The sequence below is a fragment of the Anabaena sp. FACHB-595 genome (assembly GCF_048568275.1).
Classification (GTDB): Bacteria; Cyanobacteriota; Cyanobacteriia; order Cyanobacteriales; family Nostocaceae; genus Trichormus.
The window spans coordinates 2,505,001-2,562,671 of the sequence record NZ_CP183473.1 but is presented as its reverse complement, the minus strand read 5'-3'; the positions used below and the strand labels follow the sequence as shown (position 1 = coordinate 2,562,671).

General features: G+C 42.1%; 44 protein-coding genes and 1 pseudogene (2 of these 45 only partly in view). 26 read left to right on the top strand and 19 right to left on the bottom strand.

What is annotated here, in order from left to right:
- The 3 genes and pseudogenes from ACN222_RS10655 to ACN222_RS10645 form a co-directional block, all read right to left on the bottom strand.
- Positions 1 to 546, bottom strand: partial view of a PAS domain S-box protein gene (locus ACN222_RS10655; RefSeq protein ID WP_416365178.1) — the 5' portion only. The gene continues 1,959 nt to the left of window position 1, outside the view; only the first 546 of its 2,505 coding nucleotides appear in the window; it begins with the start codon at positions 544 to 546; its stop codon lies beyond the left edge, outside the window.
- A 656-nt stretch (positions 547 to 1,202) separates the two neighbouring features.
- On the bottom strand, positions 1,203 to 1,484 hold the full coding sequence (locus ACN222_RS10650) for a hypothetical protein (protein WP_231865529.1): 282 nt from the start codon (positions 1,482 to 1,484) through the stop codon (positions 1,203 to 1,205).
- 134 nt (positions 1,485 to 1,618) lie between these two features.
- Positions 1,619 to 2,329 (bottom strand): annotated as a pseudogene (locus tag ACN222_RS10645) (DUF2887 domain-containing protein); the annotation flags it as partial.
- Between the two features lie 1,629 nt (positions 2,330 to 3,958).
- Between ACN222_RS10645 and ACN222_RS10640 the strand changes: the two are divergent.
- Complete coding sequence (locus tag ACN222_RS10640; protein ID WP_010996292.1) at positions 3,959 to 5,071, top strand: sodium-dependent bicarbonate transport family permease; 1,113 nt, start codon at positions 3,959 to 3,961, stop codon at positions 5,069 to 5,071.
- 98 nt (positions 5,072 to 5,169) lie between these two features.
- Positions 5,170 to 5,502, top strand: a complete 333-nt coding sequence (locus ACN222_RS10635) for a P-II family nitrogen regulator (RefSeq protein ID WP_010996291.1) — start codon at positions 5,170 to 5,172, stop codon at positions 5,500 to 5,502.
- Between the two features lie 248 nt (positions 5,503 to 5,750).
- Here the strand turns inward: ACN222_RS10635 and ACN222_RS10630 are convergent, their stop codons facing one another.
- The 3 genes from ACN222_RS10630 to ACN222_RS10620 form a co-directional block, all read right to left on the bottom strand.
- Positions 5,751 to 6,929, bottom strand: coding sequence for an ARPP-2 domain-containing protein (locus tag ACN222_RS10630; RefSeq protein ID WP_010996290.1), 1,179 nt, complete (start codon positions 6,927 to 6,929; stop codon positions 5,751 to 5,753).
- 98 nt (positions 6,930 to 7,027) lie between these two features.
- Positions 7,028 to 8,488, bottom strand: coding sequence for a hypothetical protein (locus ACN222_RS10625; protein ID WP_010996289.1), 1,461 nt, complete (start codon positions 8,486 to 8,488; stop codon positions 7,028 to 7,030).
- A 442-nt stretch (positions 8,489 to 8,930) separates the two neighbouring features.
- On the bottom strand, positions 8,931 to 9,299 hold the full coding sequence (locus ACN222_RS10620) for an alr0857 family protein (RefSeq protein ID WP_010996288.1): 369 nt from the start codon (positions 9,297 to 9,299) through the stop codon (positions 8,931 to 8,933).
- Between the two features lie 202 nt (positions 9,300 to 9,501).
- On the opposite strand from ACN222_RS10620, the gene ACN222_RS10615 reads away from it, so the two are divergent.
- The 4 genes from ACN222_RS10615 to ACN222_RS10600 all read left to right on the top strand — a co-directional run bounded on the left by ACN222_RS10615 (position 9,502) and on the right by ACN222_RS10600 (position 15,437).
- Complete coding sequence (locus tag ACN222_RS10615) at positions 9,502 to 12,378, top strand: NACHT domain-containing protein (protein WP_010996287.1); 2,877 nt, start codon at positions 9,502 to 9,504, stop codon at positions 12,376 to 12,378.
- A gap of 199 nt (positions 12,379 to 12,577) precedes the next feature.
- A complete protein-coding gene (locus ACN222_RS10610) occupies positions 12,578 to 12,916 on the top strand; it encodes a hypothetical protein (RefSeq protein ID WP_010996286.1) in 339 nt (112 codons plus the stop codon).
- A 171-nt stretch (positions 12,917 to 13,087) separates the two neighbouring features.
- On the top strand, positions 13,088 to 14,446 hold the full coding sequence (locus ACN222_RS10605; RefSeq protein ID WP_010996285.1) for a radical SAM/SPASM domain-containing protein: 1,359 nt from the start codon (positions 13,088 to 13,090) through the stop codon (positions 14,444 to 14,446).
- Positions 14,439 to 15,437 (top strand): hypothetical protein, encoded by a 999-nt coding sequence (locus ACN222_RS10600; RefSeq protein WP_044521243.1) that lies wholly within the window; start codon positions 14,439 to 14,441, stop codon positions 15,435 to 15,437. Before ACN222_RS10605 ends, ACN222_RS10600 begins: the two co-directional genes overlap by 8 nt.
- A gap of 257 nt (positions 15,438 to 15,694) precedes the next feature.
- Here ACN222_RS10600 and ACN222_RS10595 read toward each other — a convergent pair whose 3' ends face one another.
- On the bottom strand, positions 15,695 to 16,411 hold the full coding sequence (locus tag ACN222_RS10595; protein WP_231865528.1) for a hypothetical protein: 717 nt from the start codon (positions 16,409 to 16,411) through the stop codon (positions 15,695 to 15,697).
- A gap of 601 nt (positions 16,412 to 17,012) precedes the next feature.
- Between ACN222_RS10595 and ACN222_RS10590 the strand changes: the two genes are divergently transcribed.
- Positions 17,013 to 22,064 carry a caspase family protein gene (locus tag ACN222_RS10590; RefSeq protein ID WP_010996282.1) on the top strand — a complete coding sequence of 1,684 codons (5,052 nt, stop codon included), beginning with the start codon at positions 17,013 to 17,015 and terminating at the stop codon, positions 22,062 to 22,064.
- 473 nt (positions 22,065 to 22,537) lie between these two features.
- Here the strand turns inward: ACN222_RS10590 and ACN222_RS10585 are convergent, their stop codons facing one another.
- Together ACN222_RS10585 and ACN222_RS10580 are read right to left on the bottom strand one after the other, a co-directional pair.
- A complete protein-coding gene (locus ACN222_RS10585; protein WP_010996281.1) occupies positions 22,538 to 23,920 on the bottom strand; it encodes a PAS domain-containing sensor histidine kinase in 1,383 nt (460 codons plus the stop codon).
- Positions 23,920 to 24,528 carry a cysteine hydrolase family protein gene (locus ACN222_RS10580; protein ID WP_010996280.1) on the bottom strand — a complete coding sequence of 203 codons (609 nt, stop codon included), beginning with the start codon at positions 24,526 to 24,528 and terminating at the stop codon, positions 23,920 to 23,922. The genes ACN222_RS10585 and ACN222_RS10580 overlap by 1 nt, the downstream gene beginning before the upstream one ends.
- Before the next feature lie 270 nt (positions 24,529 to 24,798).
- Here ACN222_RS10580 and ACN222_RS10575 point away from each other — a divergent pair, with 270 nt between their 5' ends.
- The gene (locus tag ACN222_RS10575) at positions 24,799 to 25,791 is read left to right on the top strand and encodes a methyltransferase domain-containing protein (protein ID WP_010996279.1); all 993 of its coding nucleotides are present in this window, start codon (positions 24,799 to 24,801) and stop codon (positions 25,789 to 25,791) included.
- Here ACN222_RS10575 and ACN222_RS10570 read toward each other — a convergent pair whose 3' ends face one another.
- The 4 genes from ACN222_RS10570 to ACN222_RS10555 form a co-directional block, all read right to left on the bottom strand.
- Entirely contained in the window at positions 25,792 to 26,016 is a 225-nt protein-coding gene (locus ACN222_RS10570) for a FeoA family protein (protein WP_010996278.1), read from the bottom strand.
- 1 nt (position 26,017) lies between these two features.
- A complete protein-coding gene (locus ACN222_RS10565; RefSeq protein WP_010996277.1) occupies positions 26,018 to 27,481 on the bottom strand; it encodes a ferrous iron transporter B in 1,464 nt (487 codons plus the stop codon).
- A 127-nt stretch (positions 27,482 to 27,608) separates the two neighbouring features.
- Positions 27,609 to 28,229, bottom strand: coding sequence for a FeoB small GTPase domain-containing protein (locus ACN222_RS10560; protein ID WP_010996276.1), 621 nt, complete (start codon positions 28,227 to 28,229; stop codon positions 27,609 to 27,611).
- 324 nt (positions 28,230 to 28,553) lie between these two features.
- Positions 28,554 to 30,365, bottom strand: a complete 1,812-nt coding sequence (locus tag ACN222_RS10555; protein ID WP_010996275.1) for a hypothetical protein — start codon at positions 30,363 to 30,365, stop codon at positions 28,554 to 28,556.
- A gap of 336 nt (positions 30,366 to 30,701) precedes the next feature.
- On the opposite strand from ACN222_RS10555, the gene ACN222_RS10550 reads away from it, so the two are divergent.
- On the top strand, positions 30,702 to 31,952 hold the full coding sequence (locus ACN222_RS10550) for a glycoside hydrolase family 10 protein (RefSeq protein WP_010996274.1): 1,251 nt from the start codon (positions 30,702 to 30,704) through the stop codon (positions 31,950 to 31,952).
- A gap of 121 nt (positions 31,953 to 32,073) precedes the next feature.
- The gene (locus ACN222_RS10545) at positions 32,074 to 32,946 is read left to right on the top strand and encodes an Rpn family recombination-promoting nuclease/putative transposase (protein WP_010996273.1); all 873 of its coding nucleotides are present in this window, start codon (positions 32,074 to 32,076) and stop codon (positions 32,944 to 32,946) included.
- Positions 32,947 to 33,006: 60 nt separating this feature from the next.
- On the opposite strand, the gene ACN222_RS10540 is transcribed toward ACN222_RS10545, so the two are convergent.
- Positions 33,007 to 34,488, bottom strand: a complete 1,482-nt coding sequence (locus ACN222_RS10540; protein ID WP_010996272.1) for a site-2 protease family protein — start codon at positions 34,486 to 34,488, stop codon at positions 33,007 to 33,009.
- 237 nt (positions 34,489 to 34,725) lie between these two features.
- Here ACN222_RS10540 and ACN222_RS10535 point away from each other — a divergent pair, with 237 nt between their 5' ends.
- A complete protein-coding gene (locus tag ACN222_RS10535) occupies positions 34,726 to 36,279 on the top strand; it encodes a cation:proton antiporter (protein WP_010996271.1) in 1,554 nt (517 codons plus the stop codon).
- 145 nt (positions 36,280 to 36,424) lie between these two features.
- Here ACN222_RS10535 and ACN222_RS10530 read toward each other — a convergent pair whose 3' ends face one another.
- Together ACN222_RS10530 and ACN222_RS10525 are read right to left on the bottom strand one after the other, a co-directional pair.
- The gene (locus ACN222_RS10530) at positions 36,425 to 36,976 is read right to left on the bottom strand and encodes a DUF3124 domain-containing protein (protein WP_010996270.1); all 552 of its coding nucleotides are present in this window, start codon (positions 36,974 to 36,976) and stop codon (positions 36,425 to 36,427) included.
- A 4-nt stretch (positions 36,977 to 36,980) separates the two neighbouring features.
- Positions 36,981 to 37,658 carry a potassium channel family protein gene (locus tag ACN222_RS10525; RefSeq protein WP_010996269.1) on the bottom strand — a complete coding sequence of 226 codons (678 nt, stop codon included), beginning with the start codon at positions 37,656 to 37,658 and terminating at the stop codon, positions 36,981 to 36,983.
- Positions 37,659 to 37,847: 189 nt separating this feature from the next.
- Between ACN222_RS10525 and ACN222_RS10520 the strand changes: the two genes are divergently transcribed.
- The 4 genes from ACN222_RS10520 to ACN222_RS10505 are packed head-to-tail and all read left to right on the top strand — an operon-like array spanning position 37,848 to position 40,110.
- Positions 37,848 to 38,453 carry a vWA domain-containing protein gene (locus ACN222_RS10520; protein WP_010996268.1) on the top strand — a complete coding sequence of 202 codons (606 nt, stop codon included), beginning with the start codon at positions 37,848 to 37,850 and terminating at the stop codon, positions 38,451 to 38,453.
- A gap of 21 nt (positions 38,454 to 38,474) precedes the next feature.
- A complete protein-coding gene (locus tag ACN222_RS10515) occupies positions 38,475 to 39,080 on the top strand; it encodes a vWA domain-containing protein (protein ID WP_044522916.1) in 606 nt (201 codons plus the stop codon).
- 41 nt (positions 39,081 to 39,121) lie between these two features.
- Positions 39,122 to 39,727 (top strand): vWA domain-containing protein, encoded by a 606-nt coding sequence (locus ACN222_RS10510; protein WP_010996266.1) that lies wholly within the window; start codon positions 39,122 to 39,124, stop codon positions 39,725 to 39,727.
- A gap of 2 nt (positions 39,728 to 39,729) precedes the next feature.
- Positions 39,730 to 40,110: a salt stress protein, Slr1339 family gene (locus ACN222_RS10505; RefSeq protein WP_010996265.1), complete on the top strand. Its 381-nt coding sequence runs from the start codon at positions 39,730 to 39,732 to the stop codon at positions 40,108 to 40,110.
- A 24-nt stretch (positions 40,111 to 40,134) separates the two neighbouring features.
- Here the strand turns inward: ACN222_RS10505 and ACN222_RS10500 are convergent, their stop codons facing one another.
- Complete coding sequence (locus tag ACN222_RS10500; protein ID WP_010996264.1) at positions 40,135 to 40,467, bottom strand: winged helix-turn-helix transcriptional regulator; 333 nt, start codon at positions 40,465 to 40,467, stop codon at positions 40,135 to 40,137.
- Between the two features lie 230 nt (positions 40,468 to 40,697).
- On the opposite strand from ACN222_RS10500, the gene ACN222_RS10495 reads away from it, so the two are divergent.
- The gene (locus tag ACN222_RS10495; protein ID WP_010996263.1) at positions 40,698 to 41,321 is read left to right on the top strand and encodes an FMN-dependent NADH-azoreductase; all 624 of its coding nucleotides are present in this window, start codon (positions 40,698 to 40,700) and stop codon (positions 41,319 to 41,321) included.
- A gap of 200 nt (positions 41,322 to 41,521) precedes the next feature.
- Here ACN222_RS10495 and ACN222_RS10490 read toward each other — a convergent pair whose 3' ends face one another.
- Positions 41,522 to 43,111: a B12-binding domain-containing radical SAM protein gene (locus ACN222_RS10490; RefSeq protein ID WP_010996262.1), complete on the bottom strand. Its 1,590-nt coding sequence runs from the start codon at positions 43,109 to 43,111 to the stop codon at positions 41,522 to 41,524.
- A 232-nt stretch (positions 43,112 to 43,343) separates the two neighbouring features.
- On the opposite strand from ACN222_RS10490, the gene ACN222_RS10485 reads away from it, so the two are divergent.
- The 10 genes from ACN222_RS10485 to ACN222_RS10440 all read left to right on the top strand — a co-directional run bounded on the left by ACN222_RS10485 (position 43,344) and on the right by ACN222_RS10440 (position 57,094).
- Positions 43,344 to 43,937 (top strand): Uma2 family endonuclease, encoded by a 594-nt coding sequence (locus ACN222_RS10485; protein ID WP_010996261.1) that lies wholly within the window; start codon positions 43,344 to 43,346, stop codon positions 43,935 to 43,937.
- Positions 43,938 to 44,110: 173 nt separating this feature from the next.
- Entirely contained in the window at positions 44,111 to 45,289 is a 1,179-nt protein-coding gene (locus ACN222_RS10480; RefSeq protein ID WP_044521242.1) for a M20 family metallopeptidase, read from the top strand.
- Between the two features lie 114 nt (positions 45,290 to 45,403).
- Complete coding sequence (locus tag ACN222_RS10475; protein ID WP_010996259.1) at positions 45,404 to 45,658, top strand: type II toxin-antitoxin system Phd/YefM family antitoxin; 255 nt, start codon at positions 45,404 to 45,406, stop codon at positions 45,656 to 45,658.
- On the top strand, positions 45,651 to 45,926 hold the full coding sequence (locus ACN222_RS10470; protein WP_010996258.1) for a type II toxin-antitoxin system RelE family toxin: 276 nt from the start codon (positions 45,651 to 45,653) through the stop codon (positions 45,924 to 45,926). The genes ACN222_RS10475 and ACN222_RS10470 overlap by 8 nt, the downstream gene beginning before the upstream one ends.
- Positions 45,927 to 46,010: 84 nt before the next feature.
- On the top strand, positions 46,011 to 46,781 hold the full coding sequence (locus tag ACN222_RS10465; RefSeq protein WP_010996257.1) for a hypothetical protein: 771 nt from the start codon (positions 46,011 to 46,013) through the stop codon (positions 46,779 to 46,781).
- A gap of 259 nt (positions 46,782 to 47,040) precedes the next feature.
- Complete coding sequence (locus ACN222_RS10460; protein ID WP_010996256.1) at positions 47,041 to 47,418, top strand: sulfite exporter TauE/SafE family protein; 378 nt, start codon at positions 47,041 to 47,043, stop codon at positions 47,416 to 47,418.
- Between the two features lie 204 nt (positions 47,419 to 47,622).
- On the top strand, positions 47,623 to 49,122 hold the full coding sequence (locus ACN222_RS10455; protein WP_190449789.1) for a Rieske 2Fe-2S domain-containing protein: 1,500 nt from the start codon (positions 47,623 to 47,625) through the stop codon (positions 49,120 to 49,122).
- 152 nt (positions 49,123 to 49,274) lie between these two features.
- Positions 49,275 to 49,967: an alternative oxidase gene (locus ACN222_RS10450; RefSeq protein WP_010996254.1), complete on the top strand. Its 693-nt coding sequence runs from the start codon at positions 49,275 to 49,277 to the stop codon at positions 49,965 to 49,967.
- 498 nt (positions 49,968 to 50,465) lie between these two features.
- Positions 50,466 to 55,376 (top strand): PAS domain-containing protein, encoded by a 4,911-nt coding sequence (locus tag ACN222_RS10445; protein WP_231865527.1) that lies wholly within the window; start codon positions 50,466 to 50,468, stop codon positions 55,374 to 55,376.
- Between the two features lie 2 nt (positions 55,377 to 55,378).
- Positions 55,379 to 57,094: a hybrid sensor histidine kinase/response regulator gene (locus tag ACN222_RS10440; RefSeq protein ID WP_010996252.1), complete on the top strand. Its 1,716-nt coding sequence runs from the start codon at positions 55,379 to 55,381 to the stop codon at positions 57,092 to 57,094.
- Between the two features lie 461 nt (positions 57,095 to 57,555).
- Here the strand turns inward: ACN222_RS10440 and ACN222_RS10435 are convergent, their stop codons facing one another.
- Positions 57,556 to 57,671, bottom strand: the 3' end of a protein-coding gene (locus ACN222_RS10435) for a DUF6671 family protein (RefSeq protein ID WP_010996251.1). 748 nt of this gene lie beyond the right edge of the window; only the last 116 of its 864 coding nucleotides appear in the window; its start codon lies off the right edge, out of view — the gene reads right to left on this strand; the stop codon is at positions 57,556 to 57,558.

Below are 57,671 nucleotides of genomic sequence, written 5' to 3'. Positions count from 1 at the left end.
CAGGTAAAGTATGCCAATCAGCTGATTTTGCTTGAGAATGGGCATACACAGGAGCGATCGCGTTTGTTGATGTTGAATATAAGGATCAGTTGAAAAAGACAATTTGCTGACTGCATCATCAAACACCAGAGTTTCTTGAGTGCGTTCTACCGAGTGAATGACGGAAACAGGAATTGTTGCACAGCCAGCAACAGCGATCTTTTCCAGGTTACACTGTCTACTCCCACTGCACTGAGCCACAACAGTGAGCCGATCATCTTCCAGGAGAACCAGAGCGCCAGTTTCGGCTCCTGCATTTTCTATCACCACCTGCATCAACGTTGCAGTTAATTGATCGAGATGGATCATTTCTGAGATGGCTTGAGCCGCTTTCATCGCCGCAGCCAAATCTATCGCCGCAGTCGGATGACGGATCGTTTCATCGGTCACGATTGAATGTGATTGCCGAACTAGGTTGGTGTTGAGGAGTTGTGGATAGCGTTTTTCTAAATCTTTAACTTTAGCGGTTGCGCCCCAGCGATCGTAGCAATAGTGCGCCTCTTTCATGTAGGTTTGGGCAATTTTTGACCGACCTCGCGCCAAATAATGTTTAGCCGCTAATTCATAGGCTAATGCTTCTTCCTGGATAAACTCATTTTCAGCAGCACCTGCGATCGCTCGCTCGTAAAACTCTTCAGCCTCAAAAAATTGCCCTAAGACTCGTGCTTTTTCTGCCTCGACTAGATGAAATTTATGTAGATCATTCATGGGAGCATTTTCTGCCCATTTCTGCATCTTTTCTTGGTTAATGTTAACACAATTGAGCCAAGCTACTTTTTGGGAGTTTGAAGCATCGAGCGGTAGGCTCAAAAGCGCCAGAGAGGAGATTGGCTGCATGGATTCTGCCCAGAATGTCCCAAATAGCAATCGCAAGACCAAGAAAAGTGGATAAAGGCATGGGGCAGAGTATATCTAGACGCTAATGATAGTGATAATAATTCTTATTATGAGAATTGCTGGTGATCGATTACCATAATCGTAAACATTACGAATGTTAACGCGATGTGCAACTTATTTTTGAAACCCCTCTCCAAACCTCTCCCCGAAGCGGAGAGAGGCTTTGAATCTTGCTCCCCTTCCCTCGCAGGGAAGGGGTTGGGGGTTAGGTTTGAGAGAAAGTTGCACACGGCGTAATGTTACTACTGATTTAGCGTTAACTCACTTTAAAAGATTGCCACCAATTGGTCAAACATCACAGGCTGTACTTCCTCAAAGACTACCAGCACCCCCCAACGCTCGTCAGGAGTGAGAGTACTGAGAAACTCTTTGACCGAATCCAAACCACGACCTACCCGTGACATCGCAAGCGTTGCATAATATTTTACCTGCCCCCACCAAAAATCACAGGGATTTTCCTGTCCGTCCAGACCCCCACAATTATTATCTCCAATTAAATTAGTGCGATCGCATATCTTGTAGGTTGGGTGAAACGCAGCGAAACCCAACAAGCAAACGAATAAAGTACCAACTACTGTAAATAGGTTAGGAATAAATGTGCGTTAGCGTACAGCTTAGTGTTAGCGATCACCTAGTAACTACCTCGAAGTGCGTTAGCGCAGCTTACCGCAGGTATCGCTTTTTAAGAATTACCATCCAATCCCGACAACCAAGCATCTAAATCAGCCATGCTGGTAAAATCAAGCAAAGCTTCTCCCAGATTTTCCAATTGTTCTAAGGGAAGGGATTCGATACGCGATCGTACTTTGTGCGGCAATTTCCCTACTCTACGGGATAATAGACGCAAAACGAGGGATTTTTCTCCTTCTTCCCGTCCTTGTTCTCGTCCTTGTTCTCGTCCTCGTTGTTCTCCTTCTTTTATTCCTTCTTCCTTAATTTCCCGATAAACCCGCGTTTCTTGTAGTGTAATTCCCAACATCTGTTCTACCTCCCGTTGACTCTTATCTTCAAACTTGTACACCATTATTGTTGTGATTAACTCTATTATGGCGCGATTTTCTGGTTGCAGAGTTTCCTGCTGACTCCTGGTTAATAAATACCTAGCTTCTTCAGTTGCTTGTTCTTCATCAATTGTAGTCAACATCATCAATGCAACCCATACAGGTAATTGGCGAATATCTCCCAACTCATCTAAATATATTCGATGCACCTGTGGGCTATTAATTTGACTCAGGTAAGGACTAATATCAGTTTGTTCTAAACTGCGGGATGGGTAAATGATCACAATTTGCAAATTACTAAATCTATCCCGGTTACGATAGAAATATAACCAAGATTCTGCAAATACCCGCTCATATAGTCTTTCGTCATTTTGAAACTGCACCTCACAGAATTAATAAAAAACGCCCTAAATTTATTGATAAATGATTCGACCAATATGACGTTTAGGTGTTGGGTTACGGTGCGGAAGATTGATAACATTACCACAAATTAATTCATGCACCTCCACCCAACCTACCTTTAACTACTGTTTTAGAGAAGTTAGCCCAAGCCAACTTGATAGATTTTTGTCTTTGTGATCCCTCATACTTTGATAGTTACTGACTACTTCCCTTATTAATTGCAAGATAGTGTCATTAATTATAACTACTTCAGCAGTAATCATGGCACTATGGCGATCGCTCTGACACGAACAAACCCCGTTCTTGCAAACGCTCTAGCTCTTTTGGATCTCTCAAATATCATCACAATACCGAGATTCTCAGTGCTTGAACAGCTTCTTGCCAAAATGAGAATTGCTGGGGTTTTGAGAACGTATAGAGAAAACTCTGTGATCACAATTTACATTGACCAGGGATATACAGGTTTTTTGAAAATAAAAGAAAAACTTATGATTTGAATTTGAAATTACTTAGTAGATCCATGTAAAGCGATCGCTAATTTTCAGATAAACTTAGGCACATACCTGCCGTTCTGATCTTTTTTAAATTCAAAATGCAAAATGCAAAACTAAGAAGAAGATTTATCTTGAATTAATTCTGGGTATCAGGCTCTAAGTGATTGCAATTTTGAATTGTTTTAACCCCTAATATCTGAATCAAGGAGGAATTACAACGTGAATTTCTTGCCCGATTTTTTGATGCGCTTATATAAAGTTAAAAATATCGTTCAAAGCGAAAGCATAGATGTCTGTCTTCTATTCGACATCAATATCAGGTTTGAGCGACCCAGTTTCTCTCCTTGAGATATTCTCCATTCACAGGTGAATTTCTGACAGGTGTTTCCATCGTAGCGTGCAAGTACCCGCCACCGCCACAAACATTCGATCAGCATGGAGCATACACAATGAACAAGTTTGACTCAACTAAACTGCGGACAAGATTTGACAACACCAGCGAAGGCTGGCTAGTGCAGGTATATAGCAGCGATCGCCGCCTGCTCTGCGTACTCGAGTCGTCTCACGCCTGGACTTTTTTGTTGGGCTGTGGGTTCAGTCTCCTACTGGCGGTGGGGTGGTTTAACCTCGCCAGTTACAGTCCATCCACGACTTATGAACCGTCAACAGCTCCCCCTGAAATGAGGATTGATTAGCTCAGTCATTGCTAGAAGATTGGTGTCCACGCAACTCTTCCGATTTGGCTGATCCCATACCGTCCTCGGTGCAATATCCGTGTATAGAGAAAATTCTGTAATCGCAATTTACACTGACTAGAGATATACGGATTTTCTGAAAATAAAAGGAAAACTTATGATTTGAATTTGAAATTACTTAGCATATCCATGTAAAACAATCGCAAATTTGTGCGAATTTAAAGATCTGACTTAAGTACATAGAATTTTGGCTCTTAATAAATATTGATCTATAGAAGTTACTGTGGGACAGCGACACCTTCCAGGCCCATTCGGAGAGCGGCCATCTTTGAAACACCTGTCGGCAGGATTGAAGCGTTGCACCCTTACTTCTTAAAGCTCACTTATCACAATAATCGCTCTTTTTTAGAGGAGGCAGAAGGAGGTATTCATGGATTTTTTTTCCTTGTTCTTAATGGACTTCGTTAAGCAGTTGCAGTCCCCAACACTTGGGTTTTTGATTGGTGGTATGGTCATTGCCGCTCTCGGTAGCGAATTGATAATTCCAGAGGCGATTTGTCAGATCATCGTCTTCATGTTGCTCACCAAAATCGGTCTGACCGGTGGTATTGCGATCCGCAATTCCAACCTGACAGAGATGGTGTTACCCGCAGCGTCTGCTGTAGCAGTAGGGGTTCTTGTTGTATTCATCGCGCGCTATACCTTGGCCAAGCTGCCGAAGGTCAACACCGTAGATGCGATTGCGACCGGGGGGTTGTTTGGTGCTGTGAGTGGCTCTACCATGGCTGCCGCCCTGACGCTACTGGAAGAACAAAAAATCCAATACGAGGCATGGGCAGCCGCACTCTATCCCTTCATGGATATCCCCGCGCTCGTAACGGCGATTGTGGTGGCCAACATTTATCTCAACAAGAAGAAGCGTAGTGCAGCAGGCGAGTATCTCAGCAAGCAGAGTGTTGCAGCAGGCGAGTATCCCGATCAGCAGGATTATCCCAGCAGTCGGCAAGAGTATCTCCGCAAGCAGCAGTCTGCTGATAATCGGGTCAAAATATGGCCGATCGTCAAGGAAAGCCTCCAGGGCCCTGCCCTATCGGCAATGTTGCTCGGCATTGCTCTTGGCCTGTTCACCCAGCCGGAAAGTGTCTATAAAAGCTTCTACGACCCCCTCTTCCGAGGCTTGCTTTCGATCTTGATGCTGGTTATGGGTATGGAGGCTTGGTCAAGGATTGGCGAACTACGGAAGGTAGCCCAGTGGTACGTTGTGTATAGCGTAGTGGCACCGTTGGTGCATGGGTTCATCGCCTTCGGTCTCGGCATGATTGCCCACTACGCCACGGGATTCAGCCTGGGCGGTGTTGTGATCCTGGCCGTCATCGCCGCCTCCAGTTCAGACATCTCAGGTCCACCCACGTTGCGAGCCGGAATTCCGTCGGCCAATCCCTCCGCCTACATCGGTGCCTCCACAGCTATCGGTACACCCATTGCCATTGGCTTGGCAATACCGCTCTTCCTCGGTCTCGCCCAGGCGATAGGCGGCCGCTAATCTAGAGGGGTTACGGTCGCGTTCTGTCGACCCTCCCTTGACCCAGCAGACCAAGCAACTCAATATATAAGATCAATTACGGTAAGGAGGTAACTAACATGGCCAAGCCAGCCAAAAAGCTCGTCATCGTCACGGAAAAGATTCTGCTGAAAAAGATCGCCAATATCATCGAAGAATCCGGGGCAACCGGTTATACGGTTTTGGAAACTGGCGGTAAAGGCAGTCGCAACGTGCGCTCGACGGGACAACCCAACGTTTCTGACACCCAGGCGAATATAAAATTCGAGGTGCTCACCCCGGATCGAGATATGGCCGAGAATATTGCGGATCAGGTCGCAGTGAAGTTTTTCCTCGATTTTGCGGGCATGATCTATATCTGTGACGCAGAGGTACTGTACGGACACAGTTTCTGCGGACCAGACGGCTGTTGAATCGAGACGACACAGACCTAACAAGCCGGGGCATGACCTCGGTTTTTAGTAGTCGTATTTCTTGCCTGCGGGACTGGGGTTTCAGTGGCAGTCCCCAGTCCTTATTCCTCAATCCTGTTCCCTGCTCCCCCTCTGAACGCTAGTCTCTAGTCCTTACTGGGTTTCAAGTTGCAGCGTGATAGAGTCCACTTTCTTTATTAAATTCCCATCCCATTTATCCTAGTGTCTATTCCTATTCCTCCCCACCTTCACCTTTTCGCTTTTTTCCGTGCTGCGTCGCGTACTTGTTGATTGAGTAGATAACCAAAACCTGAAGCTTCGAGGCGAGAAACTAGTTCATCGCGGGTGTGTCCCAAGGCTTTGGCTGTAGCATCAATATTCCAGTTATATTCGGCTAGTTGGCTGAGTAAGTACACGCGACGGGTTTGGGCGGCTGATAGACGGTAAGTTTTGAGATATTCTAACTCTCCGTTATCTCGAATAATCGCCTCACCGATATGGTTTTCTTCTTTAGGTTGCAGATTAGTAATGAACCGTTGCAGTTGGAATTGTCCAGCCGTGTACACTCTCTGGGATTGGAGTTGGCGCTGTAGCAATCCTTCCGCCATGAATCCTTGGAATGTAGCCCAATCTGATCGCATTTGGGCGATCGCTCCACTTAAATCTGTCAAACTATTAATCTGGGCATCATCTACAGATGTAGCCATTGGAAAAGTTGCACCATACATCAAGCTGTACTCGTAAATTAGTTCACCATAAAAGTCTTCTAAAAGACTGGTGTGCAGAGCGCGGTAGTCTTCAGGTGTGGGAACGACAAAAGCAGAGGCTAAAGCTTCAGCGACAAATACCAATACACCAACTTGTCTTTCGTGAATCTCAAACACCCGTAAAGCATCTTCTAACCCAGCAATGTAACGCCCACTAAAAGATGATTCGTAGCGTGAACCCAGTCCGTGAGACAAAGCATACTTAGAATATTCACTCCAAGCAATATCTGGGCCTGAAAAAAACAGCGAAAGGAAACCTTCCATTGCTAAGTGCAAAGGTAAAAATCTCAGTTGATTCCTTGATTCTCGTTTCGCCATGCGGTGCATTAACCGCACACTTGCACAACAGGAATTAAAACTTTTACCCTCAGGCTTGAGCATCTGTCCGCCAAAGCTGGCTACTGGACTACCGTCATCACTCCAAGACATGACTAAGCCATGAGGGACATAAGAGAAGTATTTCATCCCCGGTTTGCTTATTTGACCCTCCAGGGAAACCACCGCAATATCTTCATCGTAAGAACGACGCAGCAAACGCAAATCACCCCGCACTTCTCGCCGCAACAATGGCACAATACGTACTGCACCACGTATTTGAGAAGGCGCAATTTCCAATCCTTTGAGTGATATATCTGTTAATAAACTTTTAGTTTTTGACATAGCAATTTTTATTCAGCGATTACGCTTTTAAAATACATAGTCATTTGTATGATTTGTTAACAGTTGACGGTTGACTGTTAACGGTTAACAGTCAACCGTCAACAGCCAACACGAAAAGATGTGCCAGTTAAAGAAGATGCTGTTAAAAATTGCTCTACTCGTTGTGCTAGATATGTTTCTAGTTCTGATAAAGGTGCAGAACCTTCAGCAAAACGAGCAAAGTTGAGCATCGTTGGTAAATCTTCTGCGTCTCTTAGTCCTACGGTAGGGACGGCTGGGCTGAGGGTGCGTAGGGAAAAGTCATCGGAGTTGAATACAGGGTTGCAATGAATGATAGAAGTTTGCCCTCTGGGATCTAATTTAGTCCGGTAGATGCGTAGGACTTCAGCAGCTCCATTGGGTGGGTCATTTTCGCAACCGTCGGAAATAATTATGATTAACTCGGCTCCTGTTCCCAAAGCGGCTAACAGTGGTGTGGCTAAGTCTGTTTGTCCACGGGCGTTTACTTGCAGTGAATCTTCTACGGGTACTGTCCAAAAAGCTTGATATTCTTGCGCGGCGGCTTGTAATAAGTAGTGTGCAGCCATAGCTATACCCAAGGGACGGCGGCGCTTTTCACTAGAGCCGGAACTGGAATAACTGCAATCCAAGACGGCTGCAACCTTTCCTAGTTTTAAGGGCGCTTTTTTTAACGCTAGATGTGCCGATCGCTCTAAGGCTTGATGTAAAATATCTCTTTGTTGTTGTCGTATATCCCAAGGTAAAGACAAGATATATAACGCCAACTTGGTTAAGGGAAGACGACCAAAATCTATATTGATATCAGTTTCGTTACGTTCCGCCGCACCTTGCAAACGCAGCTTTTCGCCTAAAGTCATTTGCTGTTGAATCCGGGATAAGAAGACATCGCGGGGGACTTTGTGTTTAACTGCAAATCCTTCGGCGATGGTAAAAGGCAAATTGTAAATGGCTTCGGCGCTGTAATGTGCTTGGCGAAACTGTTCAAATAACTCAGTGGAGTAAGACTTTTGCTTCCAGTTGTGGAAAAGGAAAGTACCCAATTCACCTTGTAGTTTCAGGTGGGCGTGGGTAGCGATCGCTCTCACTTTTGCGCGATACTTAACAGCATCAAAACTCATATCACGCCGCATACTTAAATAATCGCGGGCGATCGCTCTACTTCGTCTATTATTAATTTTACGTTGTCTTAACTGTTGTAAAACGCCCCAAGCTCGTTGTGGAGGTAAGGCGTTGAGTGCATGAGCAATCAGTGCGCCTTCTTCTTGGCGATGTTCGGGGATTGTGTCTTTTCCTGTCGCCAGTAATTTTAAGATAATTTGGGCTTGGTTGAAATGGTTGATACCTGCGGCTAAAGTCCGGGCATAAAGTAAACGGTAATTACCCAGAATATAATCGTGTAAAAAGTCAATTGATACTCGTTGACCATAGGCATCATCATAAAATTCTTTTTGTCCAGTGCAAGCAAGACAAGCATTAATAAACATTACTAAATCTTCTCGCGCTACCTGTTCAACGCGGTTTGTATTGAGGTTAGTCACGTCGCTTCGCTCCAATTCAAAATTCAAAATACCCTACGGGAAGCTAAAGCTACAAAATTAAAGAAAATTAGTGGAAGCTTGTAGTAGTTAGTAGGGTGCGTCAGTGTGAAAAAACCTAGCTGTACCAAGAAATTATTCATACTGACGCACCCTAAAATTTGGATATTTTTTTATCTGGAAGTCTTTTATATCAAGTTCGGGGAAAGAACGGTACGACTAGGTTAGACAACTTAAAAGGTTGGAACGGAAGTCATACCAAAGTCCCGCGAACATTAAGACTTAAGCTAAAAAATTTTGAATTTTGTAGCGCTTGCGCTTCCCGTAGGGTATTTTGAATTGTTATGGGTGCTGTTCGGGGAAAGGCGACACGACTAGCTAGGACAGTTTCACAGACTGGGTTCGGAAGTCATACCAGAGTCCCGCGAACAGCAAGACTGAATTACTAAGCGTGGCAGAGTTGCTGCCTTTGAGATAATTGTTGGAGTAATAATTCTACAGATGAAATCAAATCTGTGACGAAGACCCCTGTTTCGCTGTTTTCAGTTGACGTTATGTATATACCTTGGAGAGTAACTTCAAAGTATGAGGGATCACAAGGACAAAAATCTATCAAGTTGGCTTGGGCTAACTTCTCTAAAACAGCTAAGGGGGATGATTCGATAGGTAATAGAAAAGCCGCCGTGCTGGGTTCCATGTAGATATTTGTGCCAGTGCTAAGAGCCAAATTTACTCTTTGATTTACCCAATTTTCTAAAGGTACGTCGAGATAATCTAAACTAACGCTATTTTCGGTATAAGTGAGTTTTAACATATGAATTAATAATACCTACATGGATATATATTCAAGTGCTTAGTCGTGTGCTTCGGATAAAATCAGAATATTCTGGGAAACTTCCCTGAAGCTAATTGTGAAGGTGCAACCGGAAATGCTTGTGCAATCGAGTTTAGATGCTTAGGGGAAGTTGCTAAACTTGGGGGAATCCCCGAACTTTGTTGAGTATGCAGCTACGATAATGGCAAGAGCGAGTTATGGCCCAGAGGCAAAAAAGCGATCGCGGCATTTATTACAGGTACTATTAGCTTATGCTAATGATGAGCTAGGCTGCGATGAAGCGGCTTTAGATGCTCTGCGTCCCCAAATACAAACTCGCTGGCAAAGTGAAACTCGCCTAGTTGTCAGAACTAAAGTCAGATTTTTGCAGGCTTTAACGGGGTTAACATCAGATGAGTTAACATCTGAACAAATCAAAGAAGCCTTAAAACGGTTTGCAGATTTCTTAGAAATATTAGAAGACAATCGCCCATCTCGCAGTGGTTCCGAAACTTGGCACTTCACCCTCAATCTTTGGTACAAACACCAAGATATAGCAGCCAACTTACAAAAATTTGATTCCCACTGGGAAAGTCGCCGTCCAGAAAAATCCAAGGAAGTCACAGCAGCAAAAGCGGATAAACAAGCAAATCCCCCCACTCCCCAGCTAAATTGGCAAGAACTATGCCGCGCCAACCTCAACAACCGCCTGACAACCAATCCCCTTACCAGTGCAGATGGTGTCACTTTTGAATTGAATCAGGTTTACGTACCTTTGGGCTTAGTGCAGCGAAAACAGCGTTTACGTCGTCGTGATGATGTCACTCCCCAAGAGGGTTCGCGTTTATATGAACCAGAGGACTTGGATATTACTCAAACCTTTGACCATAATGAATTTATTCAACAGGTACTAGGAAAAAAGCAAAGTCAGCGAATTGCCATTGTTGGTGAACCAGGCGCAGGGAAAACTACTTTCTTGCAAAGAATTGCTGCTTGGGTGTTAGATAATACCGCAGATTTACCAGTTTGGATTTCCCTAGCAGATTTACAAGGTAAAACGCTGGAACAGTATTTAATTCAAGACTGGCTACCTTCAGCTATGCGTAAACTTAGGGTTTCACCAGAACTTGAAGACGCATTTTGTGAACAGTTCAACCAAGGAAGAGTTTGGTTACTGCTGGATGCGGTGGATGAAATGGCCATTGAATCTACCAGCGCCTTGGCGAAAATTGCTAGTTTCCTGAAAAGCTGGGTAGGAGATGCCACAATTATTCTTACCTGTCGGCTGAATGTTTGGGATGGGGGTAAGAATGCTTTAGAAAACTTTGACACTTACTGCAATCTACATTTTACCTACGGCCAGGATCAAACACAGGAGTGGTTAGGGCAATTTATTTGTCGATGGTTTCAGTACAATCCAGCTTTAGGCGAAAAACTGCAACATGAGTTAAAGCAACCAGAAAGGCGGCGCGTCAAAGATACGGTAAAAAATCCCTTACGCTTGGCGTTGTTGTGTCGGATTTGGGGCATCACTCAGGGAGAATTACCTCATAGTAAGGCGATGCTTTATCAGCAGTTTGTGGAAGCAATTTATGAGTGGAAACAAGACATTTTCCCTACTACTTCCACTCAGCGACAGGAGTTAAACCGAGCGTTGGGAAAATTAGCGCTGTTGGCAATCGCTCAAGAACAAACAAAGTTTCGCCTCAGACATCGTTTTGTCTGCCAAGTTTTAGGCGCTCCCGAAGATGAACTGTTCCAACTAGCACTCCAGTTAGGTTGGTTGAATCAAGTAGGTATTTCCGAAACTCAAGGGGAAAAAGTTTATGCTTTTTACCATCCCACATTTCAAGAATATTTTGCGGCTCAGGCTATTACAGATTGGAGAGTAGGAGGGGATTATCTGTTTTCAGGGGAAAGCAGTTACCGGATTTTTGAGCCGCAATGGCGAGAGGTAATACTATTGTGGCTGGGTAGGGATGATGTACCACAAGTAGAAAAAGAGGCGTTGATTAACGCACTGATTCAGTTTAAGGATGGCTGCGGGGGATTCTATAATTATCAAGCTTATTTTTTGGCAGCCCAGGGAATTGCTGAATTTACCAATTGTCAACAAGCTGAGACGATGATTCAGCAGTTAATTAAGTGGCGTTTTGGCTACTTTGATTCACAAAAGCAAAAATGGTGCAGATATCCATCACCCATTGTAGAAGGTGCGCGGATAGCTTTACTCAAAACAGATCGCCTAAAAGCGATCGCCTGCTTAGAGCAATTTATCACGTCCTGTGACAATGAGTTTGATAGTTGGAATGCAGCCTATAGTTTAGGTAAGATTTTCGACCCTGGAAACAAGATTGCGATCGCTTCTTTGGAAAATATTGTTAAAATAGCTCGGCATGAGACTATTCGTTGGCAAGCTGCCTATAGTTTAGGCAGAGTCGATGCAGAAAATCCCACGGCTATGACTGCATTGCTGCAAATTATCGCAACTACTCACAATGAATCTACTCGTCGTAAGGCTGCTTATAGTTTAGGCAAACTTGATTCCCTCAACACCACAGCTATTACCACATTAGAAAAAATTGCCCAATCAGCCACAGATTCCTCCCAAGGCCGCCAAGCCACCGAGAATCTAGTAACTTTACGCGGTGAAGAAATTACACATAAATGGCAAGGTAAACGACAACAAAAACAAAAGGTACTTTACCCTGTACCTGAAAAAATCACAGCCTTAATCCGTGGTATCTCCTCGTGTGAGGATGAAGACACCAAAAGACGTAGAGCCTACAAACTAGCACAACTTGACCCAGGTAATAAAATTGCCTTGACCACCTTACTACAATTGCTCAAGTCAACCCAACGCGAATCGCTACGCAAACGCACAGCAGACAATTTAAAAGAAATCCTCATTGATGCACAGTTACCACAAGTAATTTTCTACCTGAAAGATTGCTTTTTTCCCACAGCAAGGGAAAACGAGTTGGAATCACACCGAGATTGTTACAAAGTGCTGTGGTACTGTGCCGAAAATCTGACTTATCAGGAATTTTACCAGTGTTGGCTCATGAATGATTTATAGTCAAATGCCCTGCGGGTAAGGATTTTCAGCAATAAATTCACCACAGCCAAAATTTTTTTTGAAAAAACTGCATAAACAAATAAACCCCAACCTATGAGTAAGTGAAGGGTGAAACCTGAAAACAAAAATCTCAGTTTTTCAGTAGTTATCACTCAATTCAACATCTGTTTATTCACTTCTTTCTATAGGGATATCTGTCATGTCTACTCAAAAATCCAGCAAAATCAAGTTCATTTTCAGCATGATTGCAATGACAAGCATTGCAGCTTTAAATCCAGCCGTTAATGCTCAAACTCCCCAACCTGGTGCTGTTGATAATTTACTGAACCGCGCTAATTTAAGTACTGATTCTGTCAAAGTTCGTCCAGGAGTAGTTAATAATTTAACTCCTTCTATACAGAGACTTCCAGGAACTATAAAACCTGGTGGAGCAGCAGCACATAACGGTGTTTGTGATGGAGCTTGCAGTGGCCGCCTACTTGATAACGGACGCAGAGTTACCAATCCAGCTATCTTTAAGGATCAAATCCGTAAGTAATTGCTCAAGTTGCTAGTTATGTAGATATGGTTTCTGGATTTGGTAATTGGTAACTGGTAATTGAGTCGAAATTATTACCTATTATCCATCACCTATTACCAATCCTTCAATTGATAACTAGCAACTTATTTTACTATTTTTTCTTGTCTATTTTACAGGGAGATTATAAATATGAAACTTTCACATTATCATGTAGTTACACAACCATTTTTTGATGAACTTGAACAACAAACAAAGCGGGTTATTTTTTCTAGCCGAACATCGGATGTCAGAATTATTGATGAGCATAGTTGGCACATTTTAGCCAGTGGTGATTTTGACCAATTACCTCAAGATATTTTGTTTGATCTCGTTGATATTGAATTAATTGTACCTGAAGAAGAAAACGAATTACAGACTATTTTAGATTATAATAATGCTTTGGCAATTGATGACGATAATTTATATTTAGTCATTCAACCGACAGCTTTTTGTCAACTAGGTTGTCATTACTGCGGTCAAGAACATACTAGCAAAATGATGACTGAAGATGAGCAGCAAAAATTTATAGAACGGGCTGCTAAAAAACTCGCAAGCAAGAACTTTCGTAGTCTCTCAATTAGTTGGTTTGGTGCAGAACCTTTGGTAGGGTTGCCAGTGATGAGAACTCTCACGCCAAAACTACAGTCTCTTGCAGCCAGTTTTGGTTGTAGTTATCATGCAAAAATTGTCACCAACGGTTTAGCTCTAACACATCAAGTAGCAACAGAAATTGTTCAAGAATTAGGCGTAAATTCTATTGAAATTACTCTTGATGGTGTAGGTGAATATCATGATGCTCGACGGATGCAGAAAAATGGCTTACCTACTTTTGATAAAATTTTTGCTAATGTTACAGCCCTAGCTCATCGACAAGATTTGGATGTGCAAATTAATATTCGTTGTAATGTTGACTATCAAAATTATGAATCTGTCTCTTTGTTACTACAAAAGTTAGCTGAGGTAGAGATACAAGACAAGATTAGTTTTTATGTAGCACCAATTCATTCTTGGGGCAATGATGCTCATACTCGTTCCCTATCTAAAGAAGAATTTGCTAATTGGGAAATAACTTGGTTTGGGGAAATGGTTGAGTTAGGTTTCAATGTTGGGTTATTACCAGAGCGCAAACCTCTAGTTTGTATGGCTGTAATGCCCCATTCGGAATTAGTTGATGCCTATGGCAATATTTTTAATTGTACAGAAGTATCTTATGTCCCTACATACGGCACACCTAATGAATATGCCATTGATCATTTATCAGGTAAACAGATGCCTGGTAACAGGGAACGTTTAGCTAGTTTTAATGATAAAGTGCGTCAAGGTTCATACCCCTGTTCTACTTGCCCTATGTTACCTGTTTGCGGTGGTTCTTGTCCAAAGAGTTGGTTAGAAGGTATTGAACCATGCCCCAGTGCTAAACATAACATTGAGCAACGTTTATTACTTACCTATGCGTTATCTCGGATTGAAGAAGCAGAAGCTAACCAGGAGGCTTTAGTTTATGCTTGATACTTCCAGTCAACTCCTAACACAAATCACAGAAAGTTATCGCCAGGGGTGTACTGCAACTATGGATTTACCCACAGGTAGTGGTGATTTATTTAGCGAAAAACTAGAAGCTTTGATGGCGAAACGTTTACCATTACAAGAACAATTATTACTGCGTCGCTATAGTAATGCTCGTAGTCAAGGGATGGTAGCGGCTCGCCACCGCCAACTAACAACAGCCGCGCAGTTATTTGAGGAAGCGCGTAAGCCTTTGCAAATGGCTACACTGTCGCGGGAGTCCAAGCTATTACATCAGTCATTTTTAGAGCAATCAGCAGCCTATCTCGATTATTGTCATCAGGATTTTGACCAAGTTTACAGTCGCACTGAAGAGGCTTTAAGATTAAGTGCGGTTTTAGAGGAAGAATATGGTTATGATATTCTCCTGATGCAGCGTATCCAACTGTTACATAATTTGGTGCGGACAGAAGCACGACAATTAAATTTTACAGGAGCGATCGCACTTGCTGCTCAACTTCTTGCCTATCTTGATGGACAATTGCAGACTTTACCTACTCCCCATCCTTGGGGTTTTGAACGCATAGCACGCCAGCCGCCTGAGTTTGTCTCTGCTATGTTTGCCCAAATTACCAGTGAAGTTGCCCTAATTTTGGCAGATAAAGACCGCAATCAAGCAGCTAATTTGTTAACAATTGCGGCAGATTATTTACAGTTACCAGTTCACTCTGACAAATCTCGCTACTCACGTTCCTATGCTTGGTTTTCCATCAAACACGCGTTTGTGGAGCAAGATATCACTACTTTTCTCACACAAGCTGCTCAGTTTCTTGCTCAGGGACGTGCTGATACACCTCTGCTTTGGTACACAATAATTCATGATTTGTTGGCTTTATGCAATGAGCAAGGTTGGTTAGATTTTCGTCAGGAAATTGTCCAAGATTCACTGTCTTGGAATGATTTGCCACACAAACTTATTTTAATGAGAAGTTGACAGTTAACAGTCAACTGTCAACACAAAAATATGTGCAAATTAAAGCAAGGACAGATCATCTTAGTAGGGACGTACTTTTGTACGTCCCTATAGCCATATCTGCTTTACAAAAATTATGGAAAAATATCAAGAGATAGGGGTACATAATTATGTCCTTGCCAACTCTTGAAAGTGTTATCATGACTTAGGTATATAGTTGGCTAAAAGCTAGATGCTTGCTAGCTCTAACTTTTAGTCACACTTAGTTAACGAAACAGTTACTGGTGTCTTGCACACGCCAGTGACTGTGTTTTCTCTTTTCTGACCTTAGATACAAGTCCTAAACCAGCAAGGGCGATAAACCCCAGAATAGAACCAGATTCGGGAGTAGAGACTTGGGCTACACCGCTATATCCCCCTCCTTGTCCTCCTGGAAGATCCTGAAAGCCTAATTGAAGTCGACTTGGATTGTAATTGACTCCCTGAATGCTAATCACTGAAGCCGGAGCCTTCCAATCTAACTCAAATGCCACACCTCCACCAGCAAAAGTACCGAGAAATTTAGAGTCTTTTGCATATTTCACGCTCACATCTTGAAGCGGATCAAAAGCACCATTATTGTCCGCATCGAACTGAAACACTAAATCATTAGTGAGTTCGTATATGAACTTAGCGCCACTAGTACCCGCATACAAAAAGTTTCCCACCGCAGAGTCTGGTGGCAGGATTGAGCGAAACACAGGAGGGTTTGGCGGAATTGAGGAGAAAGCTGATGCAAACTCACCATTGGCTTGAAAAATCGACGCAAATCCTCCAAGTGATGCAGGAGAGAAAGTGACGGAAAAAGTATCCCCAAGAACAGGACTTACCTGTTCAAAAAAGTTGCTAGTTCCGTCATTCCAGTTAAGAGTTCCAGCCTGAACGGGAGAAGCAGACATACTTGCACCAATCGCAACACCAAGTGTTACCGATGCACAAGCAAAAGTTCTGGTCAATTTATTAGTTGTAAACATGATCAAAAAGTCTTTAATGCAGTTGTTAATACCAAGCAATTACATTAAATCAACGACTATATAAAGAGGGAACAGGGAACAGGCAATAGTCAACAGGGAACAGCAGCAAATAAGAAAAAAGGGTATTTAGAGCGCACCTGAAACTGTTAATGCTTAGTTGCAGGGGTCTTTTGTTCCCTTCTTTGATGAAGAGTCTTAACTATGATAATTGCTTGACTATCTAGTAATATAAGTTATTTTTTTCAAAAAAAAACAACGCGCTACATAACGTTACGTTTTGACATTTTTATATCACTTTCAGCAGAGAATAAATTAGCGGGTTTACTTGCTATTCTTGACTATATCTAAAGTCTATTCCTTAAGGAATAAGCCATAAGAAATAGATTTTAGGATGATTGATTTCTATTTATAAATGTTGAATATTGATTAATTGAATGACGATCACATTGCTTTTAGGAACAATCTTTGCATAACACCAAGAGTAAACAGTTGACGGTTAACCGTTAACTGTCAACTGTCAACTGTCAACTTGAGTGCGTAAGTTCTATAATTACCCATTATCCAAGCTACTTTTGTGTAAAAAATGCCACCAATTGGTCTTTCCACCAGCCGTACAACTCATACCAAACAAACCAACGTCCCCAAGTTGTGGTTAGTGATGGTGGGAGTAAATCAATATCAGGACGAATACCTACCCAACCTGAATTACTCAGCCATAGATTGTCAGGGTTTATCTGAGGCGTTAACTGAAGCAGCTACTCAATTTACCCAAAAGATTGTCAACGTGTATCACGACTTTGCACCACAACCACCATCTTTAACTAACGTCCGTCATAGCCTACGAGATATCACGTCTCATGTATCCCCCATTGATACGATTTTATTTTATTTTTCTGGTCACGGGGTAGTAGATCCCACGACACAAGAAGTATTTTTATGTTTGGTAGATACGCAAAAATCAAATTTGCAAAATACAGGTTTAGCTTTACAAGAAATATTGCAAATTTTGGGTAAGAGTGGGGTACAGAATCAGCTAGTGTGGTTAGATGCTTGTCATAGTGGGGGAATGTCTCTTAGGGGAGTAACACTGCAATTAGTTGAGCTACTACAACAAAGCGCGGCTAAGAGTAAAGGTTTTTATGCTTTACTTTCTTGTGACAATAACCAACAATCCTGGGAATTTCCCGAATTGGGACATGGGGTATTTACATATTATTTGATACGGGGTTTGCAAGGCGAGGCGGTAGATAGTCAAGGCTTGATTTATTTGGATGGCTTATATCGTTATGTATATCACCAAACCCTGCAATATATCGATAAAACTAATCAACAATTACGGCTAATTAATCAGCAGAAACGGGGGAAGGGTGACACGCAACTTTATAATGAATATCCCTTGCAAACTCCTAAAAGAATTGTGGAGGGAGTGGGGGAATTAATTTTAGGGAAAAGATTAGAGAAAAACGCCCCAGGGGTGTATCGTGGCTTGGGGATAGTAGTGGAGGGGTTATCAAATAGTAAAATTACTTTAGATATTAGTAAACTTCTTGGTAGTACGGGAGATTTTGCGGTTGAGTATTTGCCAGCTACTAAAACATCATCTGAGGATATTAAAGCAGCGATCGCTCGTCATTGGCAACAACCCCAAGCAGAATTAACTTTGTTATATCTGCGGGGACGCATTGAGGAAAGCGAAGCTGGGGAATGGCTACGACTGGGAGAGGATATCTGCATCAAACGTTCCTGGTTAAAACAACAGTTACGCCAATGCACTAGCCAACAGGTAATTATCTTGGATTGTCCGCTAGGGACTGCTTCGTTAGGGGATTGGATAGAAGACTTACAAATTGAATCTCATCACGGACAATGTTTAATTGCTTGCGCCTCACCTCCAGAAGCACCAGAAAATTTTGCCCAGAAATTCCTTGATACCTTGACTGCATCTGCTCAAGGAGATGGTTTGTCTGCGGCTGGAGCGATCGCTCAATTACAATTATCTTTAGCGGATAGTAAAACCCCTCTCTACGTCTGGCTATCAGGAACCCAGGGAATTATCGAAATTTTGACTAACAACACACACAAAAGCCAACGGACAAGCGGTTTGGATTTAGGGGTGTGTCCTTACATGGGTTTAAATGCTTTTGCGGAAGCAGACGCAGCCTATTTTTACGGGAGAGAAACCGTCACCCAGCAGTTAATTCATCATCTGCGGGATAATTCATTTCTCGCTGTTATCGGCGCTTCTGGTAGTGGTAAATCTTCCGTAGTGCAAGCTGGACTTATTCCCCAACTGCGACAAGGGAAACACATCCCCAATAGTGAACAGTGGGGGATAAAAACTATTCGTCCTGGTGTCAATCCTTTGGAGGCTTTAGCCAGGAAGTTGGGGGAATGGGGAGAAACCCATCTTTTGATTGAGGGAATGTTACATCAAGGAGTGGAGGGTTTTGTTTACTGGCTGCGTAGCCTTCCCCAGGGGGTGACGGTGTTGGTAATAGACCAGTTTGAGGAATTATTTACCCTTGCGCCAACACCAGATAGGGAGTTATTTCTAGAATTATTATTGGGGGCTGTACAGTATGCAGGCGATCGCTTTAAATTAATTATTACTTTAAGGGCTGATTTTATCGCTCCTTGTTTGGAAGTACCAGCTTTAGCTGAGGCGTTACAGGTAGCTAGTGTGTTAGTTCCCCCAAAACTGAGTTTGGATGATTATCGGCGGGTGATTCTCCACCCAGCACAGCAGGTAGGGTTGCAGGTGGAAGCGGAACTGGTGGAAGTGCTGTTACGGGAGTTAAATCAATCCGTGGGGGATTTACCTTTACTGGAATTTGTTTTAGAACAGTTATGGCAACAACGAACGGCTGGTAAATTAACTCTACAAAGCTATCAAGAACAACTAGGGGGAATTAAAGGAGCATTAGAGCGATCGTGTCAAGGGGTTTATGAAAGTTTACCACCACAACTACAAGAATGTGCGAAGTGGATTTTTCTTTCATTAACTCAGTTAGGGGAAGGTACAGAAGATACCAGAAGACGCATATATAAGTCAGATTTAATAGTTAAAAAATATCCGGCTGGGTTAGTAGAACAAACTCTCAATGTTTTGACTAACGCCAAATTAGTAGTAATTAACCTAGAAGCAGAGATAGAAGCACAAGGTAAAAGTTTCTCTCCCACTCCCCCTAATCTCTCCACTCCCTTCGTGACAGTAGAGGTCGCCCACGAAATTTTAATACGTCATTGGTCAACTTTGCGCTGGTGGTTAGAAGAAAACCGCGATCGCTTGCGTAAACAAAGGCAAATTAATCATGCTTGTCAGTTGTGGCAACAAAGCGGCAAACAAGCAGACTTTTTGTTACAAGGTGCTAGGTTAGCGGAAGCCGAAGACATTTATATTTACTGGACTGATGAACTAGGGGCGGATGTGCAAGAATTTATAGGCGCTTGTTTAGCAGAACGCAAGCATCAACAATTACAAGCAAAAAATCGCCTCAAACAAGCACAAAGGGCTGTAGTCGCCTTGAGTGTTTTAGGTATTGCATCTGTGAGTTTTGGGGGTTTAGCTTATTGGCAAGGTAGGGAAGCCCAATTTAGGGAAATTGCGGCGTTAAATTCTTCATCCCAGGCAAATTTGTTATCTCATCAACAATTAGCAGCACTTATTGCCAGTCTCAAAGCTGCACAACAGGTTAATCATGTGATAGCAGTTCCCAATAATCTCAAATTAGCAACTGTCACTACCTTACAACAAGCCTTGTTTGAGATGCAGGAACGTAACAGGCTAGAAGGACATAAGGACGGCGTGATTAGTATTAGTATCAGTCGGGATGGTCAAACTATCGCCTCTGGTAGCTTAGATAAAACTATTAAACTTTGGAGTCGAGACGGTCGGTTATTCAGAACTCTCAACGGACATGAAGATGCTGTTTATAGTGTCAGTTTCTCTCCCGACGGTCAAACCATTGCTTCCGGGGGGAGTGACAAAACCATTAAACTTTGGCAAACCAGTGATGGAACCCTACTCAAAACCATCACAGGTCATGAGCAAACAGTCAATAATGTCTATTTTAGTCCAGATGGTAAAAATCTCGCCTCTGCCAGTAGTGATCACAGCATCAAGTTGTGGGATACTACATCTGGTCAACTCTTAATGACCCTCACTGGTCATAGTGCTGGAGTTATCACCGTGCGTTTCAGTCCTGATGGTCAAACTATTGCTGCCGGTAGCGAAGATAAAACCGTTAAACTGTGGCATCGCCAGGATGGGAAATTATTAAAAACCCTCAATGGACATCAAGATTGGGTAAATAGCCTCAGTTTTAGCCCTGATGGTAAAACTCTCGCTTCCGCTAGTGCGGACAAAACCATCAAACTTTGGCGCATCGCTGATGGTAAATTGGTCAAAACCCTAAAAGGTCACAATGATTCAGTTTGGGATGTTAATTTTAGCTCAGATGGTAAAGCGATCGCCTCTGCTAGTAGAGATAACACTATCAAACTGTGGAACCGTCACGGCATCGAACTAGAAACCTTTACAGGCCATAGCGGTGGTGTTTATGCTGTGAATTTTCTTCCTGATAGTAACATCATCGCTTCCGCTAGTTTAGACAACACCATCAGACTTTGGCAGCGTCCCTTGATATCTCCCTTAGAAGTTCTCGCCGGCAATAGCGGTGTTTATGCGGTCAGTTTCCTGCATGACGGTAGTATCATTGCTACAGCCGGTGCAGATGGCAATATTCAACTTTGGCACAGTCAAGATGGTAGTTTACTAAAAACCCTACCAGGGAACAAAGCAATTTATGGTATTAGTTTTACACCCCAAGGTGATTTAATAGCTAGCGCCAACGCCGATAAAACTGTGAAAATTTGGCGTGTTAGGGATGGTAAAGCTTTAAAAACACTCATAGGACATGACAACGAAGTCAACAAAGTAAATTTTAGCCCTGATGGTAAAACCCTCGCTTCCGCCAGTCGGGACAACACAGTTAAACTTTGGAATGTGAGCGATGGTAAATTTAAAAAAACCCTCAAGGGTCATACAGACGAAGTATTTTGGGTCAGTTTTAGCCCCGATGGTAAAATTATCGCCTCTGCTAGTGCTGACAAAACTATCCGACTCTGGGACAGTTTTAGCGGCAACTTAATTAAAAGTTTGCCAGCCCATAATGACTTAGTATACAGCGTCAACTTCAATCCTGATGGTAGTATGCTTGCCTCAACTAGCGCCGACAAAACCGTCAAACTCTGGAGGAGTCATGACGGTCATCTACTGCATACTTTCTCAGGCCATAGTAATGTAGTTTATAGTAGTAGCTTCTCTCCTGATGGTCGTTACATTGCATCAGCCAGCGAAGATAAAACAGTAAAAATTTGGCAAATTGATGGTCACCTGTTAACCACCCTACCCCAGCATCAAGCCGGAGTCATGAGTGCAATTTTCAGCCCAGATGGTAAAACTCTCATCTCCGGCAGTTTAGACACTACCACCAAAATTTGGCGTTTTGATAGCCAGCAAGCCAAAACTTCCCAGATGAATACTCTAGTCATGTCTGCTTGCAACTGGCTACAGGATTATCTCAACACCAATCCCAATGTTACGCCTAACGAACAGAAACTCTGTCCTAGTTAAGCAAAATTCGACGTTGCATAAATGCGGGATGATGTCCAATACGGTTCGGTTAAGGGATTTCTGGGTTAAGGCAGGCAGGGGAAGAGAAAAATTATGAAAATAACCTCCTTTCCTCCCCTACCTCCTCTGCTTCAAGAGCTTATCCGAACCATATTGGGATGATGTTTATCACACATTAGACGCTTTGCGGCTACCCGCACCCGCAGGGTGGCGCAGAAAGGAAGGTAGGAAGCCGGAGTCCACACAGGCTCAGGCTAGGTCTGGAGCGTTCGCTTGGTTTGAGTGGGCGAGGAAAAACAGGATTGTGATTGAGATGTTGGGTGAGGTCGTGTATACGCCGGATGGTGAGGCTGTGGCCTGGGCGGAGATGATGCGGTCTAGCGACAAGCCATTTCACGTATATGCTAATCAAACAATGGTGCATAGCAAACAAGACATAAGCATTAGTCAACCTTTTAAAGGCAATAGTTCTATTAGATGGGAATTTGGATGCAAAATTCCGTTTCTTGGCTTGTTTTGGAGTTACATATTAAGTTACCTTGGTGCATTTCTACTACAATCTGATAACTAATAAATAAACCAAGTCCAGTTCCCTTACCAACAGGTTTTGTTGTAAAGAACGGATCAAATATTTTGGAAATTACCGATTCGTGAATACCCCCACCATTGTTTTTAATGCAAATATTAAGCCAAGTTTCATCAACGATCTCAGTCTTAATCCAAATAGTAGGAACGAAGGGTTGAGATTGAGGACTGTGAATAATTGAGAAATCAGTAATTTTCTCGTCTAAAGCATAAATTGCATTATTTAAAATATTCATGAATACTTGATTTAGGTGCGCGGGATAGCACTTTACCTGGGGAATTAATCCATAGTTTTTAATTATTTGAATTACCCTATTTGCAGACTCATTTTGAAGGCGGTGATGCAGAAACGTGATTGTGTGATTGATACCTGCGTGAATATCAACAATTTTGATTTCTGCTTCATCCAACCGAGAAAAATTTCGCAGTAACAGCACAATTTCTCTAATGCGTTCGCTGCCAACTTGCATCGACTCCAGTACCTTACCCAAATCTTTTTTAATAAAGTCCAAATCCCAGGTTACTATTGCTTTTTGAATGTGCAGCGAGGGAACTGGATAGGTTTGCTGGTAAAGTTGTAAGATTTTTAATAAGACTTGTGTATATTCAGATGCATGGGTGAGATTAGCATAAATAAAGTTAACTGGATTATTAATTTCGTGAGCAATCCCTGCAACTAATTGCCCCAAACTCGACATTTTTTCAGTTTGCACCAGTTGAGCCTGAGTATATTTGAGTTTATCAAGGGTAACTTTTAGGTCGTGATTAGCTTGAATTAGCTCAATATTTCGTTGTTCTACCCTAGCTTCCAATTCCTCATTTGTTTGCTTCAGTAATCCTTCTGCGTGTTTGCGTAAGCGAAGCTCGTCGTAGACATCAGTAATATTGATCAGTGAGCCAGAGAATTCTGTTTCACTTTGAGGTTGAGCAGATAGTTCCAACCAAACAATTGCACCAGTTTGATGGTAAAAGCGGAGTTTTTGACAAACCTCTACTCCGGTTTGTAATTTTTCTAGAGTTTCTGACCACAAGTACTGATCATCCAAGTCAATGAAATTGCTTAAAGCACTACCGATGGCATCTGTTATCCCATAACCAAGGGTATTTGTCCAGGCTCGGTTGAGGAAATTGAGATTACCCAAGCGATCGCATTTAAACACAATTTCGCGCAGACTATCCACTAATTCCCGGTAACGCCGTTCGGATTCAGACAATTTCTCAATCAAACTGTACTGAATCTGTGTATGCAATTCATTGCTAAAATCTGACATTATACTGTACTCGTCAAACGCTGAAGTAGCTCGGTGTGGTTAATTGTATCGGCGTATAAGGGGAAGACATGAGTGTGGTAGAATTCTTGCTCAAACACCGTGCGAGCAGAAGTGCAATCAGACAAAATAACCACCTGGTAACCTTTTTCATGAGCAGAACGACCTGTAGAATCGATACAAACCGAAGTGACTGCACCAGCTATAACTACATGAGTAATCTCTTTTTCATGGAGAATCATGTCTAAGTTAGTATTCATGAAAGCATTAAATCCTCGTTTTCCAGGAACTTCGAGAATTTTGCTGCAAAAGGGTAGCAACTCATCAATCATCTGCGATCCCTTCGTATCAGCTTGAAAAGCCCCAACTTCTTTGATAGTTTTAAGAATGCCAACAGGTTCAACCAATTCCTGGTAGTTTGGCGTAAAAAAAATCGGTGTGGCAATCATCAATACTGGAATCTGTAGCAAACATCCTACAAGCTCAACCGTGTTTTCTAATACTTTGGTGGCTCTTGAGGATTCCTCAATGACATTATGTAGAATACCATCGGCTGCAAAGTAGTCATTTTGATAACCAATCAAGATCACAGCAGTACTTTGGGGTTGCATTGTATTTCTAACTATTTAGTATGTACAGACACTTTATTATTCCCGTCTTAAGTGTGTTTCTAGCTATAACTAACAGGGAAAACATATATAGGAATCCGATTTGATTTCTGTTGCCGTAGCCTGCGCTTGCGCGTAAAATTCTCAGTATCTGTAGGGTGGGCAATGCCCACCCTACGTACAATTCTAAGTAATGAGGTAGATGTTAATAGTTAAAGTCTAGGAAGAAAGTAATGGGATAAAATTGTATATAAATATTAAGGCTCTATTTTCATGAGTTGGTTGTTTTCTACACTGGTATTTTTCTTAACGCTATTGACAGCAGGGATCGCGTTATATCTCATTACTGCTAGACGTTATCAATCATCTAACTCCGTAGCCAATTCCTACGACCAGTGGACTGAAGACGGTATTTTAGAGTTTTACTGGGGCGAACATATCCATTTAGGTCATTATGGTTCGCCACCTCAAAGAAAGGATTTTCTGGTGGCTAAATCTGATTTTGTCCATGAAATGGTGCGTTGGGGTGGTTTGGATAAACTACCCCCTGGTACTACCTTGTTAGATGTTGGTTGTGGAATTGGGGGTAGTAGTCGCATTTTGGCACGGGATTATGGATTTGCCGTTACAGGTATCACCATCAGCCCCCAACAAGTCCAACGCGCTCAAGAGTTAACACCACAGGAACTGAATGCACAGTTTTTGGTGGATGATGCAATGGCGCTTTCCTTCCCAGATAATAGTTTTGATGTAGTTTGGTCAATTGAAGCTGGCCCACATATGCCAGATAAAGCCATTTTTGCCAAAGAATTGATGCGGGTACTAAAGCCTGGTGGAATCATGGTTTTAGCCGACTGGAATCAGCGAGACGATCGCCAAAAACCCCTCAATTTTTGGGAGAAACCAGTAATGCAGCAACTACTAGATCAGTGGTCTCATCCAGCTTTTTCCAGCATCGAAGGCTTTTCTGAGCTTTTGGCAGCGACGGGATTAGTAGAAGGGGAGGTAATCACCGCAGACTGGACGAAACAAACACTCCCCTCTTGGCTTGATTCTATCTGGCAAGGAATAGTTAGACCAGAAGGATTAGTGCGTTTTGGTCTATCTGGTTTCATTAAATCTCTGCGAGAAGTGCCTACCCTACTACTGATGAGGCTGGCATTCGGTACAGGACTCTGTAGATTTGGGATGTTCCGCGCTTTACGAGCTGACACTGTAAGATCATCAGCAGAACAGACATCTGCGATCAAGGTTGCTCAAAAGTAATCAATTGCGAGATTCCACAAAAATACATTGTGCTGTTTCTCGATCCAAGGCGGTGCGGGTTCTGCCAACCATGATGATATAGGATGGAAAGCGTTGCTCTAGCACCAACTTGCTCCCTGGTAAAATCCCGAATGCCATCAGCTTTTGTAGTACGGCCTGATCTTGAGTTCGTAAACTTACTACCGTTTGTGGTTGACCGACTTTAACTGTTGATAAGGCGTTCATATTAAAAGTTCACTCCGAATAATATTAAGCCGAGGTTGACGACATATCCCATGAGGAAGGCGAAGGGAAAAATAAACAGTACTATTGCCAAAGTAGTTTTAGTTCCCCGTTCCTTAATCAGCATTTGCAATTGGGCAATACAAGGTAAAAATAAAGTCAGAACGATCGCAGCTATCACTAATTGATTACCTGTCAAGCTTCCCTGTTGCTGCAAATCAAACAGTCCGGCTGCACCATAATCTCGACGGAAGAAGCCATAGAGAAATATGGGCGCTGCTTGTTTTGGCATTCCTAAAGCCAAGGTGAGAGGTTCAATTGCACGAATAATTACGTCAAATAATCCGGTTAAACGTCCCACCCAAATCAACACAGATGCCCAGATAAACAAGGGTAATACCTCTAAGAAATACCACTTCATCCGCACCCAGGTTTTGGTGAACACATTCCGTAATTTGGGCAAACGTAAAGGGGGAATTTCCATGTAAAACCTGCCGGAAGTCCCAGGTAACAATCTGGCGGTGAGATACCCAACTACTAGGAAGATGGCGGTGATAAAGCCTCCCCAAAATATTAAGGCGGCTGGTTTTTGAGCCAGTAGTCCTACAATTACACCCCACTGTGCTGCACAAGGTATGGCTAGGGAAAGTAAAAAGGTGGCAATTAATCGTTCACGTCTGGTTTCTAAGGTGCGGGTGACTATTGTTGCCATTGTGTCGCACCCCAAGCCCAATACCATCGGAATTACCGCACGACCAGATAAACCAACGGATTTGAATAAGCGATCCAGCATCAAAGATAAACGTGGGAGATAGCCGCTATCTTCTAGTAACGAGAACATCAAGAAGTAAGTGGCAACTACAGGTAAAACGATCGCTGTAGCATAACGGATTCCCAAGGTGATAATGCCATAGTCATGAGCAATCAAGTCTTGAATTGGTCGCCAGGGAATGATTTGTGCCGTGACTTGGTTGACTAATGGGTTAATTTGTGATTCAAAAAAGCTTTCGATGCGATCCACTAGTTCCCCTGCACCAAATTCACCGACAAATTTGTAAACTCCGTAATAAAGAATAACGACAAGAATAGGGAAGCCAGTAATAGGATTGACTGTGAGTTTGTGGATTGTTTCTGTAATTGACGATCGCGCTTCTCTGGCTTCATGCAAAACTGCTCTTTCTATTGTCCGAGCCTGACTTTGACGAGTATTGGCGATCGCTAGTCCCAAAGGCTGATGAAGTTGATTTTGGGTAACAGTAATCAAAACTTCCAGATGACGACACTGTTCTTGGTCTTGTTGTAATATTTGCCATAATCCTGGGTCTTTCTGTAACAGTAATAAAGCCAGGCTACGAGGTGATAGTGAGTAATTATGAAATAAATAGCGATTCCCCAATGTCTGCCACCACGATTCTAATTGAGCGATCGCTGCTTCAATTGGTTCTGGATAGATAACTTGGCTAATCATGCCCTTTTCTCCTGATCTCAAATACTTACGCCAATTTGAAAAAAATGCGACAGATACACAATCTAAAACCCTTATTCTGTTTGGCTTCCCTAATTTTGAATTTTGAATTTTGAATTTTGAATTGGTATTACGCTGGTATCATGGCAACCTGAACTGGGAGGAGTGAGGCTATCCTGTGTCGCAATTCATCTATACCTTGGTTCAAAGCAGCCGCCATACAAACTACTGGAATCCCTAATTCCATCTCCAGTAAGTCTGGTTGTAAATCCAACCCCCAACGATGGGCTTCATCCATCATGTTGACGGCGAGTAAAATCGGCAGACCAGCTTCTATCAATTGAAAAGTCAAAGGCAGCATTCTTCCCAAGTTCTTCGCATCTACCACATGAACCACAGCCGCTACAGGTTCTAGAAGCAATAAATCTCTGGCAACTTTTTCTTCTTCACTAATGGGTAGTAGTGAATACATTCCTGGTGTATCAATGACTGTGATGCTTTGTTCCCCAATCTGCGCCAGCCCACGACTTACTTCTACAGTTGTGCCAGGGTAATTAGAGACTGTGACATAAATTCCCGTCAGTGTATTGAACAACACACTCTTACCAACATTGGGCATTCCTACCAAAGCAATTTGGGGATTGTGGGAAACGTCCTGAGTAAATGGTTGCTGATTTTTGGGAAAAAATAACGATTTAGGCGATCGCTTTTTACAAGATTTACCCTGAGATTTACATTTGTGACAATCCATAGGAATTTCTCGTTGAGATTAACTGCAAATTATTCTCAACGAGAAAGATGAGGAACTTGTGAGGAAATTTACTAGATGGGCAACTATGATGAACTCATGACAGATAGACTAAGGGAATTCCAGATAAAAAATTTTCAAGATGTAGCGTGCGTCAGTGCGATAAAACCTAACTATACTCAGAAATTATTCATACTGACGCACTCTACCAAACCATCAATTTCGGCTAATTGATTTTTTTGGTGTTCCCGAAGAAATGGGCTTCAACCGTAAATTTTTCCCATAGATAGCTCTAAAAATTGACGAACGACTATCACCAATTACCCATTACCTATTCCCCACTATATCCCCCCAAACTTGCACCACTCCCTGTAAATCCTGCGGCAAGTTATTCTGAGAAATATCGTTGTACTGTACTGTACCGTCTTCGCTGGTCAGAGTGTAGGTAATAAAATCAGCAGCACCTCTAGGGGCTGGATAGTTAATATTTTGGAACTCCTGTGATCTGCGTTCCAGCAACCGTTGGAATTGACGTACTTGCTGCACAGGAACACGGCGCACACTCCTCTCAGAATCATTAGCGTCGCCAATCCGCACACGGATTAACAAACCATCATCACGTAATACTGTTTCGTAGGTTCTACCCGCAAAGCCACCGCTAGAAATTTCTCGAAATACTACACCTTGATCTAAAGGTAGTGGTAACTCACTGGGACGAATCGCTACAGGGTTGAGATTACCATTATCTGAGATTGGGGTATCGTTAATTTGATTCCATGCGGTAATGACAGCTTGTAAATTTCTCGGTACGCTATTTACGGAAAGATCATTGTATTCGACTGTACCCTCTTGGCTAGTGAGAGTGTAAGTGCTGAAATCAGCACCGCTTCTGGGTGCGGGGTAGCGCAGATTATTAAATTCGCCTCTATAACGTTGTAGCAACTGCTGAAATTGCTGTAATTCTTGGCGACTCAGACGGCGGACACTACGCTCAGAATTATTAATATTACCAATCTGCACACGAATTAATCGCCCATCATTGAGCAAAATTGTCTCGTAGGTTCTCCCAGTAAAACCACCACTCGCAATTGAGCGAAAGACCACATTCCTATCTAAGGGTGGCGGTAATTCACTTTCAGAAATAGGTATTGGTTGCACAGAGCCAACATTACCAGTAGTTGTGCTAGCAGCTCGATTGAACTTGACTAAAAAGTTATTGTCGGTGTGATAAACAAACTTTTCCCGGCCTATGGTGACAGTAACACGCCAACCAGGTACCTGAGCGAAAGTACAAACGCCCCCATCTAAATCTAGACAGCCATTGCTCCAAACTACCCGTTCTGCTTGGGTAATATTTCTCGAACTGACTGCAATCTTGGTTCTACTGCGGTTGGAAGCATCCGCTAACACTTCATCTATAATCGATGTTGGTAAATTTGCACTTGGATTACTTCCAGTTGCTAACCGGACTCTATCACCATTTTCATTACTGACAAATACCCAACGTTGATTCCCCGCACCTACAGTTACTTGCCAACCAGAGACTAAAATCTGATCGCAAGGATTGGGAAAAGTGGAGACTTCACAACCTTCAACCCAGTTAGTCGGTTGAAATTCCACAATACTCAAAGCCCTAGTTGGTAATCCTGAGATTTGTCGCGCCTGTGCTAATACAGCATTTCTCACATTTTGGGGTAATCTACCTGTGTTAGCTCGTTCATTTAGCCTGACTACAGAACCATTTTGATTGGTGTGATAAATCCAGGTTTGTTTACCGCGAGAAACTACAACTCGCCAACCTGGAACTAAAGCCTGAGAACAGAGTTCATCCGGTCGCTGTAGTTCTAAACAACCATTGCGCCAAGTTTGTTGACGATAATCAGTGATTTTCAAAAAGAGGGAAGAAATTCCTGCTCTATTTGATAAATCCCGCAACACAGCATTAGCTACAAGGCGCGGTAAGCGGTTCGCTGGAACATTTTGTTTGAGGCGTTCATTGGGTGTTTCTGCTGAAAAATCGATAGATGAAGCACTGGCGTTTTTTATAAGTGTCAACCCACTACCAACGGATAGAATGCCAGTCAAAATTAAAGCAGTAATAATTTGAGCCTGTTTAGTATAACGATAAATTGGCAGCATAATTCCTAAGATAAAACGCTGACATCAGCGTCTAGAGTTCAGTATTGCAATGATCAAAAATTAATACCTAACAAATAAGATAAATTCCGTAATTATTCCCCAAATAAAATTACTTGGGACTTCTTGCTGGTATATCTTCTTATGTAGATGTAAAGATAGACGCTCGTGTATTAATTTTTTGTTCCTAAGTATTTCAAGAGAAATAGGAAACAGGAAGAAGCAAGAGAGTAGAGGGGATAAAACATTTACCTAATCCCCAAGCTAACAAAAAGGTGCAACTTCTGCTTAACTATTACAGTCATGCTTCATTTTCTTAGCGGATGTTTGTAACGATTTATGAAAGTATTTGCGAAGTGGTGTAGTGAATCCTTATTACCGAATATGGCGGCAATTAGAAAGCAGATATTCTTTGCCTTAATGATGGCTTTGAGTGTTGTGGCTACGGTAATGCTATCGTTTCCCTTAAATGCTCAAATTACTCCTAGTGCTGCACTAGCATCTGAATTGAGAGGGGTATGGTTAACCAATATTGATAGTGATGTATTATTTGAACGCGATCGCCTCAAAACATCTTTACAAAAGTTAGATAAACTCAACTTCAACACCGTCTATCCAGCAGTATGGAACTGGGGATATACACTTTACCCCAGCAAAGTTGCAGCCAAAGTTATTGGACGGGCGATCGACCCCACCCCAGGATTACAAGGGCGAGATATGCTCAAAGAAATAGTCACTGAGGGACATAAACAAGGATTAACCGTAATTCCCTGGTTTGAATTCGGGTTCATGGCTCCAGCCGATTCTCTCCTCGCCAAAAACCGTCCCCAATGGTTAACCAGTCGTAGCAATGGTAGTCGTATAGTCAAGGAAGGCATACACGATCGCGTGTGGTTAAATCCCTTTCGCCCAGATGTCCAACAATTTATCCAAGATTTAATCGTGGAAATTGTAAGAAACTACGACATCGATGGTATTCAATTTGACGATCATTTCGGCTTACCTTCAGAATTAGGCTACGATGCCTACACAGTAGCTTTATACAAGAAAGAACACCGTGGTCAAGCTCCTTCTAAGAACCCCCGTGATCCGGAATGGTTACGCTGGAGAGCTAGTAAAATTACCAACTTCATGCAAAGAATATTTAAAGCAATTAAAGCCACTAAAAAAGATTGCTTGGTTTCCGTTGCACCTAATCCTCAGCGTTTCTCCTATGATTACTTTCTCGCAGATTGGCAGAAGTGGGAAAGGATGGGACTAATTGAAGAACTGGTCTTGCAAATTTACCGAGATGATTTAAACGTCTTTGTTCAAGAATTAGAATATCCAGAAGTCAAAGCAGCCAAAGCACATATCCCTGTGAGTATTGGTATTTTATCCGGGTTGAAAAATCGCTCTGTACCCATACAGCAGATTCAAACCCAAGTACAAAAAGTACGCGATCGCAACTTTGCCGGCGTTTCTTTCTTCTTCTACGAAACTCTCTGGAACTTAAGCCAGGAAGCATCTGCAAAACGTCAGGCTGGCTTCCAACAAATATTCACCCAACCAGCCAAATATCCCAATCTGATTACAGGTTGGAAACCATAGGAAAGTCATAAGCCACAGAAGACTTGAGGCTTCTGTGGTGTACAAATCTGTCAAAAATTGCTCTTTTTTAAGTTTTATTAGAGACTGTTAACCATCAACGGAAAATCAGTCAAATTCTTTCATGCGCCGAGACTCTATATTTTATAAACTATTCCAACAATCTCCCAGTTTACTATTTGAACTATTGACAAATCCTCCTATAAATGCGGAGTCTTATCGATTTGATTCGGTAGCTGTTAAAGAACCAAAATTTGAAATCGATGGGGTATTTTTACCACCAGACAGCGAAAATCCTGGTGTTGTGTATTTCTGTGAGGTGCAGTTCCAAAAAGATGAACAGCTTTATGAAAGAGTATTTGCAGAATCCACGTTATACTTCTACCACAACCGTGCTAGATTTAGCGATTGGCAAGCGGTAATCATTTATCCATCGCGCTATACCGAACAAAGCGATGTTTATCCCCATCGTGCATTACTGAACAGCAACCAAGTTCATCGAGTGTATTTAGATGAATTGGGTGATATTCGCTCTTTGCCCTTATGGTTAGCATTGATGGTTTTAACTACGATAGATGAAGAACAAGCACCCTTGGAAGCTAGATATTTATTAACAAGGAGTCAACAGCAAGCATCTCAACCATCAAACCGCGCCATAATAGAGATGATCACAACGATAATGGTGTACAAGTTTGAAAAATTAAGTAAAACAGAGGTAGAAGAAATGTTGGGAATTACACTTAAAGAAACGAGAGTTTATAGAGAGATTAAAGAAGAAGGACGGGAAGAAGGACGGGAAGAAGGGCGTGAAGAAGGAAGACAGCAAGAGGCTGTGAATCTGGTTATTCGATTGCTAAATAAGCGGTTTGGAGAAATTTCTCAAGAAATGCGATCGCACATTTCCACTCTACCTCTACCGATTCTCGAAGATTTGAGCGAAGCTTTATTAGATTTTACAAGTTTGGCTGATTTACAAACTTGGTTAGAAGCCCTTTAAGATGAAATTGAGTTTTTAAATCCCCGACTTAGAAAAGTCGAGGATACAGCCAGATATTAACTAGCCACCAATCCCCAAACGCCCAGCCAAAGCAGGAGTTAGAGGTAAAAGGGTAGTAATCATCAAGAATAAAACAAGCAAGCATAAAGCCGCCCTAGCATCATCGGGTTCGCTAATTTCATTCAAGTTGGGACGTTCCAAATCCCGTTGTAAGAATAAAATCACGATCGCCCAATACATCGCCAGTGCATTACCCAGAGAAACCAACGCCAACACAATCAAAGTAGCAAATGTTGCTCTACCTGCGGTCTTACGTCCGTAAATTGCCTGAATAATCCGACCACCATCTAAGGAACCGGCTGGCATTAAGTTCAAAGCGGTGATGACTAACCCTAGCCAACCAATAATTACCAAGGGGTGGACGTTGACTAAAGGTGATTGCAACGCCGAACCCAGGACAACCCGTGCTAGGCTACCCACCAAAATTGATCCTTGAAAAAACTGGTTGGGTAACTGAAATAAACTGCCTTGGTGGGATAGCAGCAAACCAACAATCAGCATTAGCAAAGAAACCGTTCCGCCAGCTATTGGCCCAGCCACCGCAATATCGAATAATACTGAGCGATTGGGTAACAAAGACTCGAAGCGGGTAATTGCCCCAAAAGAACCGATTTGTACAGCAGGTAAAAAGAAAGGCCAGCTGAGGCGGACTTGATGACGGCGAGCAACTAACCAATGCCCAATTTCATGAGCCACTAAAATAACAAAGATCCCAACCCCTATGGGTAAAGCCTCTTGCAATCTGGCTGGGGTGGAAAATAAATCAAAATTCAAGAGTAATCCGGCAGTTTCTAAGCTAGTGCCGATAGTTGCTATAGCCAAGATAGCGGCAAATACTTTTTGTGGTAGTGTTGTCGGACGTGGATCATTAGTGCTGGGTAGCACAATCACCACAGGTTTAGTGTCTGTGTTTTCTACTAAAAATAGGCGATACTTCTCACCTAACTTGTCTTGCAAACTCTTACTCAGACGAGTATGAACCGCTTGGGGTTCGCCGCGCAGATTACCTTTGAAGATAGCACCTTCTTGGTAGGCGATCGTTTCTGTGGCAAAAAAGGTATCAATCCCGAAAATGCCTTTAATCACATTTAAGTCTTCTTCGGGGATTGGCATGATTTCCACAACCACTCCCACTGGCTGAGACATATTTTCTGGCGCTGGTAAAGATTCAGCCGCCAGCCTTTCCGTTGCCCGTTGCTTAAGGATGGCATCTTGTCCAAGCGATCGCAACTGTCTACCCAAGTAGATGTACAATCCAGCAGAACCTACGACCAAGAACAATATGCCGACGATGTTGATATAAATCCCGGCAGCAAACAAACCAAAAAACAACAGCCAGGGAGCCATTAATACCACCGACTGCAACCAGGCTAAGATTCCCAGTTTACCAAAAGGTCTGGCGCGGTAAAAGCCCCAACCCAAAATGGTGAAAGCTACAAGTAAAATTATTCCCAGTATAGAAGTCTCTGAGGAAGCAAACATTTCCCAACCCTTCGCTGTGAAAGACTAAGCCCGAATTAGGCCGGTGTTATAGATACATTACCAATCTATAACGAGGTTGTGACCTGCCCAAATAACAAAGGGGGTAATTTTCCATTTTTTAGTAGGGGAGAGTTGCAATTGATAACTTTATGCAAGCCTCTCATCCTTTGGGATGTGTTCAAACTGGCTGTATCCTCCAAAAATTGATTGAACACCATATAAATTCTGCATATCTTCGTGAATATTACCGAATTAATCAAGATTTCTATTATTCTCTTACTCGTTGCCACAGGTGTAGCGTTGCTATCCCGGCGATTGCGAGTTCCTTATGTCACAGGATTAGTATTAGCAGGTTTGCCTATAACTGAACTCTTGTCTCGTCCCATTGGTTTAGACCCGGCGCTGGTTTTAAATCTTTTCCTGCCTATTCTCATCTTTGAAGCCGGTATCAATACAGATATCAGCCGCTTACGTAGTACATTCAAACCAATTGCCCTGCTGGCAGGGCCAGGGGCTATACTTTCCAGTGCTATTATCGCCATCTTGTTAAAATTTGGGCTGGGATTGAATTGGATACCGGCTTTCCTTGTAGGAGTAATTCTGGCAAACACAGATACAGTTTCCATGATTGCCGTATTTAAGGAAATACCAGTACCTTCCCGCCTTTCTACCATTGTTGAAGGAGAAACTTTATTTAACGATGCTGCGGCCTTAGTTTCCTTTAATCTAATTTTGCAAGTATATTCGACTGGTTCGCTCACGTTAATAGAGGGAATCCAACAACTGCTATTTATTTCCGTGGGTGGCTGCCTTGTTGGCTTAGTCTTAGGCTACTTGAGCATACCTGTATTTAACCGTTTAGATGATCCCCTGAGCAGTCTACTGCTGACTGTGGCAGTTGCCTTAGGAACTTTTCAGGTTGGACAATTTTTAGGCGTATCCGGCGCTGTAGCTGTAGTTGTTGCTGGGTTAATTTTTGGAAATTTTGGGCTGTCTGGCAATACTTCTGCTTCCAGTCGCATTACCTTATTGAGTTTTTGGGAATATGCCAGTTTTACTGCTAACACCTTTATTTTTCTGCTGATTGGTGTAGAAATCAACCTAGTAACTCTCTGGCAAACTTTGCCTGCAATTCTACTGGCAGTTTTGGCTTATCAAGTCGGGCGAGTTTTGACAATCTATCCTTTGCTAGCAGGGGTTCGCTGGTTTGACAGGCCGATTCCACTACGCTGGCAACACTTACTGTTTTTAGGCAACATTAAAGGTTCACTCTCAATGGCTTTGGCGTTAAGTTTACCTACCACACTGCCAGGACGCGAAAGTCTGATTGCTATAGTCTTCGGCTGTGTTCTAGTGTCGTTGGTGGGACAGGGGTTAAGCTTGCCATTCTTAGTAAAACGTTTAAAATTATCCAAATTTTCACACTCACAGCAACAGGTTGAAGAATTACAAGCCCAACTAATCACAGCCAAAGCCGCACAAGACGAATTAGATGCCCTCTTGAAAACGGGAGTGTTACCAAAAGCTGTATATGAGGAAATGCGTTCAGCTTACCAAGTACAAGTAGCAGGCGCAGAAAAAGCTTTACGAGAGTTCTATAATCGCCGCCCAGATGAGTTTGATCATAAAAGTGGCGCATTTAGCAAACTTGACGCTATCCGCCGTCGTTTACTACTAGCAGAAAAAGGCGCGCTCACAGAAGCAATGCGTAAACGCATTCTCTCCCAAGATATTGGGCAGAATCGGATACAAACGATTAATGAAAAGTTGCTGCAACTGGACGATGATTAATGGTTTAGGACTTACGCACCGAGATTTTCTGTTGAGACCGGGTGTAAGGGTGTAGGGGTGTAAGGGTTTCAAACATTTATACCCCTACACCCCTATACCCTTCTCCAAACCCTTGATTTTTCGTTTTCATACGTAAGTCCTATAGTTATTTCACAGGTTTACTTTGACTTTTAATGACCTTACCAGGGCTAGTAAAAGAAATTCCTTGCTGAAAGTCAGTACCAATCATGATTGCTTCTACTATCGGTTCCGAGACTTCTGTTGCTGCTACCCACTCGACAATAAAATTTGCGCCTAGACCGCCACTAGTATCGCTTTTATCGATAAAAAAATCAGTAGAAGCTAGGGCATCAAGTTGAATCGGACGTTCTAAATATTGCTTAACTAATTTTCCATTTGAGTCATAGTAACGCACAGACGTGACAATGATTGGATTTGATAAGTCTGTGTTGCGAATACTGAGTGTAGCGGCTAAATTGAAAACCTCCTGGCGATTGTAATGATAAATATGGGAATAGATAGGAACATAGATGGTTTGTCCCATTGCTATCTGAAAATTTTTATCTAGAGTCACCACCTTTCGGGATGGGGTTGCCAAAGTATTTTTTGTTGAAGGCTTTAGGGTCGTCTTGGTTGATTCACAAGACACAAGAAGCATTAATATGATCGCTAAACAAAAATGTCGGCAAAACTTCATCAAACTATTTACATCCTTCGATAAAGTCAATCACTTGATGCAGAGAACCTGGTTTGGTTGCAATTAATATAGTTGAACCCGATTCTAGTACAGTACTACCATTAGGAATTACCAAATCTTCGTGGGGGTGGGGTTGGTAGCCAATAATGAGGGAACCTGAGGGAAAGCGAGAATCTTGAGCAATTTCAGCTAGGCTACGATTGGCTACATAACAACTGTTGGGAATAGAAATTTTTAAAACCTCAATCTGTCCTTGCTCAAAGTGCATCATTGATTCTACTTGTGGATACTCGATCGCATTCACCATCGTGGAAACTGACAGTTCAACAGTACTAATAACATGATTAGCGCCTGCCAGACGCAATGGTTGAGCAAAATCGGCATGGCGCATCCGTGACAGAATATGGGAAACACCGTAGTGTTTAGCCAGCATTACCATGGCTAAATTTAAAGCATCATTTCTGAGAACAGCCGCCAAAGCATCAGCTTTACGGATTCCCGCTTCTAACAATACTTCTGTACTCACCGCACTACCTTCAAACGCCATTGCTCCTACTTGTTCACGAGCGTAACGGCAAGCGGTATGGTCAACATCAATTATGGCAACAGTATGCCCCAGTTCCACCAGTTTTTGCGCCAGGGTTAACCCCACTAAGCCGGCTCCACCAATCAGTACGTACATGACTACTCCTGATATTCAGACTTCTTACTTCACTTTAATTGACAGACTACTCAGGCAGTTCTCTGAACACAAGTTTCATCACCAGAGATGAAAAGATCACAAGGATTGATACAAAAGCTTAAAGTCTTTGCCTATACCAGAGATGTGTGAACTAGACTAGAACGGCAGGGTAATAATTTAAGGAATACTATGATGAGCGATCGCGACTACACACTAATCATCGACAAAAGTGGTAGTATGTCTACCCCCGATCAAGCTGGTGGTAGAAGCAGATGGGAGATAGCCCAAGAGTCAACCCTAGCTTTAGCCAGGAAGTGCGAACAGTTTGACCCAGATGGCATTACTGTTTATCTATTTTCTGGCAAATTTAAACGTTACGACGATGTTACCTCAGCTAAGGTCGCCCAGATATTTTTAGAAAATGACCCAGCCGGAACAACGAACTTAGCAGGCGTACTGCAAGATGCCTTGAATAACTACTTTCAACGCAAAGCTGCGGGTAAAACTAAACCCAATGGCGAAACAATTTTAGTAATTACTGATGGCGAACCAGACGACCGCAAAGCCGTATTTGAAACCATCATTCATGCTACCCGCCAGATGGAACGCGACGAGGAATTGGGTATCTCCATGATTCAAGTTGGTTCAGATGCTCAAGCTACTAAGTTTCTCAAAGCTTTAGATGATCAATTACAAAGCGTTGGTGCTAAATTCGATATTTGCGATACCATCACCCTGGAAGATTTAGAAGACATGAGTCTTGCAGATGTGTTAATGAATGCAATTACTGATTAGTTATTCATGCAACTGAATATGATGTTAGAAAATCGTGATTACACCCTAGTTATCGACCACAGTGCCAGCATGGCCAAGCCAGATGGCAATAGTGAAAATAGCAAATGGCAAGCCATACAGGAATCGACTTTTGCTTTAGCTCGTAAATGTGAGGAGTTCGATTCTGATGGTATTACTGTCTATTTATTTTCTAAAACTTTTCAGCGTTACGATTATGTAAATTCGGCCAAAGTTAAACAGTTATTTGCAGAAAATTCCCCCAGCGAAACCACAAATCTAGTTGGCGTACTTCAGGATGCCATCAATAGTTACTTTCAACGCAAATCTCTGGGTAAAACAAAGCCCGCAGGAGAAGTCATCTTAGTGATTACAGATGGCGCACCAGTTGATAGTCAAGCTGTATGTGAAGTCATAATTAAAGCGACTCATCTTGTGGAAAGTGCTAATGAATTGAGAATTTCCATTATTCAAGTAGGTTCGGATTCCCACGCGACTAAGTTTCTTAAAGCTTTGGATGATCACCTGCAAAGTGTTGGTGCTAAGTTTGATATTTGTGACACCATCACTTTGGATGAATTAGAAATAACTAATTTATCAGATGTGCTAATGAAGGCAATCACTGACTAGTTGATTTCAATTATTTTTGTTAGCAACGGGAGGATTTATTGATGCTAGAAAATCGTGATTACACTCTCATTATCGATAAAAGTGGTAGTATGGCTACCCCTGATCAAAAAGGTGGTAGGAATAGATGGGTAACGGCACAAGAATCTACCTTGGCGTTAGCTAGTAAATGCGAACAATTTGATCCAGATGGCATTACATTATATGTTTTTTCTGGCAGGTTTAAGCGCTATGAAAATGTAACTTCTGCCAAAGTTAATCAAATTTTCCAAGAAAATGACCCATCTGGAACGACTGATTTAGCTGCTGTGCTAAAACACGCAACTGATGATTACTTTCAACGCAAAGGTGCTGGCAAAACTAAGCCCAATGGTGAGACAATTTTAGTAGTTACTGATGGTGAACCAGACGATCGCAAAGCCGTGATGAGGGTCATCATCGAAGCCTCCCGCCGCATGGATAAAGATGAAGAATTAGCCATTTCCTTCATTCAAGTCGGCTCAGATGCTCAAGCAACCCGCTTCCTCAAGGTCTTAGATGATGAGTTGCAAGGTGCTGGTGCTAAATTTGATATCTGTGACACCGTTACAATGGAAGATATGGAAGATTTGAGTCTTTCTGAAGTGCTACTTAATGCTATTACAGATTAGCTATGGATGCTCTAGACAAGCTGTTATCTCAAATCAAAGCTGAATACGAGAACGGACAAACACAACAACCAAATATATTCAAATCCTTCAGTCCTTCTGAACCTAAGTCATCATCCATGATGGATAATCTTTTGGCCGAGGTTCAAGCAGATATTGCTGCTGAAGATGCGGCTGAGGAACTGAGAAAACAGCAAGAACTAGAACAAGAAAGACTTCGACAAGAACAAATCAAAGCTAAACAGCGAGAGGCTTTAAAACAGCAAGCACAAAATTGGTTAGAAAAACTAGACCCCTTTTCTCCAGAAGGACTTTGGTTTGAAAGATTTGCTGAAAGCTACCCCTCTAAATTAGAAGCAGCAATTGAATATTTGCAAAGTAACTAATTGAAACAAATTCGGCTTTGGTAATTATTTGTTTGCTAAATGCTTTACACCCCATTCGTGCATAGCATAGAGAATTGGCTGTAAGCTTACCCCCACAGGTGTTAAAGAATATTCTACCTTTGGGGGGATTTGTGCATAAACTTGTCGATGTATGATCCCGTCGTCTTCCATTTCCCGGAGTTGTTGGGTAAGCATCTTTTGTGTAATTCCGGGTAAGGCTCGCTGCAATTCCCCAAATCGTTTTACACCCAACATCAATTCTCTGATAATTAAAACCTTCCAGCGTCCGCCAATTACCTTCAAAGTGGTTTCCACTTCACAAGTTAGCTTTTCATCTTTTTGTGCTTCAGCTTTCATAGTTACTTTTAAGTAAGTAGCTTACTTTTAAGTGCGTACTTTTCATATCAACTTTACATAGTTTAAAGTCGATTCAGCAAGTATTTTTGAACTTGACAAATATGTTGATGAGTGGTGAGTAATGAGTCAGAGTGTATTGACTCGCCGTTGATATTTCCCTGGTAAATAGTCTTTTAACTCAGCACTCAGTACCGACAACTATTCTCTGCGTAACGGTAAATAATTTATTTATGGCAAATATCCTCCATATTGATTCTAGCCCTCGTGGCGATCGCTCTATATCCCGTAAACTCTCTTACGAGTTCATCACATCTTGGAAAGATACCCATCCTGGTGATACCGTAACTTACCGGGATTTAGGTCACAACCCTGTTCCCCATGTAGATGAACCCTGGATTGCGGCGGCGTTTTCTTCACCAGAATCACACACCCCTGAGCTAAAAACAGCAATAGAGCTGTCTGATACCCTCATTGATGAATTTCTCGCCGCCGATCGCTTGGTTTTTGGCGTACCGATGTATAACTTAAATATACCTTCGACTTTCAAGGCGTATATCGACCAAATAGTTCGTGCAGGCAAAACCTTTACTGTTGATGCAAACGGCTATAAAGGTTTAGTTGATAGCAGCAAAAAAGTACTGATTATTACATCCCGTGGTGGTAGTTATCCACCAGGAACACCCTATGCAGCCTATGACTATCAAGAACCTTATCTCCGTGCTATCTTAGGGTTCATGGGACTAACAGATGTTACCTTCATCCATGCTGAGTCCTTGAACATGGGCGAAGATGCTCGTGAAAAATCTCTCGCAGGTGCGAAAGATGCGATCGCTCAAGCTGTAGCTAACTGGTAGCGATAACCTAAGTTGCTAGTTATGTAGATATAGCCTCTGGATTTGGTAACTGAGCAAAATGCCTAGCTATTACTCATCATCAATCCATGATGTAATAACTAGCAACTTACGTTAATAATTAACACTCAAGTGGCTACGTTCTGCCGAAGAAACCCAAAGACGGCAATTTTGAGTTGGTGAACCACTAGAACCAATCAACTCTATTTGGTCAGCATCAGTTCTGGCTTAGGTAAAACAGAGACTTTGAGTGGGTCGTAGCCTAATTGTTGAGTAATCCGTTCCCTCGCTAAAGTGCGGTATTCCCAAAAATGTTCTCCCGCAGCGCATAGACCTAAATACATATTGAGAACTTGAGGCTTTTTCACCAGAATCGTCCAGAGTTGTTGCCAAAACTGCCAGCGAATTTCCGGTCGTCGTAAGCCCTGATGCCAGATTAATTGAGCAACGAGCCGCAATCCCTGACCCGGAGAAAATTGCATTGTTTGCTTTCGCTTTGAAGACACGCCAATACTCAGACATTGCTGAAAACATCGCCGGAGATAGTTGCTGGGTTCGTATAATGTCCACAAGCCGTCTACATACTCTCTAGCGATCGCATCGATGGAACGGGTGGGAATAAAATTCATTAAGGTATTTTGGTCTCCCACTTCAGTACCACCAATACCCTGATTCTCTAATAAACGCTGCTCTTTTTGTAGACGAGTCCACAAAGCAGTATTGGGCAAAGCTTGAAGGATACCCAACATCGGTTGAGGAATATTGGTTTGTTCTACAAAAGCTTGGATTCGTTCTCCTGCTCCTGGGCGTTCTCCATCAAAACCAAGGATAAACCCTGCATAAATCAGCATTCCGGCTTCATTGATCTTGCGACAGGCTTCCACAAGTGGATTGCGAGTATTTTGCAGTTTTTGTGTGACTTGCAAACTGTCTTGGTCAGGAGTTTCTATGCCAAGAAAAACTGCATAAAAACCTGCTTCATTCATTAATTGCAACATTTCTTCATCTTCGGCTAAGTTCACAGAAGCTTCTGTGATGAAGGTGAAGGGATAATTATGCTGCTTCATCCAAGGAATTAACTCTTGCAGGAGGCGTTTGACGTTACGCTGATTGCCAATAAAGTTGTCATCAACTATGAACAGTGACCCTCGCCAGCCTAAATCATAAAGAGTCTGTAACTCAGCTATGGTTTGCTGAGGCTCTTTTGTACGTGGTTTGCGACCGTAGAGTGTAATAATATCGCAAAACTCGCAATTGAAGGGGCAACCGCGAGAAAACTGAATAGCCATCATCAAGTAAGCATCCCGTTGTAGCAAGTCAAAACGGGGCATCGGGCTTTGGCTAACATCAGGTTTTTCCGGGGAGCGAAAGATTCCTTGTTCTTGACCTTGGTTGAGGGCTTCCAGAAACTGGGGAATTGTCAATTCCCCCTCATCCAGAATTAAATAATGCGCTCCAGAGTTCAAGGCATCTTGGGGGATTGATGTTGGGTAAGGGCCACCAACTGCTACTTTTTTACCTAAGCGCACTGCTTTTTGAATTAGGGCATGAAAATCTGGTTTCTGCACTAGCATTGCCGAAAGGATAACGAGGTCACACCACTCCCAATCCGCTTCTGTTTCCAGATTGACGTTGCGATCGCAAAATTTAATTTCCCAGTCCTTTGGTAGCAGTGCTGCAACTGTAATAATCCCCAATGGGGGCAAGAGAGCTTTGAGTCCAGCAATTTCTATAAAGCGGTCATACGACCAAAAAGACTGAGGGAACCGAGGATAGAGCAATAGTGCTTTCATCAAATCCTGGATGTATGTTTGGTTTACTCTGTAGGACTTACGCAAAGTACTTATGTACTCTAGTTAGTACTCATACTTAACTTGATATTCGCTAGCTTCATGTATGCCACCTATCTGTTGGTAGATATTACAAGAAGGGAAACAATTAAGTTAGCTGCCTCAATGATCCATAAACCGTGACCCACCGTAGGCGATCGCTCATAATAAAATAAACCCGATTGGCAAATTACCTATGGAAACTCTCACCCTCAACGTACCACCAGCCGTAGGTTTAACGGATGAGCAGTTTTATCAACTGTGCATAGCCAATGACGAATGGCGAATTGAATTGACGGCAGAAGGAGAATTAATCATTATGCCCCCAACAGGCGGCGAAAGCGGCATTAGAAACGCTAATTTAACAACAGATTTAAACTTATGGAATCGACAAGCCAAACTCGGTAAAGTATTTGATTCATCAACAGAATTTCGCTTACCAAATGGTGCTTTTCGTTCCCCTGATGCGGCTTGGGTGAAACTAGAACGCTGGGAAGCATTGACAAGTGAACAAAGGCGACGCTTTCCGCCACTATGTCCCGATTTTGTGATTGAACTGCGATCGGAAACTGACTCTTTAAAGAAATTGCGTGCCAAAATGCAGGAGTATCGGGATAATGGCGCTCGTTTGGGTTTTCTCATTGACCCAAAAACACCCTTAGTAGAAATTTATCGCTCTGATGCTGAGGTAGAAACGATCAATTTTTCGGCTGACCAACCGCCCCAACTTTCCGGCGAAGATATATTACCTGGGTTTATCTTAGATTTGGCTTTCATCCTCAATCCATAAAATCACTCAAACAAAAAACCCGTCTGGTGGTCGCAAGAAGCAGGGGGGCAGGGAGCAGGGAGCAAGGGAGAGAGATAAGAAGCAGGGGGCAGGGGGAGAAATGCCCAGTCCCCAATCCCCAATCCCCAATCCCTAACTATCATGGAACAAAGCCTGTCAACGAAAATCAAGCAATGCTCACCCTTATTAAAGACTTAGCCACAAAACTAGCGCCTCGCCTCATTGAAATTCGCCGTCACATCCACTCTCATCCCGAACTTAGTGGTCAAGAATATCAAACTGCTGCCTTTGTGGCTGGTGTCTTATCTTCCAGTGGTCTGCGTGTACAAGAAGGTGTTGGTAAAACTGGTGTAGTTGGTGAATTACAAGTTACTGAGGAAAATCATAGTTTCTTGGCAATTCGCACCGATATGGATGCCTTGCCTATTCAAGAACGTACTGGTTTAGAATATGCCTCACGGACGGATGGCATAATGCACGCTTGTGGTCATGATATCCACACTACAGTAGGTTTAGGGGCGGCAATGGTACTGTCCCAAATGACAGAGGAATTGAGTGGAAATGTGCGGTTTTTATTCCAGCCTGCGGAAGAAATTGCTCAAGGTGCAAGCTGGATGGTGGCAGATGGGGCAATCAAGGATGTTTCCGCTATTTTAGGTATTCATGTTTTCCCTTCGATTCCGGCTGGCTCGATTGGAGTGCGTTATGGGGCTTTAACGGCGGCGGCGGATGATTTAGAGATTTTGATTATTGGTGAATCTGGACATGGTGCGCGTCCCCATGAGGCGATTGATGCCATTTGGATCGCTTCCCAGGTGATTACTAGTTTGCAACAAGCCATTAGCCGTACCCAGAACCCCTTACGTCCGGTGGTGTTGACCATTGGGAAAATTACTGGTGGGAGAGCGCCGAATGTAATTGCTGATAAAGTACAGTTGTTGGGAACAGTGCGATCGCTCCACCCAGAAACCCGCGCCCAACTCCCCAACTGGATTGAAAGAATCGTTGCCAATGTCTGTCATTCTTACGGGGCGCGTTATCAAGTTAATTATCGCCAAGGTGTCCCCGGTGTCTACAATGATTATGCTCTTACCCAGTTGTTTCAATCAGCAGGAGAAGAAGCTTGGACAAGCGATCGCGTCCAGGTATTACCCGAACCTTCTTTGGGTGCAGAAGATTTTTCTGTGTACTTAGAACACATCCCTGGTTCAATGTTTCGCTTAGGTGTAGGCTACCCTGAGCGAATTATCAATCATCCCTTACATCACCCTGAATTTGAAGTCGATGAATCTGCGATCGTCACAGGAGTAGTAACTATGGCTTACGCTGCTTGCAAGTATCTACGAGGATGATTACTCAATGTGTTCAGCCTGTGGGCGATGTCCTCATGGCTGAATTCATTTTGTTTCTCAATTACCTCTTTGATAGAATAAATGTACAAAATGTAAAATTTATATATTTTCTCCATGATAGATCCTGTTAGCGCTACCGAAGCCCGTGCCAAATTCCAAGAAATTATCAATCGGGTAGAGTACGGAAAAGAGCGCATCTTGATAGAACGCCACGGTAAGCCAGTTGTAGCGGTAATTGGACTGGATGACTTAAAACGCCTAGAAACTCTAGAAGATGCCATAGACTCGGCTCAGTTGAGAGAAGCTATTGCACAAAACGCAGGTTTCACAACTTTAGAAGCCGTGATTGCTCAACATACTCATGAGTGACCGTTATACATTAAGAATTGCCAGAACCGCCGAAAAAGACCTGTTGGACTTACAACCCAAACAGTTCAAACAAGTTGTTTCTAAAATTCTCTCTCTCCAAGGAACACCCAGGCCACAAGACTGTAAAGCCCTCAAAGGTTATGAGGGTGGATACCGTGTTGACCAGGGTGAGTATAGAATTCTCTACACCATTGATGACGAAACCCAATTAGTAGATGTGTTTCGTGTCGGTAAACGCAACGATGATGAAGTGTATCAAAATTTATGAATAAAGGTGATGTCTACGGCGGGCTGAACCCACGCACAACATAACATCTCAGGATAAACTAAAAATTTATTACGGAAATTGCCAATGCAACTTCTTGAATTCCCTAATGTTGCCATCATTGCCGGAGAAAACGCTGTTCCTGTTGCTCAACTACCTCTTGTATGGCAAGACATCGCTAAAGGTACAGCCAATGTGGGACTCTGCAACCCTCAAATTTACGTGGAGATGGCGCAGTTGTTCTTATACAAGTTAGAACAAGGTGACGTTGATTTGTTTAACGAACGTCCAGAGTTAGCACACCTCAAATCATCATTTTGTCAATTATTTGGACAACTAGGACGAGAAACCCTGGAGTTCTATGGTTATGATTTCATGACTCATAACTATCCCAACTTTGAGGAAATTCTGCGGGAAGTGGAATCGAAAGATGCTGATTATGCCAAAGTTGCGCGGATTGGTTTAGAACTGTTCCAAGAATTTGGTTACGAGCTGCCAGCAAGTTTTTATCATGTGCATCTAGCACCGATTTACCGAGATCATGTGTTTGAAGAACGCGCCCTAAGATTTGATAAGCGGGATATTGAACACAAGCGTTCTTGGGATGCCATCCTTCATGCTGGTAAAGTATTTGCCGTGCAAATGAAGGTGCAGAGTATCGCCTCCAAGTATGGTTTTACTTATCAGCATGGTTGCGGTTGTAACTCTCACCTATCTTCCATTGATGAATCTCGCGGAACCTTTGCTTATGAATTGAGCCAAGAAAAACGCGATCGCTGGATTCGCAGTTTCATCTGGACTGCTTGGTATGAGTATGCCTTTTTCCCCATTGTCCCAAATACAAGTTATCTAGTTTAATAACATAAGGATATTTCCCAAATAATTGGGCTGCACAATAACCTACTATTAAAGTCCAAATGTAGGGTGGGCAATGCCCACCATTTTTGATTTTTGCTAGACAATTGCTACTCTATTTATAGTTCAAAAATCAAGTAATAATTCTATAACAATCGTTTTTATCTAGAAAAATGTCACTTTTTAAACTCTGTCTAATAGTTCCTCAATTTAAAATAATCCTATTGCATATACTAAACATAAATCGAGGATAAATATAAGCATGAATAGCATTTTAATTTGCCTAATCTTGGGATTAATTGCAGGAATTGTCAGTGGGATGACAGGTATCGGTGGCGGCATAATTATCTTACCTGCTCTGATTTTTTTATTAGGATTCTCCCAGCAGCAAGCGCAAGGTACTACATTAGCATTATTAGTACCACCAATTGATTTATTAGCAGCTTGGGTCTACTACAAACAAGGATATGTTGATATAAAAGTAGCCGCAATCATTTGTTTAGGATTTATTTTAGGTGGCTGGTTAGGCGCAAAAGTAGGAACAAATTTACCAACTGGAACCTTAAGTAAAATATTCGCTGTTCTGATGATTATCGGTGCGCTCAAAGTTTTATTTACAAATCCAGCCGAGGGAATATAAATAATTTAATAAATCTAGTATCAAGTGAACTTAGATCATTGGGAATATCTCTTAGGAAATAGTATTGGTAATCTATCCCTAAGATAAAATTCACTAAGTACAGTCTTTAATTAACTTTGTCGCTGACATCATCCAGCAGATGATTTAAAATCACGCGCTTTTTTGCGCTTAAATTTCCACGTCACAATAGGTAAAAACTCTACCATGACCACTGAAACCAAGCTGCAAGGGAATTCCCAGAACGAAAATTTATTAGACAACGCAACTGAAGAACAATCATCAAAAGAAGAAAATATCTTCCAATGGACAAAGCAGTGGTATCCAGTAGCGGTGGTAGAGTTCCTTGATCCTAGCCGTCCTCATGCTATGCAATTATTAGGTAAAGATATTGTTCTGTGGCGGGATGGTTCTAGTCAATGGCGCTGCTTTGAAGATTTTTGTCCCCATAGACTTGCACCACTTTCAGAAGGTCGAGTCGAAGCAGATGGTACGCTTTTATGTGCTTACCATGCTTGGCGTTTTGATGCTGAAGGTAACTGTGTGAGTATACCCCAGTCAAAAGACGAACAGACGGCGGCAAAGAACTGCGAAAGTCAAAAATCCTGTGCAGTAGTTTATCCGACGCAGGAACGCCAGGGGCTACTGTGGGTATGGGCGGAAGCAGGAGAACAAGCCAAGGTAGAAAGCCAATTGCAGACACCGCGAATTGTTCCAGAACTAGAAGATAACTCAGGTAAAGTCATAAAATCACCTTGGAATTTCCGCGACTTACCCTATGGGTGGGACTATTTCATGGAAAATGTCTCAGATCCTGCTCATGTACCTGTTTCCCACCACGGCATCATAGGCGATCGCTACCAGGATGCCAAATTCTACGATATGATTCCTATACGCCACATATCTACCCAAGATGGGTTTGCCTTTGAAATTCAGCCAACACAAGGCAATACAGTACAAGCAATTCACGATTTTCAACCACCTTGTTACATGAGAATAGCTTCTACCTCTGAGGATGGTGGACAGTTAATTTTGGCTTTGTATGCTACGCCAACTCGTCCTGGTTGGTGTCGCCACATTGGTTGTCAAGTTTTCGTCAAAAATCCCCAAGGAAAGAAACCCCAAGGATTATCTTTCTTTGGACTACCACTACCCGTTTGGTTGGTTCATGTATTAGCATCCTTATTTCTGCACCAAGATATGGTATTTCTGCATTACCAAGAAAAAATTATTGCCCAGAGAAGAAACGGTAAATGGCTGAACGCTGTATATACACCCAATCCTCAAGACAAGATGGTGATTACATTGCGTCAGTGGTGGGAAAACCGAGCTGGTGGTGGTATACCTTGGGCGGAAGGATATAGCAGCGATATACCTCCAGCTGAAAAAGACAAGCAAAAGCTATTTGATGTCTGGACAACCCACACTCAACATTGTACAGTTTGCCAAGATGCGCTAAAAAACATCAATCGTCTGACTGTACTAGCTTATATATCTGCGGCTGTCTGCTTGTTTCTAGCTGTGATTTTAGATGCCAGATCTGTGGCAATGCAAGCGGCTTTAGGTGCATCTATATTCACAGTACCTCCGGTAGAATTTTGGTTAGCACTTGGGGGCGGTATTTTGTTGGCAGTAGTTGGATGTCAACTCAAAAGATTTAGTCGGCTATTTTATGTATACGAATTTGAACACTCTCGTAATGATTAAGAACAATTACTGAGTCTGTGTCAGAGTCTCATAATTTTTCTAATTACCAACTAACAATTACCTTCAATCCTCACAAGTTCCTCAAATTTCCTGTTTATAACAGGTTAAACGGTGAAAAAAAGCACACTGTCGATACTTGATGGAGAGTCAGAATGATCCGCTTATTAGTTGGTATTTTAGTATTTGTCATTAATACAGTTTATCGCGATCGCCCCTATCCTCGCTTTTATGTACTAGAAACCGTGGCGCGAGTGCCTTATTTTTCTTATCTGTCGGTTTTACACCTGTACGAAACCCTGGGATGGTGGCGTAAAGCAGACTGGCTAAAAGTTCACTTTGCCGAGTCTTGGAATGAGTTGCATCACTTGTTGATTATGGAGTCTTTGGGAGGTGCAGGTTTTTGGGGCGATCGCTTTTTAGCTAAGACAGCTGCTTTAATTTATTATTGGATTATTATTGCGGTATATTTTGTCTCTCCCCATTCTGCCTATAACTTTATGGAACAGGTGGAACAACACGCTTACAGCAGCTATGACAAATTTCTCACAACTCACGAAGCAGAGTTAAAAACACAGCCAGCTCCTGAGGTAGCAAAAACATACTATCGTGACGGAGATCTGTATATGTTTGATGAATTTCAAACAGCTCACTCTCCTTCGGAACGTCGTCCCAACATCGATAATCTTTATGATGTGTTTGTAGCCATCCGTGATGATGAAATGGAACACGTAAAAACGATGGTGGCTTGTCAACAGACTAATGCTAAATACTCCCTCAAGAGTCCTCATAACCCAGAAGCTAAAACAGTAGTATTAACAAATGCTCAGATGAATACGCAAGTATAATAGGACTTAAGCACACAGGTTGTCTGTTGAGATCGGGTGTAAGGGTGTAGGAAAAAGACATCTTTCCTGTTTGGTTGTGAAATCTGTTTCATCGGGACTGCCTTCTTCAATGTCGTAGATGATTTTCATGATCAACAGATATTACTGGAAGTCCAAGTTTTCGCTATGTCGTAATGTCGCATCATGTTCATCACATTGTGATAACTATGTCACAATCCCTTGATACTCTGAATATTAAGTAAACATTCAGTTTGCTCCTCACACCATACCATCTCCCTCTGTTTGTTCCACACAGGGGGATTTTTCTTTGTTGGCGACTGAGTAATTTTGCTGCTGTATCAAATAAACTTTGTTTCAAATCTCTGTAAATAAATAACAAGTCTCATATATACTGACTCAGCAGAAAAATTATTAACTACAGGAACTAATTCCCGTAATAGGTTGATGAATATTCCCCGGTTACATTTGTTTGATCATAATCTTCAAAAACCACTGCTCATGATGCCACCAAATACACCAGTGGCTGAAGCGATCGCGCAAATGTATCAAGCCCAAACTAGTTGTGTGCTAGTTATTGCCAAGGATGAATTAAGGGGGATTTTGACGCAAACAGATGTCTTGAGAGGCATTGCCAATCGAATGACCTTTGCAGACTTGACAGTTGGAGAACTCATGAGCCAACCTGTCGTCACTGTGCATGAGGCAGAGCTTGAGGATTTACCAAATATATTACAACGCTTCCATCAGCATCAAATTCGCCATTTGCCTGTGCTTGATGATCAGGGAGGGGTGCTATGTGTTGTCACACTAGAAGAAGTAAAAACAGCGCAACTAGAACAAGAAGTAGTGCGACGAGAGCAAATGTCTGAGTTGCTGTTACAGAGCGATGCTCAGTATCAAACATCGGAAGCAAGATTCAATGATATTCTCAATAGCGCAATCAGTACTTGTATTGTGTGTTTTCGAGTATTTACCAATTTTGACTGGGAATATGTATATCATTCTGTAGGTTGTGAAACAGTCTTTGGTTATCCATCGCAGGAATTTTTCAGCAATAAGCACTTGTGGTTGTCACAAGTACATCCGGACGATGTTGAAACAGTAATTATGCCTGGCTTTGCAGATATATTTGCAGCCAAAACATTCGATTTTGAATATCGATTCAAGCACAAAGATGGCTCCTTGCGTTGGATTGCTGCTACCCATAGTTCTCGATACGACCCAAAAGCAGACTGTTGGGTCGTCACAGCCACTAATATTGATATTAGTGAACGCAAACAAGCAGAAGCAGCCTTACGCAAAAGTGAAGAACGATGGCAATTAGCGATCGTCGGCACTGATGAAGCCATTTGGGACTGGGATATACTGACTAATCATACCTATCGTTCAGACCGTTGGTTTGAAATGCTAGGCTATGAACGTCATGAAATGAGTACTTTTGATGATGAATGGAGTATCCGCATTCATCCTGATGATTATAACCGAGTGATGGCTGCTCAAGCAGCTTATCTGCGTCGGGAAGTTCCAGTATATTACACTGAGTATCGTCTCCGATGCAAAGATGGTAACTACAAATGGTTTCGTTCACGGGCTAAAGGTGTTTGGGATGAACAAGGCAACCCCATAAGATTGGTTGGTTCCTTGGGTGACATTACAGGACGTAAAAGTATTGAATTAGACTTAATACGTTCAGAAACTCAGTATAGATTGCTGTTTGAGAACAATCCCAATCCCATGTGGATTTTTGATCCAGAAACTCTAAGTTTTTTGGCTGTCAATCAGGCAGCAATTTACAAATATGGCTATTCTCAAGCAGAATTTCTGTCAATGACAGTTTTAGATATTTGCCCCCGTGAAAAAATTCCTGCTTTATTGCGTTCCATGTCTGATTTTGGCGTTTTCTCTAGCGCTATTTATGTAGGCGAAGCAAAACACTGCACACGAGACGGAACCCTGATTGATGTGGAAGTTAATTCCCATCCCATTGCTTGGTTAGGGAAGCCAGCAAAATTTGCCCTAGCCAAAGACATTACAGCACAAAAAGCCGCACTACGGGAACTGCAAGAAATCGAGATCGAACTGCGAGAGAGTAAACGCTTTATTGAGCAAGTTATTAGTCATTCTCCTCAACTTTTATACATCTTTGAGCCGACAACAGGGAGTAATATTTATCTCAATGGCCAATCTGTAGATATTCTGGGTTATACCCCAGAAGAAATTAAGGCACGAGGGGTTAAGTTTTTCTTGGATGTTCTTCATCCTGATGACTTATATTTACTAGAACGCAACCTGAACTACTGGCAAAATGCTGCCGATGGCGAAGTACTAACGACTGAGTGGCGCATGAAACATAAGAATGGCTCTTGGCGGTGGTTGCGATCGCGAGACGTAGTATTTGCTAGAGATGAGAATCACTTCCCCTGTAAAGTTTTAGGTACAACTCAAGATATTACTGATAGCAAACTGGCGGAATTAGAAATTATTCATAGTCGAGACTTACTAGAAGCTATTTATAACGGATCTACCGATGCCCTGTTTTTGGTGAATCCGCAAACGCTACTGATCATTGATTGTAATCAACAGGCAGTGCAAGTATTTGCCGCCTCTGGTAAAGAGGAATTGATTGGTAGTGATGGTCAAACGCTACAAAAACAACGGTTCACCCCCGATGAGGTAACTAGCGTCATCGAAGAACTAAATCATCAAGGTTTTTGGAGCCGCGAAGTTGAATACATCACTAAGCAAGGTAAGTTTTTTTGGGGAAATCTCGCGGTTAAACAAATTTACGTGGCTGGTGAGGAAATTCATCTAGTCCGTGTCACAGATATTAGTCAACGTAAACTAGCAGAAATAGCCTTACATGAGCGAGAAATGATGTTGCGTAGCATTGGCGATAATCTGCCAAATGGGGCAGTATATCAAATTGTCCGCGAATTGGATGGGAGCGATCGCTTTTCCTACTTTAGTGCGGGAATTGAAAGATTAATGGAAGTGAGAGCAGAAGATGTCCTGGCAGATGCAACTCTGCTTTATCGTCAGTTATGTGCAGAAGATATTCCCAGCTTTGTGCAAGCTGTTGAGGAGTCATATTGTCATCTCTCAGTATTTGACATTCAACTACGAGTCTGCACTCCCAGTGGTATGTGGAAATGGGTTCAATTACGTTCCACACCCCGACAATTACCAGATGGTCGTGTAGCTTGGGATGGACTGATTGTTGATGTAACTGACATCAAGCACACAGAAGAAACACTACGCCAAAGTGAAGCGTTACTGGCAGAATCCCAGCGAGTCGCTCGTCTTGGTAACTGGGATTATGACTTAGCTACCCGGAAAATAACTTGGTCGCAGGGGTTATTTGAGCTATTTCAGCGAGATCCTGCATTGGCAGCACCAAGCTATGAGGAAAATCTCCAACTTTACCACCCGCAGGATCAGCAGAAACTACACCAAGCCGTGGAACGTGCAGTATCCACAGGGGAATCTTACAAATTGGTTCTGCGTGCATTCAAGGCCGATGGCTCCATGATTTACGTTGAAGGCATTGGACACCCACAATTTAATCCACAAAAACAAGTAATTCGCCTGTACGGAACGGCTCAAGACATCACTAGCCGTAAACAAGCCCAAGAAGCTTTAACTAAAAGTGAAGAACAATTACGACTAACCCTAGAATATACCCACATTGGTAATTGGGACTGGAATCTTCACACTAATGAAGTCATTTGGAACTATAACCACTATCGTTTGTTAGGGTTAGATCCAGAAACATCAACAGCAAGTTATCAAGCATGGCGTGGGGTTGTCCACCCAGATGACATTAACCGCGTCGAGCAGAGTGTGGCTAATGCGCTAGAACAGCATAGCAATTTTGAAGCAGAATATCGGGTAATTCATTCTGATGGCAGTGTGCATTGGCTGGCGGGGAAAGGACACGGAATTTATGATCAAACAGGCAACCCTGTAAGAATGTTGGGTGTGATTATAGATATTAATGACCGCAAACAAACAGAACAAGCACTGCGAGAGAAAGAGCATTTTTTAAGCAGCATTTATGATGGTGTGGCCAACTCTATTTTTGTTGTAGATGTTGTCAATGGTGATTTTCGGTTTATGGGTTTAAATCCTGCTCATGAACAACTAACAGGCTTTATCTCTCATGAATTGCAAGGAAAAACCCCAGAGCAGGTGCTTCCGCCGATTTTAGCTGCAACCGTGCGCCAGCATTACCAGGATTGTATAGAGGCGGGAGAAACTATTACTTATGAAGAATACTTGTATCTCAAAAATCAGGATACTTGGTGGATTACTAACCTGACTCCTTTAAGAGATGAAAACTTAAATATTTATCGCATTATCGGTAGTGGTATCAATATTACCGAACAAAAACGCGCCCAACAAATGCTAGAGTTACAAGCTGTTGTCACTCGTAATATGGCAGAGGGATTATGCTTAGTCCGCGCTAGCGATGGCGTGATTGTCTATACTAATCCAAAATTTGAACAAATATTTGGTTATGAAGTTAGTGAATTACTTGGTCAGCATATTTCCATTATTAACTATGAAGATGAGCATACTAAACCGATAGAAATTCATGAGGCGATCGCTGCTGCTGCTACGCTACACGGTGAAACTACCTATGAAGTCCAAAATATCAAAAAAGATGGTACTCCTTTTTGGTGTCGAGCGACAGCATCTGTTTTTGAGCATCCTGAATATGGCACCGTTTTTGTCGCTGTCCAACAAGATATCACCGAGCAGAAGCAAGCAGAGGAGAAAATTAAGGCATCTCTCAAAGAAAAAGAAGTCTTACTTCAAGAAATTCACCATCGGGTGAAAAACAATTTAGGAATTGTTAGCAGTTTGTTACAAATGCAATGTAGACGTACTCAAGACCCTCAAGCTAACGCTATCCTGCGAGATAGTCAAAACCGTATCGCTTCAATTGCTTTGGCACATGAAAAACTTTACCGTTCTAATGATTTAGCTAATATAGATTTTGCCCAATACATCCCGGATTTAACAACGCACCTATTTGACTCTTATAATGTTAAATCCAGCTGTATTCAACTGAGTATTCAAGTTGAAGAGACTAGCTTAGACCTGGAAACTGCCATTCCCTGCGGTTTAATTATCAATGAACTGGTCTCTAATGCCTTGAAATACGCTTTTCCCAATAATCGGGAAGGTGAAATTCAAGTCCGGTTATTCCAACAAAGCGATCGCACTTTGACACTTATTGTTCGAGATAATGGTATTGGCTTACCTGTGGAATTCGATGGCAAAAAGACCAAAACACTTGGCATAACTCTTGTTCAGGGTTTAGTCCAGCAGTTAAGAGGCAAATTAGAAATTCAGAGTCAGTCAGGAACTGAATTTAAAATTTCTTTTACGACAGGTAGGGTATAAGCATGATTAGCATCTGTTCACAGACCAATAAAATCCAAGCGGTCAGAGTGCTGATTGTGGAAGATGAATATATCTTGGCGATTAACTTACAAGAAAGTTTAGAGTCTTTAGGATATACAGTTGTAGATATTGCAGATTCCGCAGAGTTAGCCATAGATAAAGCGACAGAACTACAGCCAAACTTAATTTTGATGGATATCAGGCTACGAGGTGAAGAAGATGGTATTCATGCAGCCGAAAAAATCTGGCAGAATCTACAAATTCCCATCATATATGTGACAGGACATTCTGATAAAAGCACTGTGGAACGAGCAACGCTCACGTCCCCTTTTGGCTACATCCTCAAACCCGTCAGAGAAAAAGAACTCTACGTCGCTATTCAAACAGCTCTCAATCGCTATGAACGTGAACAATTTCTGAGTTCCGTGCTGCGAGTTATGGGAGATGGTGTACTAGTGGTTGATTCTCAGTTGCACATCAAGTATATGAATCAAGTCGCAGAAGCACTTACCGGTTGGCAATTTGATGATGCACAAGATAGAAATTTAACTGAAGTTGTCCAATTAATTGATGAACAAACTCTCAATTCCATTCAAAATCCTATCATCTCAGCTATTCAAAAAGAAACAACGGTTTATTTAGGTGATGGCCTTTCGCCGACAGTCGGTCATCGCATCATGTTAATTACCAAAGATGGCACAATGATCCCAGTTGCCGATAGTGCTACCCCCCTACGCAACAACAACGGTGATATTACTGGCGCAGTCATGGTTTTTCGGGACGACACTCAACGCCGACTCACAGAAGAACGCAATCTCTCTGCTGAACGCAATCGACAACTAGAAATTCAAATGGCAGAAATGCAGCGATTCAACCAGTTGAAAGAAGACTTTTTAGCATCTACCTCCCATGAAATGAGAACGCCATTATCAAATATCAAAATGGCTATTTCCATGCTGGAAAATGTCATGAATCAGCAGGGTCTTTTGAAATCAGCCACCGCTTCTACTTCCGCATCCGTGTCTCGTTACCTGGGTATTTTACGTTATGAGTGCGAACGGGAATTAACTTTAGTAGATGATCTAATTAATATGCGGATAATTGATACAGAAGGCTATCCTTTAGATATCACTTATATTCATCTACAATCTTTGCTATCCGAAATTATTAACAGTTTTCAGGAAATTACCAAAGCGCAACAACAGATTTTAGAAGGTAATATTTCTGATGATTTACCAGCTTTAGTTTCTGACAAAAGTATCCTCAATCGAATCATCTCAGAACTCCTCATGAATGCTTGTAAATATACTCCTCCTGGTGAGCGCATTACCATAACAGCACATTTTGAGCAAAACCAAAAAAGCTTAACACCACAAGATGCTCAATCTGGTTTATACACAGTTTCTTCATCTCCTTATTTTCAAATTAAAATTAACAACTCTGGAGTAGAAATTCCTTCAACAGAACAATCTCGGATTTTTGAGCCGTTCTATCGATTTACCTACAATACAACAATAGAAAAATTATCTGTGTTTGACCAATCTTACCAAATTCCCCAAAGTGATTATCAACGAACTAGTGGTACAGGTTTGGGATTATCACTAGTGAAAAAACTAGTACAGTATATTCAAGGCACAGTTGAAGTTAGAAGTGGTGATGGCTTAACTACTTTTATAGTTCAATTGCCATTGACTTTATCAGTGAATTATTCTAGATAAGTAAACTATTTCTTACTATGAGTTGCTCATCATCATGTTTTTTGAAAAACTTCTTAATATCTATAATTGATAAACATCCTATTCCCTTGCTTGTATTGAGATATACATTGTTGATGTACTAAAATTAGTATTTATCTATCTATTGATGGAATTGGAAATAAAGCTATAAATACTAAATAAATAAATATTCCGATCACCTGACGAACTTGAAATATAAATCTTCCCATTGCTAGAATGCAAGGGGAGATTTTTTATTATTAAAATGCCATAAAGAAGTACAGAAATTAGAATTATCTATCTTTAGGAGGAATTAAATTAAAGCAAATAAATACTAAATAACTAATAGCCCGATTGCCCAACCGGGCTTTAGCTCCATACTCCCCCCATGTTTTACCTGGCAAGGGGGGATTTATTACACAAAATTCAAAAATTAACAGTTACCTTTGCTTTAGCCCAGCTTATTATGGATTACAGTACAAACATTGAGATGGATCTGCAAATTCTATACCATTAGGAAATGGTTTATCTTGTCTAAAACCACATTTTTTACACTGATAAATTGCCGTCAGTGTTAGGG

Bases quoted from the DNA above. Each gene is read 5' to 3' on its own strand.
- ACN222_RS10640 (WP_010996292.1), top strand. From the start codon at position 3,959: ATGGATTTTTTTTCCTTGTTCTTAATGGACTTCGTTAAGCAGTTGCAG.
- ACN222_RS10485 (WP_010996261.1), top strand. From the start codon at position 43,344: ATGGAAACTCTCACCCTCAACGTACCACCAGCCGTAGGTTTAACGGAT.
- ACN222_RS10545 (WP_010996273.1), top strand. From the start codon at position 32,074: ATGCGCCGAGACTCTATATTTTATAAACTATTCCAACAATCTCCCAGT.
- ACN222_RS10585 (WP_010996281.1), bottom strand. From the start codon at position 23,920: ATGTCAGATTTTAGCAATGAATTGCATACACAGATTCAGTACAGTTTG.
- ACN222_RS10470 (WP_010996258.1), top strand. From the start codon at position 45,651: ATGAGTGACCGTTATACATTAAGAATTGCCAGAACCGCCGAAAAAGAC.
- ACN222_RS10555 (WP_010996275.1), bottom strand. From the start codon at position 30,365: ATGCTGCCAATTTATCGTTATACTAAACAGGCTCAAATTATTACTGCT.
- ACN222_RS10460 (WP_010996256.1), top strand. From the start codon at position 47,041: ATGAATAGCATTTTAATTTGCCTAATCTTGGGATTAATTGCAGGAATT.
- ACN222_RS10500 (WP_010996264.1), bottom strand. From the start codon at position 40,467: ATGAAAGCTGAAGCACAAAAAGATGAAAAGCTAACTTGTGAAGTGGAA.
- ACN222_RS10525 (WP_010996269.1), bottom strand. From the start codon at position 37,658: ATGTACGTACTGATTGGTGGAGCCGGCTTAGTGGGGTTAACCCTGGCG.
- ACN222_RS10475 (WP_010996259.1), top strand. From the start codon at position 45,404: ATGATAGATCCTGTTAGCGCTACCGAAGCCCGTGCCAAATTCCAAGAA.
- ACN222_RS10605 (WP_010996285.1), top strand. From the start codon at position 13,088: ATGAAACTTTCACATTATCATGTAGTTACACAACCATTTTTTGATGAA.
- ACN222_RS10620 (WP_010996288.1), bottom strand. From the start codon at position 9,299: ATGTTAAAACTCACTTATACCGAAAATAGCGTTAGTTTAGATTATCTC.
- ACN222_RS10455 (WP_190449789.1), top strand. From the start codon at position 47,623: ATGACCACTGAAACCAAGCTGCAAGGGAATTCCCAGAACGAAAATTTA.
- ACN222_RS10600 (WP_044521243.1), top strand. From the start codon at position 14,439: ATGCTTGATACTTCCAGTCAACTCCTAACACAAATCACAGAAAGTTAT.
- ACN222_RS10570 (WP_010996278.1), bottom strand. From the start codon at position 26,016: ATGAACGCCTTATCAACAGTTAAAGTCGGTCAACCACAAACGGTAGTA.
- ACN222_RS10540 (WP_010996272.1), bottom strand. From the start codon at position 34,488: ATGTTTGCTTCCTCAGAGACTTCTATACTGGGAATAATTTTACTTGTA.
- ACN222_RS10635 (WP_010996291.1), top strand. From the start codon at position 5,170: ATGGCCAAGCCAGCCAAAAAGCTCGTCATCGTCACGGAAAAGATTCTG.
- ACN222_RS10550 (WP_010996274.1), top strand. From the start codon at position 30,702: ATGAAAGTATTTGCGAAGTGGTGTAGTGAATCCTTATTACCGAATATG.
- ACN222_RS10630 (WP_010996290.1), bottom strand. From the start codon at position 6,929: ATGTCAAAAACTAAAAGTTTATTAACAGATATATCACTCAAAGGATTG.
- ACN222_RS10495 (WP_010996263.1), top strand. From the start codon at position 40,698: ATGGCAAATATCCTCCATATTGATTCTAGCCCTCGTGGCGATCGCTCT.
- ACN222_RS10465 (WP_010996257.1), top strand. From the start codon at position 46,011: ATGCAACTTCTTGAATTCCCTAATGTTGCCATCATTGCCGGAGAAAAC.
- ACN222_RS10505 (WP_010996265.1), top strand. From the start codon at position 39,730: ATGGATGCTCTAGACAAGCTGTTATCTCAAATCAAAGCTGAATACGAG.
- ACN222_RS10490 (WP_010996262.1), bottom strand. From the start codon at position 43,111: ATGAAAGCACTATTGCTCTATCCTCGGTTCCCTCAGTCTTTTTGGTCG.
- ACN222_RS10575 (WP_010996279.1), top strand. From the start codon at position 24,799: ATGAGTTGGTTGTTTTCTACACTGGTATTTTTCTTAACGCTATTGACA.
- ACN222_RS10450 (WP_010996254.1), top strand. From the start codon at position 49,275: ATGATCCGCTTATTAGTTGGTATTTTAGTATTTGTCATTAATACAGTT.
- ACN222_RS10590 (WP_010996282.1), top strand. From the start codon at position 17,013: ATGCCACCAATTGGTCTTTCCACCAGCCGTACAACTCATACCAAACAA.
- ACN222_RS10445 (WP_231865527.1), top strand. From the start codon at position 50,466: ATGATGCCACCAAATACACCAGTGGCTGAAGCGATCGCGCAAATGTAT.
- ACN222_RS10520 (WP_010996268.1), top strand. From the start codon at position 37,848: ATGATGAGCGATCGCGACTACACACTAATCATCGACAAAAGTGGTAGT.
- ACN222_RS10565 (WP_010996277.1), bottom strand. From the start codon at position 27,481: ATGATTAGCCAAGTTATCTATCCAGAACCAATTGAAGCAGCGATCGCT.
- ACN222_RS10580 (WP_010996280.1), bottom strand. From the start codon at position 24,528: ATGCAACCCCAAAGTACTGCTGTGATCTTGATTGGTTATCAAAATGAC.
- ACN222_RS10510 (WP_010996266.1), top strand. From the start codon at position 39,122: ATGCTAGAAAATCGTGATTACACTCTCATTATCGATAAAAGTGGTAGT.
- ACN222_RS10530 (WP_010996270.1), bottom strand. From the start codon at position 36,976: ATGAAGTTTTGCCGACATTTTTGTTTAGCGATCATATTAATGCTTCTT.
- ACN222_RS10615 (WP_010996287.1), top strand. From the start codon at position 9,502: ATGGCAAGAGCGAGTTATGGCCCAGAGGCAAAAAAGCGATCGCGGCAT.
- ACN222_RS10560 (WP_010996276.1), bottom strand. From the start codon at position 28,229: ATGGATTGTCACAAATGTAAATCTCAGGGTAAATCTTGTAAAAAGCGA.
- ACN222_RS10515 (WP_044522916.1), top strand. From the start codon at position 38,475: ATGTTAGAAAATCGTGATTACACCCTAGTTATCGACCACAGTGCCAGC.
- ACN222_RS10480 (WP_044521242.1), top strand. From the start codon at position 44,111: ATGCTCACCCTTATTAAAGACTTAGCCACAAAACTAGCGCCTCGCCTC.
- ACN222_RS10610 (WP_010996286.1), top strand. From the start codon at position 12,578: ATGTCTACTCAAAAATCCAGCAAAATCAAGTTCATTTTCAGCATGATT.
- ACN222_RS10440 (WP_010996252.1), top strand. From the start codon at position 55,379: ATGATTAGCATCTGTTCACAGACCAATAAAATCCAAGCGGTCAGAGTG.